Origin of the sequence: uncultured Sneathiella sp. (assembly GCF_963976355.1) — a bacterium.
GTDB lineage: Bacteria > Pseudomonadota > Alphaproteobacteria > Sneathiellales > Sneathiellaceae > Sneathiella.
In genome coordinates, this window is record NZ_CAXBKA010000004.1 from 56980 (window position 1) to 114650 (window position 57671).

51 protein-coding genes (2 of these 51 only partly in view) are annotated in these 57671 nt (G+C 52.7%); 27 read left to right on the top strand and 24 right to left on the bottom strand.

Annotated features, from left to right (window positions below):
- Nucleotides 1-270: the start of a DNA repair protein RecN gene (gene recN, locus AAC599_RS10530; protein WP_340150355.1), read on the bottom strand. The gene continues 1392 nt to the left of window position 1, outside the view; only the first 270 of its 1662 coding nucleotides appear in the window; the start codon lies at nt 268-270; its stop codon lies beyond the left edge, outside the window.
- Between the two features lie 14 nt (nt 271-284).
- Nucleotides 285-1109 carry an outer membrane protein assembly factor BamD gene (locus tag AAC599_RS10535; protein ID WP_340150356.1) on the bottom strand — a complete coding sequence of 275 codons (825 nt, stop codon included), beginning with the start codon at nt 1107-1109 and terminating at the stop codon, nt 285-287.
- 410 nt (nt 1110-1519) lie between these two features.
- Here AAC599_RS10535 and AAC599_RS10540 point away from each other — a divergent pair, with 410 nt between their 5' ends.
- Nucleotides 1520-1906: a helix-turn-helix domain-containing protein gene (locus AAC599_RS10540; RefSeq protein ID WP_293959378.1), complete on the top strand. Its 387-nt coding sequence runs from the start codon at nt 1520-1522 to the stop codon at nt 1904-1906.
- Nucleotides 1907-2002: 96 nt separating this feature from the next.
- Here the strand turns inward: AAC599_RS10540 and lpxC are convergent, their stop codons facing one another.
- The gene (lpxC, locus tag AAC599_RS10545; RefSeq protein WP_340150357.1) at nt 2003-2938 is read right to left on the bottom strand and encodes a UDP-3-O-acyl-N-acetylglucosamine deacetylase; all 936 of its coding nucleotides are present in this window, start codon (nt 2936-2938) and stop codon (nt 2003-2005) included.
- 148 nt (nt 2939-3086) lie between these two features.
- Nucleotides 3087-3737 (bottom strand): uracil phosphoribosyltransferase, encoded by a 651-nt coding sequence (gene upp / locus AAC599_RS10550; protein ID WP_340150358.1) that lies wholly within the window; start codon nt 3735-3737, stop codon nt 3087-3089.
- 250 nt (nt 3738-3987) lie between these two features.
- On the opposite strand from upp, the gene AAC599_RS10555 reads away from it, so the two are divergent.
- From AAC599_RS10555 to add, 10 genes are read left to right on the top strand one after another with little or no spacing between them, the layout of a single operon-like run.
- Nucleotides 3988-4974: a BMP family ABC transporter substrate-binding protein gene (locus AAC599_RS10555; protein WP_340150359.1), complete on the top strand. Its 987-nt coding sequence runs from the start codon at nt 3988-3990 to the stop codon at nt 4972-4974.
- Nucleotides 4975-4985: 11 nt separating this feature from the next.
- The gene (locus AAC599_RS10560) at nt 4986-6533 is read left to right on the top strand and encodes an ABC transporter ATP-binding protein (protein WP_340150360.1); all 1548 of its coding nucleotides are present in this window, start codon (nt 4986-4988) and stop codon (nt 6531-6533) included.
- Between the two features lie 4 nt (nt 6534-6537).
- Nucleotides 6538-7659 carry an ABC transporter permease gene (locus AAC599_RS10565; protein ID WP_340150361.1) on the top strand — a complete coding sequence of 374 codons (1122 nt, stop codon included), beginning with the start codon at nt 6538-6540 and terminating at the stop codon, nt 7657-7659.
- The gene (locus AAC599_RS10570; RefSeq protein WP_340150362.1) at nt 7659-8630 is read left to right on the top strand and encodes an ABC transporter permease; all 972 of its coding nucleotides are present in this window, start codon (nt 7659-7661) and stop codon (nt 8628-8630) included. Before AAC599_RS10565 ends, AAC599_RS10570 begins: the two co-directional genes overlap by 1 nt.
- Nucleotides 8630-9496: a purine-nucleoside phosphorylase gene (locus AAC599_RS10575; protein ID WP_340150363.1), complete on the top strand. Its 867-nt coding sequence runs from the start codon at nt 8630-8632 to the stop codon at nt 9494-9496. Before AAC599_RS10570 ends, AAC599_RS10575 begins: the two co-directional genes overlap by 1 nt.
- The gene (gene deoC, locus AAC599_RS10580) at nt 9483-10469 is read left to right on the top strand and encodes a deoxyribose-phosphate aldolase (RefSeq protein WP_340150364.1); all 987 of its coding nucleotides are present in this window, start codon (nt 9483-9485) and stop codon (nt 10467-10469) included. The genes AAC599_RS10575 and deoC overlap by 14 nt, the downstream gene beginning before the upstream one ends.
- A gap of 9 nt (nt 10470-10478) precedes the next feature.
- Nucleotides 10479-12860 (top strand): aldehyde dehydrogenase family protein, encoded by a 2382-nt coding sequence (locus AAC599_RS10585; protein WP_340150365.1) that lies wholly within the window; start codon nt 10479-10481, stop codon nt 12858-12860.
- A complete protein-coding gene (gene deoA, locus AAC599_RS10590) occupies nt 12850-14196 on the top strand; it encodes a thymidine phosphorylase (RefSeq protein WP_340150366.1) in 1347 nt (448 codons plus the stop codon). The genes AAC599_RS10585 and deoA overlap by 11 nt, the downstream gene beginning before the upstream one ends.
- Nucleotides 14196-15398, top strand: coding sequence for a phosphopentomutase (locus tag AAC599_RS10595; protein WP_340150367.1), 1203 nt, complete (start codon nt 14196-14198; stop codon nt 15396-15398). The genes deoA and AAC599_RS10595 overlap by 1 nt, the downstream gene beginning before the upstream one ends.
- A gap of 1 nt (nt 15399) precedes the next feature.
- Nucleotides 15400-16365 (top strand): adenosine deaminase, encoded by a 966-nt coding sequence (add, locus tag AAC599_RS10600; protein ID WP_340150368.1) that lies wholly within the window; start codon nt 15400-15402, stop codon nt 16363-16365.
- Here the strand turns inward: add and AAC599_RS10605 are convergent, their stop codons facing one another.
- The 3 genes from AAC599_RS10605 to AAC599_RS10615 all read right to left on the bottom strand — a co-directional run bounded on the left by AAC599_RS10605 (nt 16366) and on the right by AAC599_RS10615 (nt 18651).
- Entirely contained in the window at nt 16366-16980 is a 615-nt protein-coding gene (locus AAC599_RS10605; protein ID WP_340150369.1) for an OmpH family outer membrane protein, read from the bottom strand.
- A gap of 150 nt (nt 16981-17130) precedes the next feature.
- Entirely contained in the window at nt 17131-18039 is a 909-nt protein-coding gene (locus tag AAC599_RS10610; protein ID WP_340150370.1) for a glutathione S-transferase family protein, read from the bottom strand.
- Nucleotides 18040-18093: 54 nt separating this feature from the next.
- Nucleotides 18094-18651 (bottom strand): NAD(P)H nitroreductase, encoded by a 558-nt coding sequence (locus AAC599_RS10615; RefSeq protein ID WP_340150371.1) that lies wholly within the window; start codon nt 18649-18651, stop codon nt 18094-18096.
- 247 nt (nt 18652-18898) lie between these two features.
- Here AAC599_RS10615 and AAC599_RS10620 point away from each other — a divergent pair, with 247 nt between their 5' ends.
- A complete protein-coding gene (locus tag AAC599_RS10620; protein WP_340150372.1) occupies nt 18899-19723 on the top strand; it encodes a universal stress protein in 825 nt (274 codons plus the stop codon).
- A gap of 28 nt (nt 19724-19751) precedes the next feature.
- On the opposite strand, the gene AAC599_RS10625 is transcribed toward AAC599_RS10620, so the two are convergent.
- The gene (locus tag AAC599_RS10625; RefSeq protein ID WP_340150373.1) at nt 19752-20306 is read right to left on the bottom strand and encodes a pseudouridine synthase; all 555 of its coding nucleotides are present in this window, start codon (nt 20304-20306) and stop codon (nt 19752-19754) included.
- A 175-nt stretch (nt 20307-20481) separates the two neighbouring features.
- Here AAC599_RS10625 and AAC599_RS10630 point away from each other — a divergent pair, with 175 nt between their 5' ends.
- Complete coding sequence (locus AAC599_RS10630) at nt 20482-21504, top strand: DNA-binding response regulator (protein ID WP_340150374.1); 1023 nt, start codon at nt 20482-20484, stop codon at nt 21502-21504.
- Nucleotides 21505-21517: 13 nt separating this feature from the next.
- Here the strand turns inward: AAC599_RS10630 and AAC599_RS10635 are convergent, their stop codons facing one another.
- On the bottom strand, nt 21518-23653 hold the full coding sequence (locus tag AAC599_RS10635; protein WP_340150375.1) for an HD domain-containing phosphohydrolase: 2136 nt from the start codon (nt 23651-23653) through the stop codon (nt 21518-21520).
- Between the two features lie 202 nt (nt 23654-23855).
- Here AAC599_RS10635 and AAC599_RS10640 point away from each other — a divergent pair, with 202 nt between their 5' ends.
- Nucleotides 23856-24503 carry a transglutaminase-like cysteine peptidase gene (locus AAC599_RS10640; RefSeq protein WP_340150376.1) on the top strand — a complete coding sequence of 216 codons (648 nt, stop codon included), beginning with the start codon at nt 23856-23858 and terminating at the stop codon, nt 24501-24503.
- A 90-nt stretch (nt 24504-24593) separates the two neighbouring features.
- Here AAC599_RS10640 and AAC599_RS10645 read toward each other — a convergent pair whose 3' ends face one another.
- The gene (locus tag AAC599_RS10645; RefSeq protein ID WP_340150377.1) at nt 24594-25937 is read right to left on the bottom strand and encodes a TolC family outer membrane protein; all 1344 of its coding nucleotides are present in this window, start codon (nt 25935-25937) and stop codon (nt 24594-24596) included.
- 736 nt (nt 25938-26673) lie between these two features.
- Here AAC599_RS10645 and AAC599_RS10650 point away from each other — a divergent pair.
- Genes AAC599_RS10650 through AAC599_RS10665 form a run of 4 tightly spaced genes read left to right on the top strand, consistent with a single transcriptional unit; the run spans nt 26674 to nt 33101 of the window.
- Nucleotides 26674-28995, top strand: coding sequence for a type I secretion system permease/ATPase (locus tag AAC599_RS10650; protein WP_340150378.1), 2322 nt, complete (start codon nt 26674-26676; stop codon nt 28993-28995).
- A gap of 2 nt (nt 28996-28997) precedes the next feature.
- On the top strand, nt 28998-30326 hold the full coding sequence (locus AAC599_RS10655; RefSeq protein WP_340150379.1) for an HlyD family type I secretion periplasmic adaptor subunit: 1329 nt from the start codon (nt 28998-29000) through the stop codon (nt 30324-30326).
- Nucleotides 30326-31045: a transglutaminase-like cysteine peptidase gene (locus tag AAC599_RS10660; RefSeq protein WP_340150380.1), complete on the top strand. Its 720-nt coding sequence runs from the start codon at nt 30326-30328 to the stop codon at nt 31043-31045. The genes AAC599_RS10655 and AAC599_RS10660 overlap by 1 nt, the downstream gene beginning before the upstream one ends.
- Complete coding sequence (locus tag AAC599_RS10665; RefSeq protein ID WP_340150381.1) at nt 31038-33101, top strand: HD domain-containing phosphohydrolase; 2064 nt, start codon at nt 31038-31040, stop codon at nt 33099-33101. The genes AAC599_RS10660 and AAC599_RS10665 overlap by 8 nt, the downstream gene beginning before the upstream one ends.
- Here the strand turns inward: AAC599_RS10665 and AAC599_RS10670 are convergent.
- The 7 genes from AAC599_RS10670 to AAC599_RS10700 all read right to left on the bottom strand — a co-directional run bounded on the left by AAC599_RS10670 (nt 33098) and on the right by AAC599_RS10700 (nt 39060).
- Nucleotides 33098-33415: a hypothetical protein gene (locus AAC599_RS10670; protein WP_340150382.1), complete on the bottom strand. Its 318-nt coding sequence runs from the start codon at nt 33413-33415 to the stop codon at nt 33098-33100. The two genes, AAC599_RS10665 and AAC599_RS10670, sit on opposite strands and share 4 nt — an antisense overlap.
- Before the next feature lie 151 nt (nt 33416-33566).
- Complete coding sequence (locus tag AAC599_RS10675; protein ID WP_340150383.1) at nt 33567-34427, bottom strand: trypsin-like serine protease; 861 nt, start codon at nt 34425-34427, stop codon at nt 33567-33569.
- Nucleotides 34428-34437: 10 nt separating this feature from the next.
- On the bottom strand, nt 34438-35202 hold the full coding sequence (locus AAC599_RS10680; protein ID WP_340150384.1) for an SDR family NAD(P)-dependent oxidoreductase: 765 nt from the start codon (nt 35200-35202) through the stop codon (nt 34438-34440).
- Nucleotides 35203-35235: 33 nt separating this feature from the next.
- Complete coding sequence (locus AAC599_RS10685; protein WP_340150385.1) at nt 35236-35799, bottom strand: DUF924 family protein; 564 nt, start codon at nt 35797-35799, stop codon at nt 35236-35238.
- A 114-nt stretch (nt 35800-35913) separates the two neighbouring features.
- Entirely contained in the window at nt 35914-37335 is a 1422-nt protein-coding gene (locus AAC599_RS10690; protein WP_340150386.1) for a cation:proton antiporter, read from the bottom strand.
- A 113-nt stretch (nt 37336-37448) separates the two neighbouring features.
- Nucleotides 37449-38033: a hypothetical protein gene (locus tag AAC599_RS10695; protein ID WP_340150387.1), complete on the bottom strand. Its 585-nt coding sequence runs from the start codon at nt 38031-38033 to the stop codon at nt 37449-37451.
- Between the two features lie 238 nt (nt 38034-38271).
- Nucleotides 38272-39060, bottom strand: coding sequence for an ATP-binding cassette domain-containing protein (locus AAC599_RS10700; protein WP_340150388.1), 789 nt, complete (start codon nt 39058-39060; stop codon nt 38272-38274).
- 219 nt (nt 39061-39279) lie between these two features.
- Between AAC599_RS10700 and cobA the strand changes: the two genes are divergently transcribed.
- A complete protein-coding gene (gene cobA / locus AAC599_RS10705) occupies nt 39280-40068 on the top strand; it encodes a uroporphyrinogen-III C-methyltransferase (RefSeq protein ID WP_340150389.1) in 789 nt (262 codons plus the stop codon).
- Nucleotides 40069-40138: 70 nt separating this feature from the next.
- On the opposite strand, the gene hrpB is transcribed toward cobA, so the two are convergent.
- Nucleotides 40139-42649 (bottom strand): ATP-dependent helicase HrpB, encoded by a 2511-nt coding sequence (hrpB, locus tag AAC599_RS10710; protein WP_340150390.1) that lies wholly within the window; start codon nt 42647-42649, stop codon nt 40139-40141.
- Nucleotides 42646-44763 carry an MMPL family transporter gene (locus AAC599_RS10715; protein WP_340150391.1) on the bottom strand — a complete coding sequence of 706 codons (2118 nt, stop codon included), beginning with the start codon at nt 44761-44763 and terminating at the stop codon, nt 42646-42648. The genes hrpB and AAC599_RS10715 overlap by 4 nt, the downstream gene beginning before the upstream one ends.
- An 87-nt stretch (nt 44764-44850) precedes the next feature.
- On the opposite strand from AAC599_RS10715, the gene AAC599_RS10720 reads away from it, so the two are divergent.
- On the top strand, nt 44851-45597 hold the full coding sequence (locus tag AAC599_RS10720) for a GNAT family N-acetyltransferase (RefSeq protein WP_340150392.1): 747 nt from the start codon (nt 44851-44853) through the stop codon (nt 45595-45597).
- Here AAC599_RS10720 and AAC599_RS10725 read toward each other — a convergent pair.
- Genes AAC599_RS10725 through AAC599_RS10745 form a run of 5 tightly spaced genes read right to left on the bottom strand, consistent with a single transcriptional unit; the run spans nt 45592 to nt 49313 of the window.
- Nucleotides 45592-46080, bottom strand: a complete 489-nt coding sequence (locus AAC599_RS10725; RefSeq protein ID WP_340150393.1) for an ureidoglycolate lyase — start codon at nt 46078-46080, stop codon at nt 45592-45594. The two genes, AAC599_RS10720 and AAC599_RS10725, sit on opposite strands and share 6 nt — an antisense overlap.
- 4 nt (nt 46081-46084) lie before the next feature.
- Nucleotides 46085-47089, bottom strand: coding sequence for an allantoicase (alc, locus tag AAC599_RS10730; RefSeq protein ID WP_340150394.1), 1005 nt, complete (start codon nt 47087-47089; stop codon nt 46085-46087).
- Between the two features lie 30 nt (nt 47090-47119).
- Entirely contained in the window at nt 47120-47602 is a 483-nt protein-coding gene (gene uraD, locus AAC599_RS10735; RefSeq protein ID WP_340150395.1) for a 2-oxo-4-hydroxy-4-carboxy-5-ureidoimidazoline decarboxylase, read from the bottom strand.
- 26 nt (nt 47603-47628) lie between these two features.
- Nucleotides 47629-48561: an allantoinase PuuE gene (gene puuE, locus AAC599_RS10740; RefSeq protein ID WP_340150396.1), complete on the bottom strand. Its 933-nt coding sequence runs from the start codon at nt 48559-48561 to the stop codon at nt 47629-47631.
- Nucleotides 48558-49313: a GntR family transcriptional regulator gene (locus AAC599_RS10745; RefSeq protein WP_340150397.1), complete on the bottom strand. Its 756-nt coding sequence runs from the start codon at nt 49311-49313 to the stop codon at nt 48558-48560. The genes puuE and AAC599_RS10745 overlap by 4 nt, the downstream gene beginning before the upstream one ends.
- A gap of 152 nt (nt 49314-49465) precedes the next feature.
- On the opposite strand from AAC599_RS10745, the gene uraH reads away from it, so the two are divergent.
- From uraH to AAC599_RS10780, 7 genes are all read left to right on the top strand, one after another.
- Nucleotides 49466-49819, top strand: a complete 354-nt coding sequence (gene uraH, locus AAC599_RS10750; protein ID WP_340150398.1) for a hydroxyisourate hydrolase — start codon at nt 49466-49468, stop codon at nt 49817-49819.
- A gap of 23 nt (nt 49820-49842) precedes the next feature.
- Nucleotides 49843-51309 carry a xanthine dehydrogenase small subunit gene (gene xdhA / locus AAC599_RS10755; RefSeq protein WP_340150399.1) on the top strand — a complete coding sequence of 489 codons (1467 nt, stop codon included), beginning with the start codon at nt 49843-49845 and terminating at the stop codon, nt 51307-51309.
- Nucleotides 51302-53656: a xanthine dehydrogenase molybdopterin binding subunit gene (xdhB, locus tag AAC599_RS10760; RefSeq protein ID WP_340150400.1), complete on the top strand. Its 2355-nt coding sequence runs from the start codon at nt 51302-51304 to the stop codon at nt 53654-53656. Before xdhA ends, xdhB begins: the two co-directional genes overlap by 8 nt.
- Nucleotides 53653-54705, top strand: coding sequence for a xanthine dehydrogenase accessory protein XdhC (xdhC, locus tag AAC599_RS10765; protein ID WP_340150401.1), 1053 nt, complete (start codon nt 53653-53655; stop codon nt 54703-54705). The genes xdhB and xdhC overlap by 4 nt, the downstream gene beginning before the upstream one ends.
- 78 nt (nt 54706-54783) lie before the next feature.
- Nucleotides 54784-56337, top strand: a complete 1554-nt coding sequence (locus AAC599_RS10770; RefSeq protein WP_340150402.1) for an ABC transporter ATP-binding protein — start codon at nt 54784-54786, stop codon at nt 56335-56337.
- Nucleotides 56327-57403 carry an ABC transporter permease gene (locus AAC599_RS10775; protein ID WP_340150403.1) on the top strand — a complete coding sequence of 359 codons (1077 nt, stop codon included), beginning with the start codon at nt 56327-56329 and terminating at the stop codon, nt 57401-57403. Before AAC599_RS10770 ends, AAC599_RS10775 begins: the two co-directional genes overlap by 11 nt.
- Nucleotides 57403-57671 carry the beginning of an ABC transporter permease gene (locus AAC599_RS10780; RefSeq protein ID WP_340150404.1) on the top strand. 661 nt of this gene lie beyond the right edge of the window, so only the first 269 of its 930 coding nucleotides appear in the window; its start codon is at nt 57403-57405; the stop codon falls past the right edge of the window. Before AAC599_RS10775 ends, AAC599_RS10780 begins: the two co-directional genes overlap by 1 nt.

Sequence of the window (57671 nt, forward strand, 5' to 3'; positions counted from 1 at the left end):
TGGCTCGCCCGGTTCGACTTCGATATCCCCCACTTTTTCAAAGACCGGATGCGTGGGGACAAGACTGAAGGTCGCCGTCACGGACCCCTGATCCGCGCCCGCCCGCAGGAGACTTGTGTCCGCCCTCGCACCGAGCGCAAGGGCGAGGCTGTCAAGGAGTATGGACTTGCCTGCCCCTGTCTCGCCGGTCAGCACACATAGTCCGTCTTCAAAGGTAAGGTCCAGCTTTTCGATCAGTACAATATTGCGGATGGAGAGTTGTTCCAGCATTTCTGATCAGCGCGCTAAAACACGAAGTTCCAGGCTTTGACAATCCAGGAATCCTCGTCCGCTTCGGGCTTTAGATAATTCGCGTCCAGCAAGGCATATGAATCCTGGTACCACTCACTTCCCGGAAAGTTATAGCCCAGAACAGCTGCGGCCGTTTGTGCCTCCTGCGTTATGCCGAGCATCAGATAGGCTTCCGTCAGACGGTGCAGGGCTTCCGGCGCATGGGTGGTCGTCTGATATTGCTCGACAACCGTCCGAAAACGATTGATCGCGCCCACCAGATACTTCTGACCTAGATAATATCGCCCGATCGCCATTTCCTTGCCCGCGAGATGATCCTTTGTCAGGTCGATTTTCAGGCGGGCGTCCTGTGCATATTCTGAGTTAGGGAAGCGACGGACAAGATTCTGCAAAGCATCAAGGGCCTGACGAGTGACCTTCTGGTCCCGCTCCACCCCCGTGATCTGCTCATAATATGAAATGGCAACCAGATAATATGCATAGGCGACATCCTTGTTGCCGGGATGAAGCTCTATATATCTCTCTGCCGCCAGAATGGCCTGGTCATACTCGTTACTTTGATAATAGGCGAATGCCGACATTATCTGGGCCTTCGTCGACCAGATGGAATAAGGATGCTGCCGTTCCACCTCATCAAAATTACGGGCCGCGTCAAGATAGTTTTCGTTATTCAGATCGGCCAGAGCCTGATTATACAGCTCTTCCACCGGTCGCTCGACATAGGCTTCCGGTTCGGTGGAGCTGCAGCCTGCGACCAGCCACAACAGAAGAAGACCGCCAAGCGCCCGGGCGATTCTTGAATTTAATAATCGATGCAACTTATCCCTCTTGGCCCATGGCCGACAATCCTCGATAATTTCGTCATTTTATCCAATCCGTGTGTCGAGGGAAAGGCATGGTTTCAGTTTTCTTCATCTTATTCAACAGCAACTCTTATCCTTCGCTTGCACGCATAAGTTTGACTCAGGTTTGCTCCGAAAATAAGCCCTTCATAGGACATTAAAACTAGGCATTGAGACCTATATCAATAAATTTATTTTATCTAATTACCGTTAGTTTTTATGCGTTTTCTTTTTCGAAATGCATGTGTTATATTACTTATAAGGGTGGAATTGCAGTTTAATTTTCTCCAAACAACACCAAAATCTTGGATTGCCGACACCACTCTCAACAGTAACGTAACTAAAAAAATAAATTTTAGAAGTCTTTAGAAAGGTACCAAACAAAAATGGGCAAAGTCGCGAAAAGAGTCGACGATCATGTCGGCGAACGGATTCGTGAAAGAAGAACAATGATGGGATTAACCCAGGAGCATCTGGCCAAAGCGCTGGATATTTCATACCAGCAAGTTCAAAAATATGAAACAGGCGCAAACCGGGTAAGCGCCGGACGTCTCTTTGAGATTGCCAAACGGCTGGAAGTTGATGTCGCATATTTCTTTGAAAATCTCGAACCGTCGACGACCAGCATTCCGCTGGAACATGGCGGCAAGAATCGATCAACGATCGAGCTTGTCCGCAATTACAGCGAAATTGATGAACCAGCGGTGCGGTCTGCTGTTAGCGGTCTAATCAAAAGTCTGGCTGGCAAGGAGCGACGGCGCAAGTCTGCTTGACCATCGTCTGAAAACCAAAAAAGGCGCGGGATTGATTTCCGCGCCTTAATTTTTTTACTCAGCCAGAAAAATCTACGGCGGCGAACTCAGACAGGATCAGTCCGTGGCCGGTGCTGCCGCCTTCTTCGTCGGCCAGTGCGCCCCGCCAACATTCGCAATTCGAACCGGCGCTTCCGTTGTATAGCACCAGGCATCCTCATCCGCGAAAAAAGCATGTAAGAGCTTATTATTCAACGCATGTCCGGAGCGAAAACCATAAAATTCACCGATGATCGGTGCTCCTGCCAGATACAGATCTCCGACCGCATCGAGCGCTTTATGACGGACGAATTCGTCATCGTATCGCAACCCTTCCTCGTTCAGGATATCGGTTCCACTAAGTACGATCGCGTTTTCAAGCGAGCCGCCTTTAGCCAGCCCAAGCTTCTTAAGCTGCTCAAACTCACCGAGAAAACCAAATGTGCGCGCACGGGAAAGTTCATTCTTGAAAGTACCATTGCGCAGGCTGTAGCTGCAGTTCTGCTTACCAATCCGCGGATTGTCGAAATCAATCTCGAAAGCAACGGAAATATTGTCAGACGGCGACAGAGTGGCCTTCGCCTCACCATCACTGACTTCAACTTCCTTCAACACCTTAATATAGCGGCGCGGGCTATCCTGCTCAACAACGTCGGCGCATTCAATCAGGAACACAAAAGGCGCGGAGGACCCATCCATTACCGGAACTTCCGGGCCGTCTAGTTCAACAACGACATTATCAACGCCGCAGCCGGACAGGGCCGCCATCAGATGCTCAACCGTCGCGACCTTTATGCCTGCCGTATTCTCGACCGTGGTACACATCTTAAGATCGGTCACAGTATTATATTGAGCCGGGATTTCAGACACAGATGGATCAACATCCGTGCGCTTGAAAACAATACCGCTATTTACCGGCGCAGGCGCCAGCTTCATATTGATCAGGTTGCCGCCATGCAGTCCAACGCCGGTACAACTGATACTATTGCGTAATGTTTTCTGAAAAACGACCATATTCCGCCACTCATTGTTACTAGTCTCAAATATTCGAGCTGAATGTACGAAAGCCCCCTCGTCCACACAAATCAAACATTGTTACCAATTATTACCGCGGTGCACAAAAACATGGTAAACAATCTGCATACCTGCGTCGTCAGAAACGTCAGAGTGTTCCATATAACCGGTCCCCGGCATCGCCAAGCCCGGGAACGATATAGGCTTTCTCGTTCAGCTTCTGGTCCAGCGCCGCGACATAAACATCAACATCCGGGTGCATATCCTGCATGACCTGCACCCCCTCCGGCGCGGCGACCAGCGCCATGAACCGGATGTTCTTTTCCTCGACCCCATGGTCAAGCAGAACCTCCACGCCTGCGGCGGCGGAGTACCCTGTGGCCAACATGGGATCCACAAGGATGAAGAACCGGTCCTCTGCGGATGGCAGCTTTCGCAAATATTCCACCGGGCGCTTTGTTTTCGGATCCCTGTACATACCAATATGCCCGACCCGCGCAGAGGGCATCAGTTCCAACAGGCCGTCCGCCATGCCCAGTCCGGCACGCAGAATTGGTACAATCGCGGATTTTTTTCCTGCAAGCACTGGTGCCTCCATCGGACAAATCGGTGTTTCAATTTTCTCGATTGTCGTCGGCATATGCCGGGTAATTTCATACCCCATCAACAGGGCAATTTCCTTAAGCAGCTGACGAAATGTCTTGGTCGACGTTTTCTTATCCCGCATATGGCTGAGCTTGTGAACAATAAGCGGATGATCGAGAATGTGAAGATTCGGAAATCGCGGATCATAAGCCATCAGAAAATGCCTCTAGCTGGATTGTAGATGGAAATTCCGCCTGACCTTATCCGACTTCACTTTTAAAATCACTACTGAGCGATCAAAAAAGAGATAAATTCTAGCTGTCCGAAAAATTCATACCTATACTTTGACCAACCCAAGCATAACATCTTGACCAGCCGGTCAGGTTTTGATTTGGATTCAGGCTGTCCCACTTGGTTTCGAGAAGAACTTTGACAGGCGGACACATAAAGGGAGAGGTATAGACATGATGAAGAAAATTGCCCTCGGGCTTGTTGCAACGGCCGCGCTTGCCGTCAGCGGATTGGCTCATGCGGAAGATTTCAGCCCCGCCATTGTTTTCGATATGGGTGGAAAATCCGATAAATCCTTTAACGAAGCCGCCTTTAACGGCATCGAAAAGTTCAAGAAGGAAACCGGCATTGATTACATGGAGTTTGAAGTCACGCAGGTGTCTCAACGCGAACAGGCCGCCCAGCGGATGGCCCGGGATGATGCAGACATCGTTATCGCAATTGGCTTTGCACAGGCCGCCGCCGTGGAAAAAGCCGCGAAGAAGTATCCGGACACCAAATTCACCATTATCGACATGGTCGTTGACCTGCCAAATGTTCAATCCGTTATCTTCCGTGAGGAACAGGGATCCTTCCTGGTCGGCATGGCCGCGGCGATGGCCAGCGAAACCGGCAAAGTCGGCTTCATAGGCGGCATGGATATTCCGTTGATCCGGAAATTTGCACTCGGATACAAGGAAGGGGTGATGTACGCCAATCCCAACGCCGAGGTGATTGAGAATATGACCGGCACAACTCCGGCCGCCTGGAATGACCCGACAAAAGGCAGCGAACTTGCCAAAAGTCAGTATGACCGTGGTGCTGATGTGATCTTTGCGGCTGCCGGCGCAACGGGACTTGGCGTTCTTCAAACCGCCGCGGATGAAGGAAAGCTTGCAATCGGCGTAGACAGCAACCAGAACTACCTGCATCCGGGATCAATGTTAACCTCTATGATGAAGCGTGTGGACGTCGCAGTCTATAACGCCCTGATGACAGCGAAAGACGGCACATGGGAACCGGGCATCCAGGTGCTTGGACTTGCTGAAAATGGCGTCGGTTTCGCCGTGGATCAGTGGAACAAGGATCTGCTGACGGAAGAGATGGTCGCCAAGCTGAATGCCGCGAGAGAAGATATCATCGAGGGCAAGATCAAGGTCACGAATTATATGGACCAGTAAGTCTGACTGTCATGTCAGAGCAAAACCCGGCGCTCGAACTCCGCCATGTCAATAAAAGCTTCGGCCCGGTTCACGCGAACAAGGGTATTTCCCTGTCGGTGAACCGGGGCAGCATTCATGGCATTATTGGCGAGAATGGCGCCGGAAAATCGACCTTGATGAGCATTGTCTACGGCTTTTATCAGGCTGATAGCGGTGAAATCCTGGTCAATGGCGTCCCGTGTCAAATAGACAACCCGCAGAGTTCCATCGAGGCTGGCATCGGCATGGTTCACCAGCATTTCATGCTCGTTGACACCTTTACCGTGCTTGAGAATATTATTCTCGGAATTGAAGGAGGGGCCCGTCTTTCAAAAGGCCTTGCGGCGGCCCGCGAGGAACTTATCCGGCTGGAAAAGGAATATTCACTCGAAGTCAATGTCGATGCCGTCGTGGGCGATCTGCCGGTAGGGCTGCGCCAGCGGGTCGAGATATTGAAAGCCCTGTATCGTGAGGCGGAGATTCTTATTCTGGACGAACCGACCGGCGTCCTCACCCCGCAGGAAGCAGACCATCTGTTCCGGATCCTCGACACTCTTCGCAAGCAGGGCAAGACCGTCATCCTGATTACTCACAAACTCCGTGAAATCATGGCAATTACCGACAATGTCTCTGTCATGCGGCGCGGGGAAATGGTTGCACATGCCAAAACATCAGAGACGACACGCGATGCTCTCGCGGAAATGATGGTCGGCCGCTCTGTCCTTCTGCGGGTCGACAAATCCCCTGCGAAACCGGGCGAAACTCTGCTGACCCTTCGGGACCTAACCTATGTGGATGCGGATAACGTCCCGCGCCTGAAAAAGATAGATCTGGACCTGAAAGCAGGTGAGATCCTTGGGATTGCCGGTGTCTCGGGCAACGGGCAGTCGGAGCTGCTGGAGATACTGGGAGGAATGCGTCCCCCGACATCCGGAAGCATCCGATACAAAGGCCAGGAACTGGTTGGCAGCAAGGCTTTCTCGGCCCAAAACCTCAGAAAACTGGGCATCGGCCACGTACCGGAAGACCGCCACCGCGCCGGCCTTGTCCTCTCTTTCAGCGCGAATGAATGCACAATTCTGGGCTATCACGACAACCCGGAGTACAATCGGGGCCTAAGACTGGACCGGGACGCAATGGTCAGAAATTGCGAAACCTACATAGAGAAATATGATATCCGGCCACCGGATGCATATCTGTTGGCATCGGGCTTTTCCGGCGGCAACCAGCAAAAGCTGGTGCTTGCACGGGAAATGGAACAGTCGCCGGATGTTCTCCTTGTCGGGCAGCCGACAAGAGGCGTCGACATAGGGGCCATTGAGTTCATTCATAAACAGTTGATCCAGATGCGGGATGCGGGCAAGGCCATTCTCGTCGTCTCTGTCGAGATCGACGAAGTTATGTCCATTGCCGATCGAATTGCCGTTATGTTCGATGGCGAGATCGTCGGCGAGATAAGCGCCGAAGAGGCCACGGAAACCCGCCTTGGACTGATGATGGCAGGTGTGCGCGAAAGCACCACACCGGAAATGGTGTAATCAGATGGCGGAGGGCAAGGCAAGGTTTGGCGCGCCATTGAAAGTCCCCGGCTGGGTGAACTACGCTCTGGTTCCCTTGGTCAATCTGCTTGCGGCGCTGCTGATATCCGGGATTGTCATCCTGATCGTCGGTGACAATCCGTTGAAGGCGTTGGAGGTTCTGTTATATGGCGCATTCGGATACCCTGAGGCCATCGGTTACACGCTATATTACACAACCAATTTCATCTTTACGGGTCTGGCGGTCGCAATTGCCTTCCATTGCGGACTCTTTAATATCGGAGCGGAAGGTCAGGCGGCACTTGGCGGCATCGGAACTGCCATTGTTTGTCTCTATCTTGACTGGCTCCCAACTTGGGCCATCATTCCCATAGCCATGATTGCCGCCGCTCTGTTCGGCGCCGCATGGGCTTATATTCCAGCATATCTTCAGGCGAAGCGCGGCAGCCATATTGTCATTACCACAATCATGTTCAACTTTATTGCCGCTTCCGTGCTGACTTACCTGCTTGTCGAGGTTCTGATTAATCCGGCCGGACAGTCCCCGGAAAGCCGCCCCTTTATCGAGGTGACATGGCTTCCCTTTTTTCATGACTTTCTGAGCATGCCGGAAACCCCGCTGAATATCTCTTTTCTATATGCATTGATTCTGGCGGGCGGATTTTACTTTTTTGTCTGGCATACCAGATGGGGATATGAAATCAGGGTCGTGGGTCAGAACGAGACGGCCGCGCGCTATGCCGGTATCTCCCCAGCCCGCAACATCATTCTTGCCATGATGATTTCCGGCGCACTCGCCGGGTTTGTCGGCATTAATGAAATACAGGGCGTGCAGCATCGCTTGATCATTGATTTTACAAATGAATACGGCTTCGTCGGGATTGCAGTGGCGTTGATGGGGCGCAATCATCCGGTCGGGATTTTCCTTGCAGCCCTGCTGTTTGGTGCGCTGTACCAGGGGGGCTCCGAGCTCGCGTTCGAAATGAAAACGATCAACAAAGAAATGGTGATTGTTATTCAGGGACTGATCATCCTGTTTTCGGGCGCCCTGGAGCATATGTTCCGACCCAGAATTGAAGCCGCTTACCGACGTATCGCTACCTGGCGGACCATGGAGGCAGGCTGATGGAAACATTCCACATCATTGTCCTGCTCATGGATGCGACATTCCGGGTTGCGACCCCGCTGGTCCTTGCCGCGCTTGCGGGTATGTTTTCGGAACGCGCTGGCATTGTTGATATCGGACTGGAAGGCAAAATGCTGGGCGCGGCCTTCGCGGCGGCGGCGGTCGCCTCCGTCTCCGGTTCCGCCTGGGTGGGTCTCGGCGCCGGGATCATGGCCTCCCTCGCGCTGTCTGCATTGCATGCCTACGCCTGTGTCACCCACAAAGGCAATCAGGTTGTCTCCGGAATGGCCATCAATATCGTCGTTGCCGGACTGGCACCAACGCTCGCATACGCCTGGTTTCAAATGGGCGGGCAGACCCCGTCTCTCGGCGGCGATGCGCGTTTTCGCTCCATTGACCTGCCCTTCAGCGACGCCGCGCGTGAAATCCCGGTCCTCGGCTATATCTATGCTGACCTGATTTCCGGGCATAATATTCTTGTCTATCTGGCGGCCGCGGCGGTTCCGATATGTGCCTGGATACTTTACAAATCACGCTTCGGTTTGCGCATAAGGGCAGTGGGCGAGAACCCTCATGCTGTCGACACAGCGGGTATTTCCGTTGATTTGCTGCGGTACAAGGCTCTGGCTGTCACCGGGTTTTTATGCGGAATATCTGGCGCCTACCTTTCAACAGCTCATGGGGCGGGATTCATTCGCGACATGACGGCGGGCAAGGGCTACCTTGCACTGGCAGCCCTTATTTTCGGAAAATGGCGTCCGGTGCCGACTTTGCTCGCCTGCCTGCTTTTCGCCTTTACAGACGCAGTTCAGATCCGGCTTCAGGGAGTTGAGCTGCCAATCGTTGGAGTCATTCCTGTACAGTTTATCCAGGCGCTCCCATATATACTGACAGTTTTGCTGCTTGCCGGGTTTGTTGGCAAGGCACATCCGCCAAAGGCCATTGGCACGCCCTACATTAAGGAAAGATGATGACGTTAGATCCAAATGTGGCCGCAGAATTTGTCAAGGAGACAGCGCCCGGTTTTTCGCCGCGCGTCGGGATTGTTCTCGGCTCAGGGCTGGGCGCTCTTGCGGACAAAGTTGAGGTTGTAGCCAGTATAAAATATGAAGATATCCCGGATTTCCCGAAGTCGACTGTAGAGGGGCATGAAGGCCGCCTTATTCTGGGCCGCCTCGGCGGTATGCCGGTTGCCTGCCTGCAAGGACGTGTCCATTATTATGAAGGAGTTAATCCTCAGAACCTTGCCGTTCCCGTGCGAATGCTGAAGCTCTTGGGCGTCGACATTCTGTTGCTGACCAACGCGGCCGGTAGTTTTCGCAAGAAAATGAAACCCGGCAGCCTAATGCTGATAAGTGATCACATTAATTTCACGGGCCTCAATCCACTGGTTGGTGAGAATGACGATACATTCGGTCCCCGCTTTTTCTCAATGGAAAATGCGTATGATCCAACTTTGCGAAAGCATGTTGCCGCGGTGGCGAAGGAGCTGGAGATCACCTTGCATGAAGGCGTTTACCTTCATTATCTCGGACCGAATTTTGAGACCCCGGCGGAAATCAGGGCGTTCAAGATGCTGGGCCCCGACGCCGTTGGCATGTCAACAACACCGGAAGTTCTTGTTGCCCGTCATGCCGGCATGCGTGTTGCCGCAATTTCCAACATTACCAATCTTGCCGCTGGTATGAGTAAAACAGAGCTCAGCCACGAACAAACCCTTGAATGTGCCAAGCTTGCGGCGGCAGATCTGGAGACCCTCATCATCGTCTTCCTTGAAACCCTGAAACGAGAATTGCTGAAAGCACATTTACGGAGCACCGAAAATGGCAACGATTAGCTCTATAAATCAGGCCGATGATATACATCTGAGAAACCCCGGCGTGCCGCTCGATTTGGATGTATTGGACCGCATTCGTGTTAACCTGAGTGCGGTCGAGCGACGCGCCTCCTCTCTTGGTGGGCGGCGCACCGTCAAGAAAGAAACGCAGGCTGCCTGGCTCCTGAAAGCCGTTACCTGCATTGATTTGACGACCTTGAGTGGCGACGACACGCCGGGCCGCGTCCGGCGTCTGTGTGCGAAGGCCCGGCAGCCGGTGCGAACTGATCTTCTGGACGCCATGGGTATGGGCGATCGTAATCTGACCACAGGGGCTGTCTGTGTCTATCACAGCATGATTGAAACGGCGGTTGAAGCCTTGAAAGATACGAACATTCCAATCGCCGCCGTATCGACCGGCTTTCCGGCCGGTCTCAGCCCGTTCGATCTGCGTGTAAAGGAAATAGAGGCATCGATCGCCGCAGGAGCAAATGAAATTGATATCGTCATCACCCGCGGCCATGTGCTGACGCAGAACTGGCAGGCACTGTATGACGAGGTGAAAGCCTTTCGAGCTGCCGCCGGGGAGGCTCATCTAAAGGCCATTCTCGGCACTGGGGATATTGTTACCTTGCGTAACGTCGCCAAGGCGAGCATGGTTGCCATGATGGCAGGCGCGGATTTCATCAAGACTTCAACCGGGAAAGAGAGCAAGAATGCGACCCTGCCCGTAACCCTCGTCATGGTTCGCATGATACGGGAGTATCTTGAGATGACTGGGTACAAGATCGGCTACAAACCTGCGGGTGGTATCAGCACCGCAAAAGATGTGCTCAATTACCAGATTATGATGAAGGAAGAACTTGGAAATGATTGGTTACAGCCTGATCTGTTCCGCATCGGGGCTTCCAGCCTGCTCGGAGATATCGAACGCCAGATAGAGCATTTCGTCACCGGCCGTTATTCCGCCGGTTTCCGCCACCCGATGGCCTGAGGAACGACAATGAGTATCGCAGAAAAATTTGACAGCATGGAATATGGCCCTGCCCCGGAAAGCAGCAACGTCGCGCTCGATTGGATTGCGCGCCGCAAGGGGAAGTTCGATCTCTTTATGGGCGGTGAATGGGTCAAGCCGAAATCCAGAAGCTGGTTCGAAAGCCATAACCCAGCAACGGGCAAACCGCTTGCGAAGATTGCTGCCGCAAGCGAAACAGACGTGGCCAGTGCCATTGCCGCTGCCCGTGCCGCCCAGAAGAGCTGGCAGGCTATTGGTGGTCCTGGCCGTGCCCGGTATCTCTACGCACTTGCCCGTGCCATTCAACGCAATGCGCGGCTTCTCGCAGTTCTGGAAACACTGGATAACGGCAAGCCGGTGCGCGAAACCAGGGATATCGATATTCCGCTGGTTGCCCGCCATTTTTATCATCACGCCGGCTGGGCTCAATTGCAGGAACAGGAGTTTCCGGAGTTTGAACCGATGGGCGTGATCGGCCAGATCATTCCCTGGAATTTTCCTTTGTTGATGCTCGCCTGGAAAATTGCCCCCGCCATCGCGGCCGGGAATACCGTCGTTCTGAAACCGGCGGAGTATACATCCCTGACAGCCCTCTGTTTCGCAGAACTATGCAACGACATTGGCCTTCCGAAAGGCGTGGTGAATATTGTCACCGGCGATGGCAACACCGGAAATGCCCTCGTTAAGCATCCCGATGTCGATAAAATTGCCTTTACCGGCTCCACCGAAGTCGGCCGTCACATTCGCGAAGTCACAGCAGGCAGCGGCAAGCATCTGACGCTGGAGCTTGGCGGAAAATCCCCCTTCATCGTCTTTGAAGATGCTGACCTTGACAGCGCGGTTGAAGGGGTTGTCGATGCCATCTGGTTCAATCAGGGTCAGGTCTGCTGCGCAGGATCAAGACTGCTGTTGCAGGAAGGTATTGCCAAGAGAATGACTGCCAAGCTACGCGCCCGTATGAAGACATTGCGCATTGGCGATCCGCTTGATAAGTCCATCGATATGGGGGCGATCGTGGCGCCGGTTCAGCTCGAAACCATTGAGAGAATGGTACGGCAAGGAGCTGATGAAGGCGCCGAAATGTGGCAACCCGATTGGACGGCGCCCAAGGATGGCTGCTTCTACCCGCCCACCCTCTTCACCAATGTTGCACCGGCGGCGACAATCGCCCAGGAAGAAATTTTCGGGCCCGTTGTCGTCGCAATGACATTCAGAACACCGGATGAAGCGGTAGCAATTGCCAATAACACCCGCTATGGCCTTGCCGCCTCCGTCTGGAGCGAAAATATCAATCTGGCCCTTGATGTCGCGCCGAAGCTCGATTGCGGTGTTGTCTGGATTAATTCCACGAACCAGTTCGATGCAGCATGCGGCTTTGGCGGCAATCGCGAGTCAGGTTATGGGCGCGAAGGCGGCCATGAAGGGATGATGGAAGTTTTAAAACCCGTCTTTGCTTCAAAACTACCGATGTATTGTACGAAAGCATCTCCCTCTGAAACGGGCTCCGGCAAACAATCCCCTAAGAACCTCGACAGAACGCCAAAACTGTATATCGGTGGAAAGCAGGCCCGACCGGATTCGGGCTACAGCCTTCCTGTCTATTCGTCAAAGGGAGAGAAAACAGGAGAGGTTGGCGACGGCAACCGCAAGGACATTCGCAACGCTGTTGAGGCCGCAAACAAGGCAAGCGGCTGGACTACGGCGAGCAGCCACAATCGGGCGCAGGTTCTTTATTACATGGCCGAAAACCTGGATATACGAAAAGAAGAGTTTGCTGCGCGCCTCCGCCAATCTACCGGTGTCAGCACCAAAAAGGCGGCAGAGGAGGTGGACGCCACTATCCAGCGCCTTTTCTCTTATGGTGCCTGGGCGGATAAATATGAAGGTGCCATACATTCACCACCAATGCGCGGGGTAACCCTTGCCATGAAGGAGGCGGTTGGAACGATTGGTATCGCCTGTCCGGACGAAAATCCGCTTTTATCCATGATTTCGCTCGCCGCCCCGGCTTTGGCTATGGGAAACCGGATTGTATTGATTCCTTCCGCGCGTCATCCGCTTTCGGCCACGGATTTTTATCAGATTCTCGAAACGTCCGATGTGCCGGGTGGCGCTTTTAACATCATAACTGGGAATCGCGATGACCTTGCCAAAACACTTGCTGCGCATGATGATGTGAAATCTGTCTGGTATTTCGGTCCGCTCGAAGGGAGCCGTATCGTCGAAACCGCATCAAGCGGGAATATGAAACGCACCTGGGTCAACAATGGACGCCAGCGAAACTGGTTTGACCGACAACAGGGCGAAGGGCGGGAATTCCTGCATCAGGCAACCCAGATAAAGAATATTTGGATCCCTTATGGCGACTAAGACCGCAGAATTCTTCCCGCAGGAACTAATCCGAAAGAAACGGGATGGCTCCGCGTTGAGCGACGCCGAGATCCGGTTCATGGTCGCCGGGCTTGCAGACAACTCAATTTCCGAAGGACAAATCGCAGCCTTTGCCATGGCGGTTTTCTTTCAGGGAATGACAATGGACGAGCGTGTGTCACTGACACACGCAATGGTCCAGTCCGGCCAGGTGATGGACTGGAAGAAAGCGGACCTTGGCCGCCCTGTCGTTGACAAGCACTCAACAGGCGGGGTTGGCGATAAAGTCAGCCTGATGCTCGCCCCCATCGTCGCTGCCTGCGGCGGGGCGGTCCCCATGATTTCGGGGCGCGGCCTGGGTCATACAGGCGGCACGCTTGACAAGCTGGACAGTGTGCCCGGCTATAATACGGCGCCTGATCCGGAATTGCTCACAAAAACCGTGAAGCAGGTCGGCTGTGCCATCATTGGCCAGACCGCCGATCTCGCCCCTGCAGACAAGCGCCTTTATGCGATCCGCGATGTGACGGCGACCGTCGAATCCATTCCTCTCATTACCGCATCAATCTTGTCGAAAAAGCTGGCGGCAGGGCTGGATGCCCTTGTCATGGATGTCAAGTTCGGCTCTGGCGCATTTAAGGAAGACTATGGCGAGGCACAAGAACTCGCCCGCAGCATTGTCACTGTCGCCAATGGCGCCGGGCTTCGGACGTCGGCGCTGCTGACCGATATGAACGAGGTTCTGGGCAGAACCGCTGGCAACTCGATTGAGGTGCGGGAGACAGTTGATTTCCTGATGGGTAGAAGTGCTGACCCCCGTCTGCTGGAGGTAGTGCTGGCACTGGCGGCGGAAATGCTGGTCATCGCCGGGATTGCGGACGAGGCAACGGCTCCGCATGCGGTACAGGGCGCTCTTGCGAGCGGAACCGCTGCCGAAAAATTTGCCCAGATGATTGCCGCACTTGGCGGACCCCATGATCTTATGACAAATATAGAAAAGCACCTCCCGCTTGCGCCCATTCGCCATGATGTCATATCTCCGAAACGCGGCATTATTGGATCGATGAATGTGCGTGAAATGGGCGTCGCCGTGATGGACCTGGGCGGCGGTCGCCATACGGCGTCAGATCCAGTCGACTACGGTGTCGGCCTGGCGGATATCGCGGGTCTTGGCGCAAAACTCGGACCGAGGACGCCAATTGCCACGATTTTCGCCCGAAGTGAAGAGGATGCCCGGCGGGTGGAAAAGCGTATACTGAAGGCAATTACGCTTGTTGATGAAGCGCGAAGCCCCGCGCCTCCGGTTCGTTCCCGATTAACGAAGGAAGATTTATAATGCGGGCAATTCTGATCGTCCTCGATAGTTTCGGCCTTGGCGCCGCACGGGATGCAGATGCATTTGGCGACACCGGTGCGGATACATTCGGGCATATAATCGAAGAGGCAGAGGCGGGCAAGGCGAATACTGACGGCCGGTCCGGGCCGCTTGATCTGCCAAACTTGAAAAAACTCGGGCTGTTTGCTGCCCATGATCTCTACCACGGCAGAACGCCAAAAGGCGGACCTTTTACCGGCCTCTATGGCGTCGCGCAAGAGATGAGCAAGGGCAAGGATACACCGTCCGGACATTGGGAAATGGCGGGCGTTCCCGTGTTATTTGACTGGGGTTATTTTCCGAGGACTATCCCTTGCTTCCCCGAAGAGTTGACGAGCGCACTGATCGAACAAGGAAAGTTACCGGGTATTCTCGGGAATTGTCACGCGTCCGGCACCGAGATAATCGAAAGGCTCGGCGATGAGCATATGGCAACGGGAAAGCCTATTGTTTACACCTCCGCAGACAGTGTTTTTCAAATAGCCGCGCATGAAGAGAGCTTTGGGCTTGGCCGACTTTACAAGCTTTGCGATCTCGCTCGCGAACTTGTTGACCCTCTGAATATTGGGCGCGTGATTGCGCGACCCTTCATTGGAGATAATGGTAGCTTTACCAGGACAGCCAACCGGAAAGACCTGGCAGTCCCGCCTCCTGAAAAAACCCTTCTCGACCGGCTGACGGACGCCGGTCATCTGGTGATTTCAATTGGCAAAATCGGTGATATTTTTGCGCATCAGGGAACCGGCGAGGTCGTCAAGGCGGCGGGCAACATGGCGCTCATGGATGCAACGATGGAAGCGATTGACCGTGCCGGAGATGGCAGTCTTATTTTCACCAACCTCGTCGATTTCGACCAGGCTCACGGGCATCGCCGGAATGTTGCCGGCTATGCCAAGGCGCTCGAGGAATTTGACGCACGCCTGCCGGAACTCATTCAAAAGCTGAGGCCGGGGGACATTGTCATCTTGAGTGCGGATCATGGTTGTGACCCGACCTGGCCTGGCACCGACCATACGCGCGAGGTTGTGCCTGTACTGGCCTTCGGACCGGAGATAAAGGGCCGCCCCATTGGGGAGCGCGAAACGTTCGCCGATATCGGCCAGACAATTGCGGCGCATCTATCCCAACCACCGCTGCGATATGGCAACGCTTTTCTGACCTAGAATGGTGAAGAAAGCAGAGCTTCATGTGCATCTTGAAGGCACCGCCACCCCGGCCCTTGTGAGGCAAATGGCCTCCCGGAACGGTGCAACGCTTGATTTCGCGATATTCAAGTCGGATGGAGAGTTTGCCTGGACCGACTTTTGGGAATTTCTTGACTGCTATGACAAAGCCGCGGCGACAATCCTGACGAAAGACGACTATCGTCTGGTCACCTATGACTATCTGGCGAGATGCGCCCGGGAAGACACCATCTATGTTGAGATGTTCTCCTCTCCCGATCACGCCGCCGAGGTCGGAATGAGCTACAAGGATCATTTGGACGGTATCGCCGCCGGTATTGATGATGCGCGGAAGGATTTCGGGATTGAAGGCAGGATAATTGTCACCTGCGTCCGACATTTCGGTGCGGACCGCGCGCTCGCCGTTGCGAATCTCGTCGCATCAAACCCGCATCCATATGTGGTCGGCTTCGGGATGGGTGGCGATGAATCCCGTTTTCATCCCGCCGATTTTGCGCCTGCCTTCCATCTCGCGAAAAAAGCAGGATATCAGACAACAAATCATGCCGGAGAATTTGCCGGACCCGAGAGCATTCGGGCCACCCTTGGCACCCTGCCCATCAGCCGTATCGGCCATGGTGTTCGCGCCATAGAAGACGACGATCTTCTGGAAGAACTGGCAGACCGCCGCATCCCGCTTGAATTATGTCCGGGTAGCAATGTTGCCACCGGTCTTTATGAAAGCAGGGAAAAGCATCCGTTCAGGCGATTTATGGATGCCGGTTGCGTTGTCACACTTAATTCTGATGATCCACCCTATTTTGCGACGTCCATTGGACGGGAGTATGAACAAGCAGTAAAAAATTACGGATTATCCGAAACTGCTTTGAAAAATATCACGCGAAACGCCATTTCCTCGGCTTTTTGCGATGAGGAACTGAAAGCGAGGCTGCTCTCGCGTATCTAATCAATTCTTTTTCGCCGGCTGGGTTGTCTCCGCGGCAGCACCTTCCTTCACCGTAATCTCGACCTTCGGATCTTCCGCATTGAACTTGGCCAAGACCTCTTCGGTAATGTCCATGCCGGGGTTGAAAAAGACCGTTTTTGCCCTATCAAGGCCGAGATTAACCCCTTTTTCCTTACTGACGTCCGCCGCCATGCGGACAACGATCTCACGGAAACGAAGACGGATTCCAACCAGAACTTCATTCATCTTGCCATTAACGACCTGAAACTCTCTCTGAAGGTTTTGACGCTGGACATTCAGTTCAGACAGTTTTTGCTGATAGGCATCCGGGGACAAAATTGCTCTTTGCTTATCCAGTGCCTCTTTCTCGGCAAGCAACGCATCACCCCGTTTGTTCAAATCATCAACCCGGGTTTTCAGCAGACCCTTCACATTTTCTTCCGCCTTTTTCGACGGTTCAGAAACCTGCAGGATATGATTGATATCGACGATCGCGACGACTGCTTCCGGGAGCTTTTCCTGAGCGAGCGCTATTGACGGGCTCTGTATGCTCACTGCGGCAATTGTCGCAGAAAAAAGGACCCCAAAGCCGAGAGCTTTAAATTTTGTAACCAATGGTCTCTCCGGAAATTTCTGAATTTATAATGTGCTTCATAACATCGCCGGACCAATAAATCCAGAAGCTCCATAGCGTGATATTCGCAACGATGACTGCAAGTTACTTTGCAATAAAGGCGAAACCGTGATTTCGCCTCATGCGATTTGTTACCGAACGACGAAACCGGCCCTTGGGAAATGCAGGATCACCTCTCCAACGGTTTCATTCTCATGGCGTAAAGCAATTTCCCTTCGGTTTAGCGTTACGAGCGTTCCAATGACCGGTACGCGACCGGAATCATTGGGTGTTACGGATACAGCATCACCGGCTTTGTGGTCTTCCCCGTCTCCGATGTCACCTTCAAAACCGGACACATCTTCATTTTTGGCAACATCCAGCGCCTCTGACGCGCTCATTTCTGTAAAATTGCCGTTCCCGAATGCTGCCATCCTTGCGGTCCAGGCCTTTAGTTTCGGATAGCCCTCAATAATTTCTTTCGCTGCGGGCACGCGCCCGACGAACCAGACATTGAAATAGAGATTAAAATCAACGAGGCTGGCATCTGCGCCAAGCAGATAATCGCGGTCATCTGCCAAGCCTTGCTCCGCCCAGTCCATCATGGCCTCAAATTGCTGTAGAGAGACCGGCAGGAGAGTCTTCATTTTTTCCACATTGATGCCACCGCCAGAAAACTCTGCCCTGTCCTTGACAAACTCCGGCGGCATCTGTTCGCCAAAGGTTCCAAACACTATTGCAACGGAGGTACTGAACAGGAGCTTGTCAGTCCAGAAGCTCGTGCCCCATCCTAGAAACTGACTGTTATCTGGAAACAGCGTTGGTGTGGGAAAACGGGCTTCGAGCTCACGGATGATCATTTGCGTATCACAATAGATATGCGCACCGATCTGAAGAACCGGGGTTTTCCGGTAGCCACCGGTGAGCGGCATCAGCTCTGGCTTGGGCATCATGCGCGGGATTTGCACAGACCGCCAGTCAAGGTCCTTGAACCCGAGAACGGCGCGCACCTTTTCCGCATAAGGCGACGGATCGTAATGATGTAAAATAAGCTCCGACATGTAAAATCTCCCTATTATTTTTATTAAACGCCTATTCAAACGGCGAAGAACGACCTATCCGTTCCACATCTCCACATATTCTTCAGGAGACTCATCGGATAGGATCGGCGGGCGTTCCGCTGTTCCGAGATAGAGAAACCCGACAATCTGGTCTGCCTCCCGCGCGCCGAGGGCGCGCTTGACGTTTGGATCAAAGCAGGGCTTTCCCGATCGCCATATACCACCATACCCCAGCGCATGGGCCGCCAGCATCATATTCTGTGCTGCTGCACCTGCCGAGAGTATCTGCTCCACCGCCGGAACTTTCGGATGTTCCTCCACCTTGGCGATTACAACAATAATCATTGGTGCCCTGAGAGGTTTGCTTTTCTCTTTCTGAAGCAGAGCCTCCCCTGCTTCCGGATCACGCAATTTGAGCGCTTCCATAAATATGTCACCCAGCTTCTCTCTCGCAGCACCTTCGACAACCAAAAACCGCCATGGTCGCAGGCGGCAGTGATCCGGGGCACGAATTGCCGCCTTCATTATGATCTCTAGGTCTTCTGAACCAGGTGCCGGCTCCGTCAGCCGCGCGACAGATTTACGTGTTACAAGCACTTCTATGGCATTCATCAGAGGAACTTTCTCCTGCCCGAATTGAATTAACAAGTGCCCTTCATATCAGAGAACGGAACTTATGCCTATGCCGGGCGTTTGTATGGATGGTATACATGCTTTGGACCCTATATAAATAACAGGGCACGAAGGCGTGCTTTAAACTATAATTTTGTAGTGGTTTGTCTCAAATCAATGGCACGCTTCCAATAAACCGTTAAAATGGAATATAACGGTCGTGGATTCAAAAAGAGGTATAAGCACAATGTCCATAAAAACTGTATTGCTACATCTTAACAATGACCAGCAACTTGACGCACGCATTGAGACAGCCCTTGGCCTCGCCGTCGAGCATGATGCCCATCTTATTGGACTATATACAATTGCGCAGGTGACCGTCCCGACGTCCTTCATGGGGTATGTCCCGCCGGAATTTATCGAACAATCCCGCAAAACCGAAGAAGAGAATGCCGCCCAGGCAAAAGCGAAGCTGGAAAGCCTCGCCACCAAAGTGGACAAGCAGGTAGAGATCGTTGTTGAGGAAGGGTACGCGCCGGACCTCATCAATCACCACGCGCTTGCTGCCGATATTGTCGTTGTCGGCCAGGGCGACCCGGATGAAGAGAATAACACTCAGTCCCGGTATATTGCGGAAGAGATTGTCGTCAGCTCACCGCGCCCGGTACTTATTATCCCAGCGGCCGGTAATTATCGGAACTTCGGCAAGCATGTCATGGTCGGCTGGAACAATACACGTGAAGCATCCCGAGCCCTTCACGAAGCCCTGCCGTTTCTGAAACTGGCCGAGAAGGTCACCTTGCTAAGCGTAAATGCCGCAGAGGGCGAAGAGGACGAAACCAAACATATTCTCGCCCATCTGGAGCGTCACGGGGTCAAGGCCGAGTACAAATCCGGTCGCTGGCCGGATCTTAGCGTCGGGGACGCAATCCTCGATGCGCTGGTTGACTATAGCGCGGATATGCTGGTCATGGGAGCCTACGGTCATAGCCGCCTGCGCGAGATGATTCTGGGCGGTGCAACAAAGAATATTCTGGAGCATATGACTGCACCGGTTCTTTTTGCCCATTGATATCAAAGATATCTGATTTGGCGGCAAGTCAGAAAATATCGCTTTTTTGAACTTCCCTCCAATCCCCTGATGCGAGATCGCCAAGCGGAAGTTTTCCTATCCTCTTGCGGATAAGACGGAGGGTCGGGAATCCCACAGCGGCCGTCATTCTGCGGACCTGACGGTTTTTCCCCTCCGTCAGGACCAGTTCCATCCAGCAAGTCGGAATGGATTTTCGAAAGCGAACCGGGGGATCACGTTCGGCAACGATGGGTTGCGGATCAAGTATTTTCACATGACACGGCTTTGACCGGTATCCTTTGAATTCCACCCCATTTGATAACTTCTTAATCGCGCCTCTTGTCGGAACCCCCTCCACTTCCGCCCAATATTTCCGTTCGTGGTTATTTGCCGGATCAAGGAGACGTTTGATGAAAGGGCCGTCGTCACTGAGCAGAAGCAATCCTTCACTGTCCTTGTCCAGTCGGCCCGCCGCATAAACATGCGCGGGAAGTGAAAATTCCGCCAGAGTGCGCTGACCCGGTTCCCCTGTAAACTGGCTGAGCACTCCAAAGGGCTTATTGAAAAGGATATATCTTGTCATTGAATAACGAGGTCGGCATTTTACTGTCTTAAGAGTACAGTAGGTTTCAGGAAGCTGGATTATAGAGGAATTTCCTTCATCTTATCAAAATTTTAGGTAATTTCGAGCATGCTATGGGTGAATCACTGGCTCAAATGACATGACAACCGGACAAGAAGCCGGATAGACCTGCTAAATGGACGAGAATGCAACAGCGACAGTCCGCTTTATTGGACGCAAGGAAGAGGATGCCCAGCAAATCAGCTGGATGCTTTCCAATGCCGTAAATGCAAATTTTTCATTTGAGCATGTTTCCTGTCTGGAAAGTTTTATTGAAGCCGGACACGGACGAAATGACGATGTTATCATTCTCGATATAACGGAGACGTCCGACTCGCGGCTCGACGCGATCTCCACGCTCAGCGCGAAGATTCCGCAAACACCTGTTGTCGTCCTGACCGATGATGATGAGAAAGTCGGTCGTGAAGCTATCCGCCAGGGCGCGCAGGATTATCTGATCAAGAGTCAGCTGACAACTGACGGAATGTCCCGCAATCTACTTAATGCCATCCAAAGACATCGGGGACATCAACGTAGTGCCGAGGCGGCACCGCTTCTGGATTCGGCGACAGCCGTTCTGAACCGGCTCCCCATCGGAGTTATTCTGGTGACCGCAGACTCCAGGATCCTGTTTTTCAATGACAAAGCCAAACGGTATCTGGAGCAGGGAGATGGCCTGGTTGTCGGAACCGACAAGATATGCCGCGCGACACTGCCGGGAGAGAGCCGTGCACTGGCCAAGCTGCTCTCCGACACCCTCTCCCCGGATGAAAAAGCAAAGGCCGAAGGTGATTTTGCCATCTCCATAACCCGGATGGAAAGTGATTACCCGCTCAATGTGATGGTAGCGCCTATCGGAACAGGTGTCGCAGGCAAAGGTGCGGTTCTGTTTGTCTCCGACCCTGCAGAGCCGGTCGAACTCTCAATCGACAGCATATGCCGCCTCTATGGCCTGACGCCTGCGGAGGGCCGTCTCGCACTTGGTCTGACGAATGGAGACAAGCTGGACGATTTGGCAGAGCAATGGGGCGTCAGCATGCATACGGTCCGTTCCCAACTCAGGCAGATATTCCGAAAAACAGATACTAGTCGGCAGAGTGAAGTCGTCAAACTGATTCTTACAGGACCGGCCGCCCTACAGGCATCCGTGAGCCGCTGATAATTTCAGGCTTTTAGGTTTCCTTTTTATCGGGCGTGTGATCAACATTTTCCGAGAAATACTTCCAGGCTTCCCGTCCACCCCTGTTTTCCAGATAATTGATGAGCGCGCTGACCATCCGCCGGTCATAGCGGATGTCAGCATCTTCAAGCAGATTTTTGACGGCCGCGCTGAAGCCGAGTGCCCCGCGATAAGCGCGCGGGCTCACCATCCCGACAAAGGCGTTTGCAACGGCAATAATGCGCGCTGCTTCAGTAATCTCCGTGCCCTTTAGACCGTTCGGCTGACCGCTTCCGTCAAAATTTTCCTGCAATTGGCGCAATGTCGTCGTAATCGGCAGATCAAAATCCACTTCCTCCAGAAGGTCCGCGCTCGCCACAAGGCTGTTTCGAATGATGTCCAGTTCCTTCTTGGTCAGATTTTTTGTCTTCGTCAGGAGTTCCGGCGGTACCAGTATCTTGCCAATATTCATAAGGTTGCCCGCGATATCAACGGTCCTTACAAGCTCTTCCGACGCATCCATTTCACCGGCGATGGCAACGGCAACCTTCGCAACACGTCGTGACTGATCCGCCGAATAAGGATCCCGCCGGTCAACGAAGGCGACCAGTGTCGAGACGAGATTGCGCAGAACATCCTCGCGGCGCTCCTGCGCAATCACAACGTCGGAAATATCCTGAAATACCGTGAGGACTTCCTTGCTGTTCACACGAGCAGAGCGTAACGGCACGAAATCCGATTTGATAACGCGATCGGGATTTTCCTCTGTGCTGCTCTTCAACCGACTGACAACCGATCGCGGCTCATAATCCTGGCGGACCAGATTGGTCATCTCGATGATCTCCTTGGCCAATGTCGGCCCAAGAACACTGGTTGCCTTTTTCCCAATCATCTCTTCCTGGGAAATTTCGATGCCATCAGCGGCGACACTATTGGCGAAGGTGTATTTATCCTCGGCGTCAAAGACAGCAATGGCTGTCGGCTGCTGGTCGGTGACAATTTTCAGGAACTCGCTCCGTTCCCTAAGCCGTTCCGCCATATTCTTATAGCGCACTGCAAGCTCCGCCGCCCGGATCGAAGTCCCATGGCGCCAGACGGCAACAACCGTCCCCGCAACAGCAAAGATCAGCAGCAGGAAAATTCCCAACATCGTTTGCAGACGCTGGTCCGTCTCGGAAAGAGCCTCCTGCTCTGAGACGGTACGCACGAGATACCAGGGCGCAGTCGAGAGCGCCCGTCCGGTCACCAGAACCTTGTTCCCGAGATAATTAGCCGAAATCGCGAAATCTCCGGGATTGTCCATGACAAAGGCTGCGGCCAAATCCTTCTGGGCGCTCAGTTTTCGCGTCAACGCCAGAGTTCCATCCGCTAAGGGAGATATATATTGCACAAGATTGCCGTCCCGGCGGACGAGGTAGTTCTCCGCCGTCTGAAGGGTATCTCCGGGCTGGAACATCAGGGGGAACAAGGACGTCTCAACCGTTCGCAAACCAATGACATAGCCGATGATGTCCTTCGTACTGCCTTCATCCTGAACGGCAAAGACAGGCCAGACAAAGCCGAGGGTCGGGTCACCATTGATTCCTTCATACAGATCGATAAAGGCGGCCGTGCCATCTCCCGCTTTTGCCATGGCAGAGCGGATCATCGAATTCAAAGGCGGCATACTACCACTTGAAACAAGCAAATCCCCGGTTGCATCCGTAAGCGCAATTCCGGCGCGGCCCGGCCGCGAAACATTAGCACGAACCTGCGGCTCCTCTGGCTCCCAGAAGCCGCTAATGACCGCCTGATTGTTGAGCAAATTGATGAGATATCCGGCCTCGGGCACTTCCGTGATGGCATTTCCGTTTTCGGAGGTTTCGATAACCAGTTGCGTCAGATAAACCTGCAAAGACGCATTCGTCGCCAGTGTTCCGATTGCCTGCTCCTGCTTGCGCAACCATTCCTCAACACTCGCTGCACGGCTGTCGGCGACGATGCCCAGACGAATCTCCCAGTTCCGGATGTCACGCGCGCGTTGCTCTTCCACAAATTTGAAGGTGCCCCAAACCCCTGCAACGACGACAGCCAGAAGCAACAGAACACTGACCCCCAAAGTCCTGTATGTTTTGTTTTTTACTGGCTCTTCAATCTGCGTATCCGTCATGGATGCCCCGGTACATAAAAACTACTTAACCATAGAATGACGTGGAACCCTTTAAGATAGGTAAATTCCCGTCAATTAACCTATGCAATTATCTGCATATCTTGCAATGACAATAGGCCTCCTGGTTAGATTTTGTTAACCATTTGTTGTTCATAATGCCACCGTGCGAAAGCGTTCAAAAATGGGAACGGGGACAAACTTGGTGGCAGGCGTAAAGAAGCAGATTTTTGCGATTTTACAGGTAGTTAGTCTAGCCTGCCTGCTTGTCGTCGTCCCGCTGACCACAGAAGCGGAAGCTGTCGGACTTTTTGGATATCAGGCAACGCCCTACTCCGGTCTTAAACCCTTTCCCAAATGGCGCAAGGTCCTGAACACCTACAAAAACGAACCGGGGGAATGCACCCCCAACAAGTACAATCGCTGTGCATATCAGAAATGGGTCGCCTTGCTTGAAGAATGGCGTCTATTGTCCAAAGAAAAGCAGCTTGAAAAAGTCAATCGTCATATGAACCTGTTTCGCTATATCCTGGACCCGATCAATTGGGGGGTTCGCGATTACTGGGAAATTCCGAAGGAGTTTTTCGCAAGGTTCGGGGATTGTGAAGACTATGCCATTGTCAAATATTTTACCTTGCGGGCACTCGGCTGGTCTGAAAAGGACATGAAGATCGTCGTGCTGCAGGATATCAATCTGGGAGTCGCCCACGCCATCCTGGTTGTTGATTTCGATGGCAAGAGCCTTGTTCTCGACAATCAGATCGGCCAGATCGTCGATGCAAAACGCATCCGCCACTACAAGCCAATCTATTCGGTGAACGAGACGGGTTGGTGGCGGCACAAGCCAAAATAAATACTGTTACGCGAAAAGAAAAAGCCGCGCCTTTTATTTAGGCGCGGCTTTCATTTATTCCTATCTTCCGGTAATTGCCTCTTGGAGGGATTATCCTTTTTCCTTCAGCGTGGCTTCTTCAGGCAATGTTACACCAAGCGTCGAATTCAATTGACCCATTGTCGCCAACAACCGGTATTTGGCAAAACGCACTGAATATTCGACAGTTACCAGGGATGTGCGGGAGTTGAAAAGCTCATTGTCGGCATCGAGAAGATCGAGCAAATCCCGCTGTCCGATTTCAAATTCCTGACCGTAGGTCGAAGCGACCTCACGGTTGGCGACAACGGCCGCTGCAAGAACTTCAGCCCGTGCCTGCGACCGGGCAAGAGAACTCCAACTACGGCGAACTTCTTCCTCCACCAGACGTTCAAAGCGAAGTTTTCGCTGCTCGGTTTCTGCCTTGCGGGCAATTGCTTCTTTCTCGCGCCCTTCATCGATGCCGCCACGATACAGATTGTAGCGCAACCGAACCATGGCGAGAAAATCGTCATTATGCCCATCAACACCATCGATATTATTATCAGCGGAGGCGCCAACTTCCAGATTTATCGTCGGGTAATAGCTTGCCTGCGTAGCTCTGATTTCAGCTTCGGATGATTTGATATCAGATTCCGCAAATTTGAGATCCGGATTGTTTTCAAGCGCAATCGCAACAATGTCATCAATATTATCCGGTAGAGACCCGTCACTGAACTCCGGTAATGTCAGGTCGGCGGGGCGCATACCGACAACTCGCTGATACGTAATCTCCGCATCATCCAGCGCCCGCATCGTTTCAACCAGCGTATCTTCCGCGGCAGCCAGACGCGCCAGAGCCTGCTGATCATCACCGATGCCGCTCTGTCCGGCTTCCACACGGTCCTGAATTTCATCCAGTGTGAGACGATGCTTTTCAACGTTCTGGCGGGCAAGCTCAACGATTTCGAGGCTCCGGAGAGTATCAAGATAGGCTCTCACCGCATCCAGAGCGATTGCCTCTGCACGCTCTTTTACACGATAGGCGGCGCTATCGACCCGGTTCCCCTGCCGATCGACCTCGGCACTGCGGAAACCACCGTCATATAGAGTCTGCACAAGAAGGAGACTCGATTCAGTCCGGCGCAAATCCTCATTGTCGATTGTCACCGTATCGGTCCATTCATATCCGATGCCAGCTGCCAAATCCAAGGTCGGAAGGTAAAGCCCTTCGGCCTGCTTCAACTCCTGGTCAACCGCCCGTCGATTAGCAGATGCTTCCGCAATTTCAGGATAGGTAGAAACCGTTTTCTGAACTGCTTCGTTCAAGGTTTCTGAATGCGCGGCCCCCACCGCGAGAACGCTACCGAATACTGCCGTTAGAATACTGGCGGAAAGCACATTCCTCGTCTTAACCGCGCTGTTTCTAAACTTCATGCCCCTCTCCCATTTCGTCCGTTTTGGCCGTCATGACAACATCCTACCCCGTTTATGTTCATCAAGGCTTAACAAAACGTCCAAGCTTGTTTCATTCGCCAGACAATCTACTCGTTCTTTCCGCCCACGATCAACTTTATATAACCATGGCCTTGTCAGAATTCGTGGCGACCCTGCCGCCCTGTGGCCTAAATACAACAGCAGCAGTCCTGATGACATAGAACTGTATTCAAACCGCTTTAAACCCGTAATACATGGAAAATCTGCAGCGTTTTTGAATGCAGCCTGTCTTGAAGTATATGCCGTATATGGTTAATTTTTATTGAAAAAAGCTGAGAAACTCCGCAATTATTCTTATATATATGGTCCGGTTATGCTCGTTTTGCCGGTATGGAGCTCGATGGAGTGAGAAACTCACTGCTCTCGGGGCCAAGGAGCAATAGATTTTAGACGCTTGTTAACTGCATTTTCACCAAATAAGCATTGAATGGGCTCAATGCGTTCTTGGACATAAAAGAATACCTTCCCTTATAAGCCGCAATAAATGGCTTGCAGGGAGCGTACGAGACAATACCTTCGACAGAAAAGCTGATCCAGGCGATGGGCGCTTCGATTTTCTGAAGAGAGCTCAATAGGAAGATGGAATGAATTCTTGGCGGAATATGAGGGCGGAAAAGTGAGTGGCAAACCAAGCAAGCCCTTTTCAATTGGCTCGGAGACTACCGGGAATTCTCTCATGTCAAAAAGCAGGAACCGGACAGGTCCGGACACCGGCGAGAAGCCTGACGCACAGGATGGGTCGTTAATGGAGGAACAAAAAGGCGATTCCAGCCCGGCCTTGCGAAATGAGACCCCGCACGATCGCGATTGGACGATCAACCTTTCAGAAGTCACGCGGGCGGACCAGGATCCTCTTCTTGGCTGCCTTGCCGCGCTGACCAAACTTTTTGACGATCCGAGGACTCCGGACGCATTGATTTACGGCCTGCCGCTTGAAGGCAACAGATTAACGCCGCAACTTTTTGTCCGCGCCGCGGAGCGCGTCGGTATCAGCGCGCGTATTTCCAACCGTAGTCTGGATAAGGTTCCGGACGTTGTTCTCCCTTGCGTCATTTTGCTGAAAGATCGCCGCGCCTGTATCCTGCTGTCTCGAGGTGGTCAGGAGGCGAGCGTCATCTTTCCCGAAACGGGTGAAGGCAGCGACAATATTTCCATAAAAGAGCTGGAAGAACTCTATGCCGGCTACACGATCCTGACCCGACCTAGCTTCAAATATCGTGTCGACAAGGATGAAAAGCTTCAAAACCGTGCTGGTTCCTGGTTCTGGGGCACGATGTGGCAATTCTGGCCAACATATCTACAGGTCGTTATTGCCGCATTCCTGATCAACAGCTTTGCGCTGGCAAGCCCGCTGTTTATCATGAATGTCTATGATCGTGTCGTTCCCAATCGCGCATTGGAAACACTCTGGGTTCTGGCGATTGGGGTTATTATTGTCATCGGTTTCGATTTGCTCCTGAAATCACTCAGGGCCTATTTCGTCGATAATGCGGGCAAGCGGGCAGACGTCCTACTATCCAGCCGCATCTTCGAACAGGTGCTCAACCTACAGGTTAAGGCGAGGCCCGCCTCTGCCGGCGCCTTCGCAAACCATTTGCGTGAGTTCGAAACATTACGGGATTTCTTTACGTCGGTCACTGTGACCGCACTTGTCGATCTGCCTTTCCTCGGGATATTTCTCTTCATAATATACCTAATCGGAGGACCGCTCTTTATGATCCCCGCTGTCGCCATTCCAGCAGTGCTATTGATCGGCTTGTTCCTGCAGTGGCCGATGCGCCGCGCAGTCGCAAAAACATCCGAAGAAGCGGCGCAGAAACACGGCGTCATCATTGAAACCATCTCCGCCCTCGATACGGTCAAAAGCATGGGTATCGAAGGGCATATGCAAAAGGAATGGGAACGCTTCGTCGGGAAAACCGCCGAAACAGGTGTCGCCGCCCGGTTTTTTGCCGGTCTTGGGATCAATCTCTCTGCCACTGCCATGCAGCTTGTGACGGTTGGGGTCGTCGTATATGGCGTCATCCTGATGGGCGAGCCGGATTCAAGCATCACGGTTGGTGCGCTGATTGCCTGCACTATCCTGACAGGCCGGACCATGGCGCCGCTGGGCCAAATCGCAGGTCTCCTGACACGTCTAAATCAGGCGATGGTTGCCCTCAAGGGCCTCAATAATATCATGTCCCTGCCGGTGGAACGGGGCGCGGAAAAGCGCCAACTCAGCCGTCCGAATATTCAGGGGGATATCGAATTCAAGAATGTCACCTTCAAATATCCCGGCGCAGACTTACCCTCTCTTAATGACGTGTCCTTCAAGATCAGTGCCGGTGAAAAAGTCGGAATTATTGGTCCCGTCGGGTCCGGAAAAACGACTATTTCCCGCTTGCTGATCAATCTTTATGAGCCCGATGAAGGTGCCGTACTGATAGACGGCACGGATATCCGGCAGATTGATCCATCCGACATCCGCCGCAGCATTGGCAGTGTCATGCAGGATATTACACTCTTTCAGGCGTCGGTCCGCCAGAACATTACAATGGGACATCCGCAGGCGGATGACGAGATGATCCTGAACGCCGCGAAACTGTCCGGGGTTCACGATTTTATTTCGAAACACCCCCATGGATATGATCTACATGTGGGCGAAAAGGGCGCCACCATGTCCGGAGGGCAGCGCCAGACAATCGGGCTTGCCCGCGCCTTCCTGCCGAATCCGCCCATCCTGATGCTTGATGAACCAACCAGCGCCATGGACCTGAACTCGGAGCGCCAGTTAATCAACCGGCTGCAGTCCTATATCGACGGCAAGACGGTTCTTCTGGTGACCCACCGGACGTCGCTTTTCTCGCTGGTGGACCGGATCATCGTATTGGGGAATGGCAAAATTGCAGCCGATGGCCCTCGGGATGAAATCCTTAAACTCGGGCAGAGCGGCAATTCCGCCTCAAGAACTGTATCGGCGACCGTGACCAAACCGCTCCCGAGAAAGGAGGACTAGCAATGTCAGCAAAGCTTAAATGGGATGACACTGACTTTGCCTCCGATGTTGTTGCGGCAAAACTGCAGGGACCGCACCCGCGCGCCTTTCTGCTGCTGTTCGGGATTGTTGCATTTTTTGTCGTTGCTTTTTTCTGGTCGAAGAATGCTGTTCTGGATGAAGTAACCCGCGGAGACGGAAAGGTTATCCCATCCAGTCAGGTTCAGATTATCCAGAACCTAGAAGGAGGCATCCTCCGGGAATTGCTGGTGCGTGAAGGAGATATTGTCGAGAAAGGACAGATCCTTCTCAGGATTGACGATACCGGCTACGCCTCACGCGCCGGCGAGATAGAATCTAACTACCTCAATCTGATGGGACGTATCGCCCGCCTTGAAGCGGAAGCATCCGGTGAACCCCTCACCTTTCCAGCCGAGCTGATAGCCGAGCGTAAAGATGTGACTGTCCGCGAACAAAATCTGTTTAATGCCCGACAGGCAGCCCTGCAATCCCAGATCCAGATATTGCGCCAGCAAGCGCAGCAGCGGAAGCAGGAAATTGCCGAAATTAATGGAACGCTGCGTCAGCTGCGCACCAGTCTCGGCCTTGCCAATGAGGAAATGGAAATTACGGCACCTCTGGTCAAGAAGGGAATCGTGCCTAAAGTGGACTCTCTCAAGTTGCGCCGGGAAATCAACCAGCTGGAAGGTCAGATTGCCGCATCCGAACTCTCCCTTCCCCGGGTGGAAGGAGCGCTGAAAGAGGCAAACCAGCGCATTGAGGAGAAAATTCTCAGCTTTAAAAGCAGTGCTTCTCAGGAACTCAGCCAGACTCGCGCAGAATATGAAGCAGCGCGTCAGGCCATTCTCGGCGTGAAAGACAGAGTAGCCCGGACCGACGTGCGCTCCCCGGTGACAGGGGAAGTCAAGGACGTGAAAATCCAGACAATAGGCGGCGTTGTCAAACCGGGCCAGGATATTGTCGAAATCGTTCCGATTGATGATACGCTGCTGGTAGAGGCCAACATTCGGCCGGCCGATATAGCCTTCCTTCGCCCCGGACAAGAGGCGACAGTCAAGATTACGGCCTATGACTATTCCATTTATGGCGGATTGCCGGCGAAGCTGGAGCGGATCAGTGCCGATACGATTGTCGAAGAAAAAACCGGCGAAAGCTATTACCAGATCATCGTGCGCACCGATCAGAACACCCTGAAACGTGGCGAAAATAATTACCCGATCATTCCGGGGATGGTGGCCTCCGTCGATATCCTGACCGGTCATAAGACGGTCCTGGACTATATCCTGAAGCCGATCCTGAAGACCCGGGATACAGCATTAAGGGAACGCTGATGCGCCGTTTGATGAAATACAAAATGTCCTTGCTCGCTCCGCTGGTTGCAGCTGTTTTGCTGATCAGTTTGATCGCAGGGGAAACAGCACGCGCCGGGATTACGGAAAAAGGCCTTTTCGGCATGATTGAGATTTCTTCGGATAATCTTGAAGCCCTGCCGCGCTGGCAAAAAGTCATGGAGAGCTTTCCTAACCTCGCCGCGGCGGCAACCGCTTGCGATGAAAAAATCGAGGATTGCAAATCGCAACAGATGACGCTGTGGCGTACGAAAATTGCGGAGCTGGAACGGGAAGACAAGCGCATCCAAATGCATGGCATTAACCGCTTTTTAAATGGCTGGAAACATACTGCGGGCGATGCGAGCAGCGGGTCCGACGCGGAATGGATTGCCCCACTCGAGTTTCTGTCAAACGGCGGTGGGTCGCGTGATTTTGCGGTCATGAAGTACATCAGCCTGAAGGAACTCGGTTTCGATCCGGACTCCATGCGGATTGTTATCGCAAATGATGTCTTACGAAATGAAACCCATGGCCTGCTGAGTGTGGAGCTTCGTGGAAAGCGCTATATCCTCGATAGTATCAACAATACAATCCTCGATGATTACCACATCAACTATTATCTGCCTCTCTACTCGGTCAATGAAACGACGCGATGGGCGCATATTCCTCAGGACTACCTGATTGCACAGGAAGCCTCCGGGAGTGAGAAAAATGACTGATGCATCATTAAAGCTTGAATTGAATTCCTTTCTTTCCAAGGAATCACCGGATGAAAGAAGACTGCCCGGAAATATGCCTTTGAAGTTTGCAGGAGCTTTTCTATTTGCCTTGGCGGTTCTTGGCTATTTTATCTGCGACTATGCCGTTGAATCGCGCAAAGAGACGATGGTCGGGGAGTTGCACAAGCAGCTGGACGTCAGTGCAACCGGGAAAGCCCGCGTAATTGAAACCTGGCTTGCGGGAACCATCCGGAATGCAGACAGGATTGTGTCCAACGACCTGTTTCAGCTGTTTGCAACCGAGATAAATCTTGTCGGTGACGGAAAACTTGAGCGTTCTCTGAACGCACAGCTTCCCTATATGCAAAATGCTCTCACCAAATTCACGGATCAGAACGAATTAGTCGGGGCCTATCTTATCAGCACGGCTGGCCGCGCCTATCTCGCCTCTGCCAATGCACCTGCACTTAGCGATGTACAGCGGGCAATGGCTCAGGAGCAATACGGGAAGACGGACGTCACCTTTTTGCCGTTCCGGGAGACAGGCAACGGACTTGTCTTCGATTATCTTCTGCCGATCCGAGCCGCACAGACTGATCCCACGAGCGCCAACAACGTTGTCGGCGTTCTGCTGATCACTGTCCCTGCTTCAAAGCCACTTTCCGGTCTGCTGGATACAGAGCCGTTCAGCCTTCAGGTGGGATCGACACGTCTTTATCAGGAGAAGGAAGGGCAGTTTTTCCAGATCAACCCCCTCAAGCCTCCCTTTAGCGCCAGTCAGCCTAACCTTGGATTTATCTCCGGTGCCACCGGCTTCCAGGAACTGCAGGATAGCAATGGGCGGGATATCTTTGCCTCTGGCGCTGCTGTCAGCGGCACAAATCTGGCGGTGTTCCAGATCATTAACAAGGCCTATGCCCTTGCGTCCCTTCAGAATTATGCGCTCTTCGTCTATGGCCTTGCGATCTGCATTTTTATTGTTGTCATGACAGTTCTTGTAACTGTCTGGCTGATGGTGAAAGGCCAGAGCGCCCGCGCGCTCGCGCAGCAATATAAGGAATTTGCCGCCCAGATTAATGTCCAGCGGCGTTTGTTGGGAAGCATCAACAACACTATTGACGAGTTGATCAGCCTGACCGATCCGGAAGGCCGTTATATATATGCCAACCCTTCCCTCGCCCGCCTTGCGGACTTTCCGCTTCGCTCCATACCCGGCAAGACCGACAGGGATATTTTTGGTGACAAGGCAGCCCATGAACTCGCAGAGTATGATCGCAAGGCGATTGCGACAGAGCAAACGGTCAATGCCTTCGTCGATATTGAAACGCGCGAGGGCGTGCGGACATTGCGGGTCGCCAAGTCGCGTTTTCTCAATGAAGACGGTGCTTTTATCGGTATCGTGACGGTATGCAGCGATATCACCGAATTTGTTGAATATCAGCGCCGCAAGGAAGAGATGGACCGTAAGTCCATTAGTGTGCTCTCACAAATGCTGGAAGCGAACGATCCTTACCTGTCCTACCATTCCGCGCGTATGGCACAGCTGACCGATTATATTTCGACTGAGCTTGGATTACCGCCGGAGACACGCAAACTGATACATACGAGTGCCCATCTTTCACAGATCGGAAAAATCTCGATCCCGCGTGAAATCAGGGAAAAAACGTCCAGGCTTTCAGAAGACGAGCAGAAAATTATGCAAGGACATATCCTAACTGCAGAGAAAATACTGACCAATGCTGATGTGGAAAAGCCGGTGCTGGAAACTGTGACACAGATTAATGAACGGCTCGATGGTAGCGGTTATCCAAACGGTCTGACCGCCGATGAAATAAAAACGCCGGCCCGACTACTTGGAATGGCGGATATTCTCATCGCCAGGATATCGTCACGCTCATATCGGGAATCGACAACGGTTGACGAGGCGCTCAGAGTCTTCAGAGAAAATCCCGAGAAATATGATTCAGAAATTGTCGAGGCAATGGTCCGCTTTTTCGACACCGAAATTGGCCGCGACTTCAAGGCAAGTATCGAAAAGAATGAAGGGAAAGCTTAGGACTCGTCAGAAACAATATTACTTTTGACGAGCATATCCGTTGCATCTGGCAAATCCTCCGGTGCAACGCTCCCTAGAGACAGGCCCGCCGCTGAAATTGTGAGCGTGCCGCCGGTACCGGCATCGTCCGACGTAAATTCAACTGCGTTGCCGCCATTTTCCGTCGCGATGTTCAGCGCATCGAACAATGCATCTAGATCGACCGCGCCATTCTCATTCAGTTCCAGAAAGGCCGCGACTGTTCCATCGACGCCATTTTGCACCAATGTTTCCTCGGTTTCTTGCCCGGCGTTATTTGCCTGTCTGTCACTCATCGTTCTTACACCCTTCATGAACCATGGCTCTTTCATGGGTCCATTGGTTAATTCTTCGTTACTTTAACCCGCGCCATGGGCCATTTCATCCCTCATTTGGAGTAGAATGTAGCAAATTTCGTCACTTTTTCATGAAATTTTATGTAATTGGTCACTTTTGCGCGGCAGTTACATCGTCCTGAAACATATCGACAGACAAGGCAACTCCGTCCGTCTTGCCATCGGATCTAGGCAAAGTTGCCACATGAATACCCAGCAACGTGAAACCTTTCCCGGTCTGTAAAAATATAGGAGATCCCGAATCGCCCTTTGTCGCATCGCATGAATGCACCAATATGGACCCGGACTTGCTGGACTGGACATTGTTAATCTGACAGCTCATATCGGCAGTCAGCACATGGGCAACGTCCCTGCTGTAGCCGCCTTGCATAACGGTGGCTCCCGCGGCAATAAACTTATCCAGATCGCGCGGGCTTACTTTAGCGAGTTCGGCGAAACCGAATGATTTGCCAAGTGGTTTTTCAAGCCGTGCGATCGCCCAGTCATTCACGAGGACAGGACGGGACTGCTTTTTAACGGAAGCGTTATCGCCTGCTACAACGAAGCTTTTCACTTTCGAATGCGCCGCGATCTCACCTTTGTCATATCCAAGAACGAAATGATAGGCACTTGCAACAGACCATTTATTCCGCCGCCTGTCCCAGAAACAATGCGCCGCTGTCAAAATCGTCTCTGGTCCGACAAGTACCGCCGTGCAATGGTTTCCGGAATGATTTAACCGGCCAACCATCTGCCACGGCTGACTGGTAACATTCACCCGAACCCGGTTATCATCCCCTTTAATACCCAATATCTTGAGTGCCTCCAGAGGTTTTCCCAGCCCGGACGCATTCATATCACCTTCATCAGCCTGCAGATCAACCGGCAGAAAGAAGAGAGTCCCAAATAATATCGCGAGCGTCAGCGCAACGTTGTTCCGGAATCTGAAAATGCGCCGTGAAAACAGCTTCATCTATTGTACCTCAGACAGGCAGTCCGGCTCTCTTGCGGAGTGTTTCGTCGCGAATGGTGAGTTCCTGACCCGCCAAATCGCTTGCGGCATCGCTGCAGAGCCAAGCAATTGCTTTCGCCGGTTCTTCAGCGGCAGCCAGGTTTTCCCGTGGAATCTGACTGACCGGATTTATGCCGGAGGCACGGATAACAACCTGCATTTCAGTATCGACAACGCCCGGCGCAAAACCATAGACGCGCACGCCTTTTTCTCCGGCTTCCAGGGCCGTTGCCCGGGTCAGCATATAAACCCCGGCCTTGCCGGAACAATATGCTCCCCAACCTTCCATGGGGCTGTGTGCCGCACCAGAACTGATATTTATAATCACACCCGACTGCTGCGCGAGAAAGTTCGGCAAAACCGCCCGTGTTCCATGATATACGCCCAGGAGGTTCACCGAGATATTGCGGGCCCATTCATCGGGGTGACTCTCCGCAATCAACCCTATGGGATCAACAATGCCAGCGTTGTTTATTATGACATCAACCTTCCCATACCGATCCAGTGTCTCCGCAACCAGCTTCTCCACAGCCGAGAAATCGGACACGTCGCAACTGGCGGCAAAAGCCTCTCCGCCGGCATTCTTAATGTCCTCAAGAACTTTGCTGCAGGACGCAGCGGACCGTGCGCTCAAACAGAGCTTCGCCCCCGATTCCGCAAGCGCGACAGCAGCCGCTGCGCCAATACCACGACTGGCGCCCGTAACAATAATAACCTGATCTGACAATTGACTCATGGTCAGCCCCCTGATGTCTTGTTGTTTAAATATTTAGAAGGAGGAATTTGGCGTTTTCAGGAACGCTTCTTCCTCCTTTGTACTTTCTCTGCCCAACTGCTCATTCCGGTGCGGGAAACGTCCAAATCGTTCAATAATCTCCAGGTGTCGTTGCGCATAATCCAAGGCTTCGCCCGACCCCAGCTCCTCAAACAGTTTAACCGAGAGCTTCTGATCATCCATGTCTTCGCTATGTTCAAACGGCAACGCGGCGAACTGCTTTTCCACCGTATTGAGCTCATCGTAGAAGCCACACGAAAGCATATGCCGGGCAATCTCCCGCGCCTTCCCATCGGCAGCGAATGCACGCGGTGAATCGCGGAACATATTTCGGGTAAACTGGTCAAAAAGCAGTATCAAGGCGAGAGACCCGCGGGCGCTCTCCGACCAGTGAAGCAATTCTCCCGCTTCGGCCTTTTCAAAATCTTCGAGGAATTTTCCGCGAACTTCAGCGTCAAAATCCGGATTTTTCTTAAACCAGACTTCGCGCTGCTTGCCGTAATTTTCATCGCTTTCCGGCAAAAACCAGAAATCCACTATTTCCTGAATACGGTCCAAGGGTACCTCTTGTGAAATTTGAGCGTGAAAGCAACCTATATAGGCAAACTGCCGAAAACAAGCATTCCAGTAAATATAATAGACGGTTTAAGACTGTTGCAGCACCCGCAACGGCTAGTTTTTGTCTTTGCCGCTATCTCCGCGCTCCTCCTCCATCAATGCCTGATAGGATGCGGCATCTTCACTTTGGATGAGGGTTTCAGATCCTTCCGTATGGGAAGAGGTGGCCGCTTTTCCATCATCCTCCGCCGCAGCATTTGTTTGCGCTGATTTACCGGTTGCCAAAGACTTGAGATACCCTTTCGTTGCCTTTGTCGCCCGAACAACCGCTACTGTTTCTTTTCCGTATGCATTGTTCCAGAAAAGCTGGAAATTACTGGCCTGACCTGCGGCCACCGTCTGAGCCCGTCTCGCCGTCATCAGCCACAGCGGGCTGACCATGAGACTTAAGGCGATAACCGTAATCATAAGTTGGGAAATATCGCGTGATACATATCCGCTGCCCCCGCCGATCGCCATCAGAAGGAAAGAGAACTCCCCGATCTGGCCGAGGGCAGTCCCTGCAATAAAGGCAGAACGCCAGTCGACGCCGGTTACTCTCAAGATAACAATATTAATCGCTGTCTTGCCCACAATCACAACAAGCAGCATCACCAGGACAAGGCCAATATTTTGCCAGATATAGGTAATGTCGATCAGCAGCCCGATCGAGAGAAAAAAGATCATCAGCAGGATCGATTGTATGGGCTGCGTCGCCTCGACAATGCTTTTCCGTTCCTGGCTGTTGCCGATAATAAGTCCCGCGAGGAACGCGCCAAAGGCCGGCGATGTGCCCAGAAGGCCGCTGATGGCAGCAAGACCAAGGCAGAAAACAATTCCAAAAAGAGGCGCCAGATCCGCATGCCCCGAGATAGCCTGCAGGAAAGGAAGATGAATGCGTTCACGGCGGCTCAGGAAAAGAATAAGCCCCACCAGAAAAGCAACGGCAAGACCAAGCGTCAGGAGAAGTATCGGGACATTCAGCGCTTCACCGGACAGACTGCCCACGATCAGCAGCATCGGCACTACGGCGAGGTCTTGCGCAATCAGCAGGCCAATCGCAATATTGCCCGTACGCTGATGCAATTCGCCGATATCTTCAAGTATTTTTACCGCGACAGCCGTCGAGCTGATGGACAGGCTGAAAGCCAGCAATATTGTCAGCTCCCAAGGCCATTTCAAATAGAGCGCAAGCACACCGACGACCAGATAGGCGACGGCAACCTGAAGGAAAACGCCTCCAATGGCTGTTTTCCAGATGCGCATAAAAGATTTCAGGTTAAGCTCCATCCCGATCAGGTAGAGCAGCATCAGCACGCCCAGCTCGGCCAGAATTTCAACATTTTCACGGTCCTCGACAAAGCCGAAGGCGGAACGCCCCAAAACCATTCCGGTCAGCAGATAGCCGACAATCGCCGGCTGTTTCAGCCGTGTCATAATCATCCCGAGAACCAGGGCAATTGTCGCAATGAGGGCAATTTCCGTGAGTTGATGCATTGTTTGCTTCGGAACCTGCGAAAAGACGTTTCGAAATAAGAGGATACGTTTACACAGACAAAAGAGCAAGGCGCGCGCGCTGCCTTCGGTATTTTATTTCCGGCGGGGGAGGATTAATACTGGATATCCCAGAAGCGGTTAATCTCCTCCGCGGAGACCTTGAAAATATCATCGAGAGTCAACCGATAGTAATCCGCCAGTTCGGCAAGAAGGGCAAGCTCGTCGAGATATATTTCCTCGCATTGAAATATTTCACAAATTTCCACATCGCTCATCATCTGATGGGACCGCAAAAGTATGGCGACCCGATGACGGTTTAGCTTTTTGCTCTGATCGGCGGAGCGCGAGGCAAGGCGAATGAATTTATCGGCTGCCAAAACCAGTTTCTCTGCCGGATAAAGCAGCACACTTGAGCGCACGAACTGGCGGCAAAGCCTCTCAATGAATGGCGTTTTTGGCAACGGATGCAACTTCAGGTATCGATGTACCACCTCACGGCGGCAGAATATCATCTTCCTGGGCATAATACGGGACAGAGTCAGAAAAGCCGGCGCATATATTGCCAATTGACGAAATGACATTAGCTTTTCCATGAAACGGTATTCAGCCAACCATAACCGCTGTTTTGCCGCCGGATAATGCGCGAGTTCGCGCTCAACTGCATCCCGGAGCGTTGCCAGTTCGCGGCTCTCTTCCATGCGCCGACTTTCCGCATGGGCCCGGGTTATATGATTATCGATGAGATATGGACGCTCCCAGCAGCCGGGAGATATGACCTCCCGCTTCCAGGGCAGTTTTTTTCGATACCTCAAAAGGTCGGAAGCAATGAATGAATCAATTTCTCCGTCACGCATGGATATTGAGCAGTCCTGATTGTCGGCATGTGAAAATTCAGACGCTCAACAAACTGTTTGCGTGATGAAAATTTCTCCTGTCTCAGGCTGAAATCGTTGATACCGACATCTGTATCGGACCGTCTTTACGCTTGTTCCAGAACTGGGAAACATAGGCATTATCACTATGCACGGCCTCTCGGACATCTCCGGTCCAGACGACACGTCCTTCATGCAACATGGCAATGCGATCAGAAATGATACGCGCCGTGAGCAAATTACTGGTAATCGCCATCACCGTACTGCCCAATTCCCGAACATTGTTGAAAATCTGATCATTGATAACATTGCTCATGATCGGGTCGAGACCCGCTGTCGGCTCATCCAGAAACAGAATTGGCGGATCCCCGGCAATGGCGCGGGCAAACCCCACGCGCTTCTGCATTCCGCCGGAAAGCTCCGCCGGGTAGAGGTCCGCCACATCGGCAGAAAGCCCGACCGACCGCAGCTTCTTGATCGCCATCTCCTTGACATCGCTTTTGCTCATGCCGGGCTGCTGGCTGAGACGAAAGCCTATATTTTCCCATACCCGCAAGCCGTCAAACAATCCCGATCGCTGGAACAGAATACCAAAGTTCTGGAAAAACTTGACCCTATCCTTCTCCGGCAAATCGCTGACTTCCTTGCCATCGAGCAGTATTGAACCGCTATCCGGTTTGACAAGACCCAGAATACATTTGAGTGTAAGTGTCTTACCCGAACCGGAGGGTCCGATCAGTGTCAGAATTTCTCCGGTTTTCACCTCTAGATTAATGCCGTTCAGCACCTGAACGCCATCAAAACTTTTGCAGAGGTCTTTGACCACGATTTTATTTTCAACAGTCTCCGTCATACCCGAGAAACTACAGGATAAGTTTACGAAAACAAACCGCATTCTGACGCGGGGAAGCAGTTTTGCCAGATCAAGCAGGACTGCGGAACCTCAATTACGCCACACACTTGAAGGACCACGGAGAGATTTTATCCGCCATTCGAATTTTATAAGCAGCAGTATCACGGATGGCTATGCGGGAAGATAATAGATGTGTAAAAGAAGGGCATGGACAAGATTTTGAGCAAAATACCGCCATTTGAACCGGGTTCGGTCTGGCTGGTTGGCGCAGGTCCCGGGGATGCCGGACTGCTCACCCTCTATGCTTATGAGGCATTACGACAGGCGGATGTACTGGTCTATGACGCTCTGGTTGGGCAGGATATCCTGGAACTGACGGGACCGGATACAATTCTGGAATATGCCGGCAAGCGGGGGGGCAAACCTTCCCCTAAGCAGAATGATATCACGGAGCGATTGATCGCCCTTGCCAGGGAGGGAAAGAGAGTATTACGCCTGAAAGGCGGCGATCCATATATCTTTGGCCGTGGCGGAGAGGAAGCACTAACGCTGGCGGCGCACAACATTCCTTTTCGTGTTATCCCGGGCATCTCATCCGGGGTCGGTGGTCTCGCCTACGCGGGCATTCCTCTGACACATCGCGAGACAAACTCGGCCGTTACGTTCCTGACGGGTCATGACGCAAGCGGCGAGGTCCCTGATGTCGATTGGGAATATATCGCGAAAGGGTCTCCTGTTATCGTGGTCTATATGGGTGTCAGGCATATCCGGTCAATTGCAGAACGATTGATCCGATATGGCCGCAGTCAGGACGAGAGCGTTGCTATTGTTTTCCGGGCAACAACGAAGGATCAGAAAGTTGTCGTGAGTACACTCGCGAACGCCGCGCAAGATCTTGAAAAAAGCAATTTAAAGCCGCCAGCCCTCATAGTTATTGGCGAGGTTGTCAAACTTCGGCCCGAACTCGACTGGTACGACAAATATCTCGCCTCGGAATTTAATGACTGACGACATATTCTCTTTATCAGCCCTGCTTACGCGTAAAAATTGGCAGAGTACCTATCGGTAATGCCCGTGCCTAATTCCGGCGCGGCTTAACGCGGCTTGTGGCCTCTGCCTCAAGCGGATCGTCCGGCCAATAATGTTTCGGATATCGCCCTTTCAGATCCTTTTTTACATCTGTGTAGGTGTTTTGCCAGAAGCTGGCGAGATCCTGCGTAATCTGCACGGGCCGTCGCGCCGGCGAGAGAAGATGAATGGAGACAGCAACACGCCCGTTGCACAATTTCGGCACCGTCTGTAGACCAAACAACTCCTGCAAGCGTGCGGCAAGTACGGGGCTTTCCGGATCGCTGTAATCAAGCCGGATATTGGATCCGCTTGGCACTTTCATGGATGGCGGCGCATATCCATCGAGTTGCATACGCTGATCCCAATTCAGCATATTCATCAGAATTTCCGTCAGATTGAGTTTTTGAAGGTCATCAAGGGACGACAATCCCGCGAGATAAGGATGCAACCAATCTTCAACGGAATTCTCTAGCGCCAAGTTCGACAAATCAGGCCACCCCTCCCCATCTCCATGATATCTTACGAAATTGATACGGTCGGCGAGACGTTTGCTTTCCTCATTCCACGGCAGAACTTTGAGACCCTTGCTCTTGACCACGGCGAGCAGAGCGGCCTCTATCTCTTCCGGAGCGGGAGTTTCTATACGCTGCTGTTCAATGAGAAGAGCGCCGAGTTTACGTTCCTGAACTGCCAGGACACGCGACTTCTTTTCATCCCAGAAGACTCGCCGGATGGACACGATCATATCCGCAAAACTCTCTTCAATCTCCTTGATTGAGATCGGTGCAGCAAGATGAATTCTTGCATCGCGGCCTTTCCCGTCGAGGTCGGCAACCACAATATAGGGTTCTCCCTTAAGCCGGTCATTCTCGACCAGCCGGGCACCGCGTCCACCCGACAAACGATACTGAAGCTGGCTTTCACTGCGCAGCTCTCCAATCCGGTCGGGATAAGCAAAGGCCAGTAAGAGGCCAACAGATTCCTGTATCTCAGAACCATCCTGGATTTTAAGACGGCGGCGCAAGTCCTGGCTGGCACGGCGTACTTGCTGCACAGCGCCCGAAGTATTGCGGCCTTTGTGCCCAGCCTGGGACAATATCTCCAGTCGGGAGCGGATATCCGCATCCGGGAAATCTGGATCGCGGCGCAGAATATCCCGCTCCGACAACAGTGCAGCAATATCCACGGCAAGCCCAGAAGCGCCAATTCTCTGGGCTTTGATCAGCATCCCCCCGAGTCTCGGATGCAGGGGAAGACTGACAATTTTCTGCCCAAGGGTGGTAATCTTATCATCTGCGTCAATCGCACCCAATGCCCGCAAAATATCTCTGCCTTGCGCGAACGGACCGCGTGGCGGTGCGTCCATCCAGAAAAGATCGGCTGGCTCCTCGACACCCCATTTTGCGAGTTCCAGCACCAGCGCCGTCAAATCCGTTGTCATAATCTCGGGCGGAGCAAACTCAATTAACCCCCTGTCTTCTGCCGCGGTCCAAAGGCGATAGCAGATGCCAGGCCCGAGCCGCCCGGCGCGTCCCCGTCGTTGATCAGCGGAAGCCCGGGCAATCCGCTGTGTCTCCAGCGCGGTCATTCCGCTATTCGGGTTAAAAACTGGCCGTCGTGCCAATCCTGAATCAATGACGATCCGCACCCCTTCAATAGTCAGGCTGGTCTCTGCTATGTCTGTTGAAAGGACAATCTTTCTCCTGCCATCGGCATTGGGTTGGATCGCCCTGTCCTGATCTTTCGGCGGTAGGCTTCCATGTAAGGGTAAAATCAGCGTATCCGACAACGATGATATCTGTGCAAGCCGCTTTTGCAGGCGGGTGATTTCCCCGATTCCGGGCAGGAACACCAGAATATCCCCCTCCTCCCGGAGAGCCTCCTCGACTGTGGGTACAACCTCCTGCAGAGGCGCTTTGAAGCCAGCACGCGACAGGAACCGGGTTTCCACCGGGAATTGTCGTCCGGCGCTGCTGATAACAGGCGCTTCCCCGAGGGCCTTTGCTATCCGTGACGTATCTATTGTCGCCGACATCAGCAGTAACCGAAGATCATCGCGCAGGATTTCCTGTACCTGCCGCGCCAGAGCAAGGCCGAGATCCGTTTGCAGGCTGCGCTCATGGAATTCATCAAAGATGAGAAGATCAACACCCTCAAGCTCCGGATCGGACTGAAGGCGCCGCGTCAGAATTCCCTCTGTCACCACCTCGATCCGGGTCTGCTCACTGACCTTACTGTCGAGCCGGACACGATAACCGACGGTCTGCCCGACTTCCTCACCCAGCAAATCCGCCATCCGGCGCGCCGCCGCCCGCGCCGCCAGACGTCGAGGCTCCAGCATGATGATCTTGCCGGAACCTAATATTCCTGACTTGAGAAGGAATAATGGAACGAGCGTGGTTTTCCCGGCCCCCGGCGCCGCCTCAAGGATCGCGACCGGCGCCACTCTCAATACTTTGGCAAGCTCCGGCAGCACGTCCTCTACCGGCAATCCCGTATCCGGAAAATCAATACTCATGGCCGTCTCGTAACTTTTTCAAGGCAAACGGTCAATAACGGGAACAGCGTGAGAGCCGCAATGCCGGCGAATATCGCGCCCAACACAATCTCCATACCAAACCGGCCTGTCGGTGGAAACGCGGAACTAGCGAAGATAAGAAATCCCATCGCAATGATACTGCTGGAGGCGATAACTCCTATGGATTGTTCCTGAAGGGCCAACGTCCAGGCACTAAGCCTGTTCCTGTTGTAATCATGTCGCCTAAGGGCCAGAGCAAGATGGATAAGCGCATCCACCGCAATCCCGATGCAGACACTGACCGCAGGTGCCGAAATTATATCCACCGGGATATTGAACCAACCGACCCCTCCCAGGATTGTGACGGGTATAAGCGCTGCCGTCAGGGTCATCGCCACAGCAACGCGCCAGTTGCGAATGACGATCCAGGCGATGATCGCAAATAAAAACAGAAGACCTCCAAGGCCGGTGATCAGGCTCTGTGAGACGAGTGCGGACAACCGCCCCTGAAGCATATAGACACCCCCCGTCAACACCGGGTTAAAGCCTGCATTCGTTATGATGTCATGAAGTTCAGCGATTACTTCATTCCGTGTGCTCTCGCGTCCGGCCTCATTCATCCGCAGAAGGAAGAGCACCTGGTCGCGATCTTCATTCAGGAAATTTTCAGCCACGTTATCATTGATCCCGAGAGAAAGCAGTGTGACGATTTCCCGCCAGGGCAGCAAAAACGCCAGCGGATGCGTGTTTGCCTCCGCCAGCAGCGCAGGCAGAGAAATCACCGTTCCAACACTGTCAGCCGTCAACAGGTTATTGTGTAATTGCCACATGGCGTTGTATCCGGCTTCATTGTCCAGCCTTGTGCCATCTTTAAGGCGGACGACCAGCTTCAAGGGACTGCTGCCTCCATTCTCATCGATATATTGAAGCCCCTCGCCCAGCTCGGAGTCCTTATCGAAATATGATAGAAGGCTTGGATCCGTATTGAGCCGAGAGAGCCCCGGAGCGGCAAAGAGGACAATCAGGAGCAAGGCGCCCCCGACCCCATAGCGAATAAAGCGATGGGATTTCAGGATTTTAGTACCGCCGGACATCTCTTCCATCTTACGCTCCGCAAAAAGCAGGAATACGGGATAAAGAGCATAGCTGCAGATAAGAGCAACGATTGCCCCTACGATACCTCCCATCCCGAGCTGTCGAAGCGGCTCCGCGGCTACATTCAAAAGCGTCGCAAATCCCAAAAGGGTTGTCAGCATGCACCAGAATGACGCCCGGAATGTTTGAATTAAAGCGGCCCGAACGGCCGCAATATCATCCTTTATACTCGTCCGGCGCCAGTTCACCGTAAGGTAGATGATCTGGGATTGCACCAGCACAAACACAATGATTGCAAGATTGGCCGTGAGGATGCCGACGGGCTGGCCGATTGACTGGAGTATCAGCAAGGTCAGGAAAATGGCTGTGATACCGCTGGCGCTTGCACCCAGGGCGATGATCGGGGACCGGAAGACAATCATCAAAATGACGGCAAAGATCACAAGGGAGGCGGAGCTGAATATCTCGATATCGTCAATCAGGCTTCGCCGGATCTGCTCAACAATATAGGGGGTCCCTGAAAGGCGAATATGGAACGCGTCGCCATCAATGAACATCCTCGCAGCCGCCTCCACCTCGTCGATAACATGAGAGTTCACGGGCGCATCGACGAAGGCAAAGATTAATGTCGACTTGCCATCGTCACCGATCAGCAATGATTTCCAGAAAGGCCCTTCGTTGGCGCGGGCAACACTTTCGGGGCCTGTTGAAACGCTCACGACCCTGTGGATACCTGGAATATTCGCAATATCATTGGAAAAATTCTTGAGGGTTTCATTATAACGCGATGAGAAAATATCGTAGCTGGCGGCGCTTATGATTAAAAACTCATCTGACGGGAAAAGCTCATGAATACGGGCGGACTGCGCGAGTTCAGGGTCATCAGAGCCAAAGAAAAAATCGGATGAGACTTTTGGCTGCAGATCAACGAATAGCGTAAACAGACACGCAACAAAGGCCATTACCACAACGCAGGCAAATATGAGGCGCCGTCTCAGCGGCTTAAAAAAAGAACCCATAGGCAGGTCGTCTCTCCTGTGGCAATATACTGCTAAGTATGTATGGGCGGCTCATCTGTGCAAGCCCGTAAAATCCGACCAAACATCATGTCGCAACAAATCGCCGAAATAGAGTCCCATTCCCTTGCCTCGATCCCCGCGCTTCGAACGGAGATCTATGATGGCTGGCATCTGCGCTTCGCAAGAAACCATACACGGCGAGCAAATTCGGTCAATATAATGGCTCCGGGCACGCTGCCGCTGGAAGAGAAAATTGACTATTGCGAAGCTGCCTATCAGCAGGAAAAGCAACCATGCCATTTTAGACTCACGCCGCTTGCCGACGACAGGATTGATGCGGCTCTGGCCTCGCGTGGCTATGGCTATTTTGGCGAAACTGAAGTACGCCTGAAAGCGCTCGATGCGGAAATAAAACCCGCCCAAGGTCCTAAAGTCCACAGCTATGATGCAGAGAGCGCCTTCTGGCGAAGAGGCGTTGCGACACTGACAGGTCAGGACAAGGCGAAACAAACCGTCTTTCAGGAGATGCTTGCTCTTATCGAGCTTGAAATACATGCGCTCGCCATTCTATGCGGAAAGGAAATCGTCGCCTGCGGCTTCGGTGTGCAATCCGCCAACCTCCTCGGACTGTTCGAATTTGCTGTTCATCCCAGTTTTCGCCGCAGAGGATTCGCGGCGCATATTGTGCAGCACATGCTGATAAAAGCTCAGACTGCCGGGGTCCCTCACGCCTACTTACAAGTTGTCGCCGAAAATGAAACGGGAAAAGCGTTCTGGAAGCAGATGGGGTTCAAAGACACACTTTATCGCTATCACTACCGAACAAAATCATAGATCGAGTGTGAGATCGGGATCGGTAAAATAAATTTCATCGCAATTCATGCCGTCCCCACCGCGATCGATGACCAAAAAATCACTGACATCTTCCAATGCCAGCACCGGATGATGCCATGTCCCGGCATGATAATTCACGCCCTGTTGTCCGCTTGCGCGAAAGACCCGTAAATCCGAGGCCTGCACAGTTTCGCCCTTTGGCGCGACCAAAATCAGATAAGGCCTGTTGTTGAGAGGAATAAACGCCTGGCTGCCTTTCGGATGCCGCTCCACCATCTGGATTGTGAGCGGATACTCAAGCGGCGTCGCCCGGAAAATATTGACAAGAACGCGCCCGTCTTCATCCGTCTCGATTTTCGCAAGGTCGTGAAAACGGATTGTTGAACCATTGTTAATGTCAAAATGCTCCGCCCCGTCGGTTTCAATGACGTCTCCAAATGGGGCAAAGGTCTCCCGGGTGAGCGGCTCGATCTTGAGGGGCATGTCGCTATCTCGTTATCCGTCCGAAAAGGCGAAGCCGGCTGATCCCGCCGTCGGGAATGATATTGAGCCGTACATGACTGATCGGACCGATATCAATAATCTCTTTTTCAAAAGAATGAATTGCATCCATTTCAAGTTTCTGTTCAGGCAGCAGGGTTTTCCAGAACATGCTTTGCGTTACCAGTGATTCTTCTGTTCCGCCGGTAACAAACGCTCCTTGTATTGAACAACGATCCGGATAGTTCCCTTTGAAATGCGCCGTATCCACTTCAACTTTTGAAATAATGCCCGGATGACCAAGGGCAATTAGCGCCCAGTCATTCCCGGGTTCACGGCGTCGACGTGTTTCCCAGCCATCCCCCATATTAACTCCCCGTCCCGGCGCGAGAATCTGGGAGGGCGATCCGTAGTGTTGATCACTGGCGGCAAAACCGCGCCCACCGTTGACAAGGGCCGCAAGATCAATCAGTTCGCTCGGGTCCCGTTTTTCCCAGTTGCATTGCACCTCTCCATAGACTCTCAGCCGGGCAACCCCACCATCAGGATATATATTGAGCCTGAGGTGACTCCAGTTCCGATTATCCGTAATTGCATGCAAGTGCTGGCTATCACCTTTAAGAGTGACAGCGGGGAGTATCTCCGTCCAGATCGTCTTCGCATCGGGGTCCCCGTCGACAAGGCAGGCGTCAATCGAGGCCGCGGGCGGGAAATTGCCGGTAAAATGGCTGGTATCAATGTTGAAACCGTGAATGATCCCCGGAAGGCCGAAGCGGATGATGCAATGGTCATGTCCCTCTCCGCGCTTGCGGCGGCTTTCCCAGCCGTCCATCCATTTTCCGTTGTCATCATATTTCTCGGCGATAAAGACCGGCGGTGCAGGATTGATCAATCGGGACTTGTCAGCAAAAAAATCGTCCGTAGCAAAGATCACCTCCGTCCCGAGACGAGGGGACGCAAGGTCAATAAATCTATCTGCAAACCCAACAGATGGTGGCGTGGCCGAATTCATTCACATCTCCTCAAAGCAAAAAGCACCGATCTATATTTCAGCCAGTCTAAAAAAGGCGATCTTGTAGATCTCCGCGAGCGCCGTCTCAAATTCCTTTTCCTTGGAATTCTGAAGACGCCTTTCAAATCCGGCAAGTATATCATGGCGATTACTATTCTTGACGGCCATGATAAAGGGAAATCCGAATTTCGATTTATAGGCCGCGTTGTATTTTTCAAAAGCCGCGAATTCTTCCGGCGAACAATCGCCAAGCCCCGCTCCTGCTTGCTCGGAACTGGAGGCGGCGGTCAAATCCCCTTTTACCGCCGCCTTGCCGGCCAGATCGGGATGCGCCGCAATCAGCTCCCATTTGAGCGGTTCCTCCGCCTCATCAACAATGCGTGCCATCAGTGCCGCAAATATTTCCACTGTATCATGCTCTTTCGTAATGCCGGACTGCCAGGCACGCTCCGCCACCCAGGGAGAGTGTTCATAAATACTGCCGAATTTTTCCATAAATTGAACATTGTTCATTTTACTAGGTGATGTTCTAAATTTCATCACCGAGAAGCCTTTTCAGCGACGGGCGGATGATGTTCATGCCAGTGCCGGGCAATATCAATCCGGCGACAGAACCACACTGCGTCATGGTCTCGCGCATACTCTATAAAACGCTTGAGAGCGGCGATCCTGCCCGGTCGCCCGACGATCCGGCAGTGCAGCCCGACCGACATCATTTTTGGGCTGCTCTCCCCTTCTTCATACAAGGTGTCGAAACTGTCTTTCAGATAGGTGAAAAACTGATCCCCGCTGTTAAATCCCTGTACCGCAGCAAAGCGCATATCATTTGCATCAAGCGTATAGGGAATGATGAGCTGATGGCATCCAGCTTCCTCAATCCAGTGAGGGAGATCATCGTCATAGGCGTCGGCGTCATAAAGAAAGCCGCCTTCCTCCGCGACGAGGCGGCGGGTGTTCGGGCTTGTCCGTCCCGTATACCAACCCAAGGGTCGCTCCCCCGTCAATCGCCTGATAATCTCAATCGCGCGATGCATATGCTCACGCTCCACGGCTTCAGACACATTCTGATAGTTAATCCAGCGATAACCGTGACTGCATATCTCATGCCCCTGGTCAATAAACGCCCGAACCACATCTGGGTTTCGTTCAAGCGCCATCGCTACGCCGAATATGGTAAGCGGAACGTCATACTTTTCAAACAGGCGCAGCAGCCGCCAGACACCCGCCCGGCTTCCATACTCGTAAATTGACTCCATACTGACGTGACGGGCACCGGGAATCGGAACCGCGTTGATTATCTCGGAAAGAAAGGATTCGGACGCATCATCGCCATGCAGGATGCTATTCTCTCCGCCCTCTTCATAGTTAAGGACGAACTGCACGGCGATGCGGGCACCTCCGGGCCATTTTGGATCCGGCGGTGAAGCACCATAGCCGATCAGGTTCCGCGGATAAGGAACGTCCCCGATCATACGGCTCTCCGTTTCCTCTCCGCCCGGCCTCCCGGTTTAGCGAAGATCGAGAAAAGATCCGCTTTGCCCTCTTCATGTCGCAGGTTCAACTGATCTTCACATGCCTTTAGATGCGCCATCATCAACTCGACCGCTTTTTCCTCATCGCGGGCTTCGATCGCTTTAATAATCTGCGTATGCTCATCACAGCTACAGGGGGAAACATTCCCTTTCTGATACTGCACAATTATCAGAGAAGTCCGGGAAACCAATTCCTTCACATAGGCCGCCAGAGTGTGGTTCTTTGCAATCGCTGCCAGTTTCAAATGAAAATCGCCCGAAAGCCGGACCCAGGACTCGTGATCGCCTTGTTCAAGGCTCTCGCGCTCTGCTGCGACAGACTGCCGAAGCGTTTCCATATCTGACGGTACCTGCCTGCGAATCGCTTCGCGTATAATCCCGGCCTCGATCAGGCGGCGCGCTTGCAGAACCTCCTGTGCTTCTGCAGGTGATGGTTCAGAGACGAAAGCGCCACGATTTGGGTGTATCTGGACAATCCGTTCGTGGGCAAGCCGTTGCAGCACGGCCCGTATCACTGTCCGGCTGACACCAAAGATTTCACCAAGCGTATCCTCGGAGAGTTTTGTACCCGGCGCCAGCCTTTGCTCCAGTATGGCGGCAAACATCTCTTCGTAAATTTGGTCGTTATGCAAGCCCTTTCGTGTCTGGGTTTCGCTCTGCCTCAGAGCGACTGTTGGGGCAGTCCGGCTCATGAATTTTCCTCAAATTTATCAAGTTCCCTCACTGTACTTATACAATAGTAAAAAATATTGTATACAAAATTAATTAATTATGTGGACAATCCAAATTCTGTCATGCAAAGTTTTGCAGTGCACTATCAGGGGACGCTGGCTTAAGGAAAGTTATGGGGAAACTTACAACGCATGTACTGGACACTGCCGCGGGCAGGCCCGGCACGGGGATTAGAATTGATCTCTTTCGCATCGCCGACAGCGACCGCACGCTAATCGACAGTCGTCTCACAAATTCTGACGGACGTTGTGATTCTCCTCTTCTTGAGGGAGAAAATTTTAAGCGCGGACAGTATGAACTATTGTTTCATATAGGGGCATATTTCGAGAAATCGGGAGTGACATTACCGGAACCCAAGTTCCTTGATGAAGTAGTGCTTCGGTTTGGTATTGCAGACGTCGAAACACATTATCATGTTCCCCTACTCGTCTCCCCCTACAGCTATTCGACCTACCGCGGAAGTTAGGGAATGTCGGAACAGGGAAATTGATGCGCCAAAAGATAAAATATGTTCATCGCGGTGAAATTGTCGAATTGGAAAATATTGATCCAACGATGACGGTTCTGAACTTTCTTCGCTATGAGCAGGCGCTGACCGGGAGCAAGGAAGGATGTGCAGAGGGCGACTGCGGTGCCTGCACTGTGGTTTTAGGTGATTTGAAAGATGGCAAGCTGCGCTATCAAGCTGTTAATGCCTGCATCCAGTTTCTTCCAACACTGGACGGGAAGGAACTGATCACTGTCGAAGACCTGAAATCGGCAAACGGCGATCTCCATCCTGTCCAAAAGGCCATGGTCGATGCAAATGGCACTCAATGCGGATTTTGCACACCAGGCTTCGTGATGTCCCTTTTTGCTGAATTGCATACGGGCAGAAACCCGGACCGTCGGCATATCGACAATATCCTTGCAGGCAACCTTTGCCGTTGCACCGGATATGGAACAATCGTAGACGCGGCCGTCGCAATTACCAAAACCGACATAATCGATCATTTCCATGCTCGGGAAAAGGTGACAATTGCAGAACTTGAAACCCTCATGAATGAACCTGGCCTGCAGCTAGACTGGCAGGGTCGCAGCTATTTTGCGCCGAAAACAATAGAAGAACTGACAGAACTCCTCGCGACTTATCCAGATGCGGTCCTTCTTGCCGGGGCAACCGACGTCGGACTTTGGGTGACAAAACAACATCGGGAGATTCAGACAGTTATCTATCTTGGTCAAATTGACTCCCTCAAAAGTGTTGCCGAAAAAGAAGGCGGACTTCATATCGGCGCCGGAGTGACCTATAGCGATGCATGGGCCCCGCTTGAAGAGGTGCATTCGGATCTTGGTGAACTTATCCGGCGGATTGCCTCGACCCAGATTCGTAACTGCGGTACCATCGGCGGGAATATCGCGAACGGATCGCCCATCGGTGATATGCCCCCCGCGCTGATCGCTCTTGGCGCGCAATTGCACCTTCGCTCCAAAGAGGGATTGCGTGAAATCCTGCTCGAAGATTTCTTCATCGAGTATGGCCAGCAGGACCTCAAACCCGGTGAGTTTGTCGAGGCTGTGTTCCTTCCACGCCAAAGGCCTGAGAGTCATTTTGCCACATATAAAATATCGAAACGATTTGACCAGGATATTTCCGCCGTCTGCGGAGCGTTCCATCTTACTCTGAACGGAAATACTGTTAAAGATATCCGCATCTGCTATGGCGGAATGGCGGGGACGCCACGGCGTGCCTACAAGACCGAGCAAGAACTGGACGGCGCAGATTGGATAGAAGCGTCAATTGCCTCCGCCATGCTGAAAATGTCCGAAGACTATCAGCCTCTCAGCGACATGCGCGCGAGCAGCCAGTATCGGATGCTGGCTGCGCAAAATCTGCTCAGGAAATTTTATATCGAAACGACCACGGCAGACCGGGCAACTCGCATTGTCGGCGAAGGAGGGCTCGCCTATGCGTAATCCACCGCTCAGCCGTAACATGATCCGAGGAACCGTCCATGTTGCGACGCCACATGATAGTGCAGCAAAGCAGGTTGCGGGCGAGGCGCTCTATATTGATGATATTCCGGAGGGAAAAAAACTACTGCATCTCTATGTTGCACAAAGTGAAAAGGCCCATGCACGCCTCATAAAACTTGATGTGTCAAAAGTAAGAACAGCGCCCGGTGTTGTCGCCGTTCTGACGGCAGAGGACGTGCCGGGGGTGAATGATGCCGCGCCAATCGCCGGAGATGATCCGGTTTTCGCCGAAGATACCGTTGAATATGCCGGCCAGTCCTTGTTCGCCGTTGCCGCAGAAAGTTTGGAGCAGGCCCGCGCCGCCGCGAAGCTTGCGGAAATTGAGTATGAAGAACTCCCGGCTATCATCACCGTCGAGCAGGCCATGGCGACAAACTCATTTGTCCTGCCCAGCCGTGAAATTCGCCGCGGGGATGCGGCAAAGGCCATCAAAAATGCGAAGCACCGTTTGCCCCGCCGCTTTGAAGTCGGCGGGCAGGATCAGTGTTACCTTGAAGGACATGTCGCTCTCGCCCTTCCCGGCGAGGATGGCGATATGTTTGTGCATTCCTCAACCCAGCACCCGACTGAAGTACAACACAATGTCGCAAAGTTCCTCGATCTCCCTGACCATGCGGTCACGGTCGAGATCCGGCGAATGGGCGGCGGGTTTGGCGGCAAGGAAACGCAGGGCGCCTGGTTCGCCGCAATTGCCGCCCTTGCAGCCCATATAACCGGCCGTCCGGCAAAAATACGGCTGGACCGGGACGATGACATGATCATGACCGGCAAACGCCATGATTTTGTGATTACTGTTGAGATGGGGTTTGATGACAATGGGCGTATCAGCGGCGCCGAATTCGTTCTTGCGTCCCGATGTGGCCGCTCAGTCGATCTGTCTGCCTCGATCAATGACCGCGCCATGTTTCATGCGGACAACTGCTATTATTTTGAAAATGTAACGATCATTTCGCATCGATGCAAAACCCATACGGTTTCCAATACGGCGTTTCGCGGTTTCGGCGGGCCGCAAGGGATGCTGGCGCCGGAACGCATGATGGACGCTATCGCCTGCTATCTGAAGAAAGACCCGCTTGAGGTCCGCAAGAACAACCTGTACGGCAAGACCAATCGCAACGTGACGCCCTATCAGATGACTGTCGAGGATAACATCGCGCCGGAAATTATTGCGGACCTTGAAAAGAGCGCCAATTATTCGGCACGTCGAGAGGCAATCCGTGCATTTAACAAAACAAGCCCCTATCTCAAGAAAGGCATGTCACTCACTCCGGTGAAATTCGGAATATCCTTCACCGCTTCCCATCTCAATCAGGCCGGCGCCCTTCTGCATATCTATACGGACGGCAGCGTGATGATCAATCACGGCGGTACCGAGATGGGACAGGGACTCTATATCAAGGTCGCACAAGTCGTCGCGGAAGTGCTTCAGATTGATATCGAACGGGTCAAAATCACGGCAACACGTACGGATAAGGTGCCAAATACATCACCGACGGCCGCTTCGTCCGGTGCAGATTTGAACGGCAAGGCAGCAGAAGCCGCTGCCCTCGCCCTTAAAAAGCGGCTGACGGCCTTTGCTGCCTATAACTACGGCGTAACGGAGAGTGAGGTCACGTTCCTGCCAAACCGGGTAAGGATAGGAAAGCAAACCGTCGCCTTCAAGGACCTCATTCATCTCGCCTATATGAACCGGGTTTCCCTCTCCGCGACGGGGTTTTACCGCACACCGAAAATTCATTATGACGCCGAGACTTACAGCGGGCGGCCGTTCTATTATTTCGCCTATGGCGCCGCGGTCTCAGAAGTTATCGTTGATACACTTACCGGCGAGAACAAGGTTGTCGCCGTGGATATTCTTCATGATGCGGGCAAAAGTCTTAATCCGGCCATCGACCTCGGCCAGATCGAGGGTGGCTATATTCAGGGCATGGGATGGCTGACGACGGAGGAGTTGTTCTTCGACGATAAGGGCATCCTGAAAACCCACGCGCCGTCGACATATAAAATACCGGCCTGCAGCGATCGTCCGGCTATCTTCAATATGAAGATATATGATCGCGGAGAGAACGTAGAGGAGACGATATTCAAATCAAAAGCAGTCGGCGAGCCTCCTTTCATGCTCGCCATCTCTGCCTTCAATGCCATTGCCGACGCCATTTCCAGTGTGTCAGACTACCAGCTATATCCGGACCTTGACGCTCCGGCCACTCCAGAGCGTGTATTGTTTGCCGTACAAAAAATGTCCTCGACCAGTCAGCCGGAGAAAATTACGGAAGCCGCACAATGAGCAATTGGACTGACATCGCCACTGCATATGATCCTATTCAGGATGGCGCGGCCGTTCTTGTGACCGTCGGTTTGGTCAAAGGCTCAACGCCTCGTGAGATGGGAGCGACCATGCTGGTGACAGCCTCAAGATCAATGGGAACCATTGGCGGCGGCAGACTGGAATATCTTGCAGTAAATGCCGCCCGAAACATGCTTCAGGAGAATGAGAAATCGGCGGAAATATTGAATGTTCCGCTCGGTCCCGAGCTTGCCCAATGCTGCGGAGGATATGTAGATATCCTGCTTGGTAAATTATCTGCCGATGGGGCCTATAATATATTTAACCGGTTAAATGAAGAAAATAGTATTTTGCTCTCCCGCTGGACTTCGTCGAGTTGCCACCGACAAGTCCTCACGGCGAATGACAGCATGATATATCTTGATCAAACGATCCAGTCGGCTATCGAGCGGCGGCTGACTTCACCGGGAGCAGAAATTATCAACTCGGGCGCTGAAGAAGAAACGGAATTTACACTGGTCCAATCCCTTCACGAGGCGGAATTTCATCTTACCCTCTTTGGAGCCGGACATGTCGGCAAAGCCGTTGTTCAGGCCTTTTCCTCTCTTCCCTGCACTATTCTTTGGGTGGATGAGCGCCCGCAGGAGTTTCCGGACGCCATTCCGGCCAACGTTCGCGAGATCGTTATAGAAAGTCCGATTAGTGCAATCTCGGACAGCCCGGCTGACGGCTACTATTTGATCATGACACATAGCCATCAGTTGGATCTGGACATTTGCGAGGCATTGCTAAAACAGCGACCCGAGGCACGATACATCGGGCTAATCGGATCAAACACGAAGAAGGCAAAATTCCACAAACGGCTGGCGGTGCGGGGATTTTCAACTGTAGAAATCGACCGCATCGCCTGCCCGATCGGGCTACCGGAGCTCGACGGAAAGCGGCCCGCCGAAATTGCGCTGGGCGTTGCTGCCGACATTATGAGACGCCATCGAAAATTACAACACGACAGGAACCCGGCACGGCAGGAAGGGCTTCATGGAACATGATATGGACCGTCTGGACTTCGGTCTCTAGGATTAGGACAAACGATGGAGGGGGTGAAATGACGCAACGGAAATGGCCGCATGATGAATAATGGCGGCGGAACACCACAGCTTGAACTGCGGGGGATCACCAAGGCCTATCCGGGCTGTCTTGCCAATGATCATATTGACCTCAAAATCATGCCCGGCGAAATCCATGCTCTCCTGGGTGAAAATGGCGCCGGCAAAAGTACACTTGTGAAAATAATCTACGGCGTACTGGAAGCCGATGAGGGAGAAATTTTCTGGGCGGGCAATCCGGTGAAGATTCCCAACCCCCATGCCGCCCGCAAAGCCGGCATCGGCATGGTGTTTCAGCATTTCTCCCTGTTCGAGGCAATGACCGTTACGGAGAATATCGCACTCGGAATGGCAGGCCGGCAGGATATGGCCAAGCTCGCCCGCGAAATCGTAGAAGTTTCAAATAACTACGGCCTGCCGCTGGAGCCGCACAGACAGGTACATACCCTCTCCGTTGGTGAGAAGCAGCGCATTGAGATTGTTCGCTGCCTCCTGCAAAATCCGAAGCTTCTCATCATGGATGAACCGACTTCGGTTCTCACGCCTCAGGAAGCCGAAAAAATGTTCGAAACATTGCGGCGCCTGTCCGATGAAGGTGTTTCAATCCTGTATATCAGTCACAAGCTCGATGAGATCAAGGCGCTTTGCCATAAGGCGACGATCCTGCGCGGCGGGAAATATATCAATGAATGTGATCCGACGAAAGAAACCGCAAAAAGCCTCGCAGAGATGATGATCGGGACGAATTTGCACGCACCGGAACATTCCGCCCAGCCTGAAAAAGGGCCTGTCCGGCTGAAAGTGAATAACCTGAACATCGATGCGGACATAGAGTTCGGCGTCAACCTCAACACAATCAATTTCGAGGTCCGTAGCGGAGAAATACTTGGCATTGCCGGTGTTGCCGGTAATGGACAGATCGAACTGCTTGCGGCCTTAAGCGGAGAAACCCGTAGCAAAGATGCAAGCGCAATTTCCCTAGATGGCAAGGAAATAGGCCAGTTTGGACCCAACCAGCGAAGAAATCTCGGCCTTGCGTTTGTACCGGAAGATCGTCTTGGCCATGGCTCCGTACCAGAAATGATGCTGACCGAGAATGCGTTTTTAAGCGGCTACAGTCGAATGTCGCTGATGAATAACGGCTTCATCAACAAGGGAAATACGGAAAACTACGCTGTCGATATTGTAAAGCAGTTCGATGTTCGAACGCCGGGCGTCAATCACACAGCAAACAGCCTCTCAGGGGGAAATTTGCAGAAGTTCATTGTCGGACGGGAGGTTTTGCAAAAGCCGAACGTTATCATCGTGGCGCATCCGACCTGGGGCGTGGACGCGGGCGCGGCATCCTTCATTCATCAGACACTGATTAACCTTGCTGAAAACGGCGCTGCTGTTCTGGTAATCAGTCAGGATCTCGATGAACTGTTCGCAATCAGTAACAGGATTGCCGTTATTTCGGAAGGACGGTTGTCGGTCGGGCGGGAGCTGTCGGAAATAACCATTGAAGAAATCGGCCTGTTGATGGGCGGCACCCATGGCATGGGAGAAAAGACGGAGGCGGCCCATGTTACTTAAAATCGAGAAACGAAGTGAATATTCCAAGGCGATGGTCTATCTGACGCCGATCATTGCTCTCACCTTGACTGTTCTTACCAGCATCCTGCTCTTTGAGCTGTTGGGGGTAAATCCGATCGAGGCGCTTTACCAGTTTTTCGTCGCCCCGCTGGACACCCTATATGAATTTTCCGAACTCTTCGTCAAGGCAACACCGCTGATCTTCTGCGCTATCGGCCTGTCCGTCGGCTTCCGGGCCAACGTCTGGAATATCGGCGCAGAGGGCCAGCTCACCATGGGCGCTATCGTCGGAAGCAGTCTTTTTATTTATTTCCCCGAAACAGACAGTATCTTCCTGCTACCGGCGATGATTATCATGGCGGCCATTGGGGGTGCCGCCTGGGCGGCCATTCCGGCATTCTTCAAAACACGCTTTAATGCCAACGAAATTCTGACCAGCCTGATGCTGGTCTATGTTGCACTGCTTTTCCTGTCTGTCCTGATCCACGGGCCCTGGCGGGATCCGGCAGGTTTTAACTTTCCTGAATCGCAGACATTCAGCGAAAGCGCTGATATGCCCATATTGATCGCTGGCACAAGAATGCATTTTGGAACCCTTCTGGCATTATTGGCTGTCTTCGGTGCCTGGATCATGATGGCGCGGACACTCATCGGTTTTCAGGTGAAGGTTATCGGGGAAGCACCGCGCGCCGGCGGCTACGCGGGTTTCAGTCAGAAGAAAATCATCTGGCTCACCCTTCTGTTTGCCGGCGCTCTTTCCGGCATTGCCGGATTTTCAGAGGTAAGTGGTCCTATTGATCAGGTTGTGCCTTCCATCTCGCCGGGATACGGCTTTACGGCTATTATCGTCGCATTTTTGGGGCGGCTTCACCCGGTCGGAATCTTCTTTGCCAGTTTGTTGATGGCGCTCACCTATCTTGGCGGAGAGACGGCACAGATTAATCTCGGTCTTCCGGTTGCTGTGACCGGTGTATTTCAGGGAATGGTTCTCTTCTTCCTCCTCGCCTGTGATGTGCTCGTTCACTACCGGTTCCGTCTGAATATTGCAAGAAAGGCCACGTTATAATGAGCGGATTTGATTGGATTATACCGGTTGTTCTAACCATTATCACGGCGGCTACCCCCCTCGTCTTTGCAGGGATTGGAGAACTTGTGACGGAGAAATCCGGCGTCCTTAACCTGGGCGTTGAAGGGATGATGCTCGTTGGGGCCGTCAGCGGATTTATCACTGCGCTCGTCACCGGGAACTATTTTCTCGCTGTTGCCGCAGCGGCCCTTGCCGGGGCCATCATGGCCTTCCTTTTTGGCGTCCTCACACTTTCGCTTATGGCGAA

Bases quoted from the DNA above. Each gene is read 5' to 3' on its own strand.
- AAC599_RS10650 (WP_340150378.1), top strand. From the start codon at position 26,674: ATGTCAAAAAGCAGGAACCGGACAGGTCCGGACACCGGCGAGAAGCCT.
- AAC599_RS10565 (WP_340150361.1), top strand. From the start codon at position 6,538: ATGGCGGAGGGCAAGGCAAGGTTTGGCGCGCCATTGAAAGTCCCCGGC.
- AAC599_RS10630 (WP_340150374.1), top strand. From the start codon at position 20,482: ATGGACGAGAATGCAACAGCGACAGTCCGCTTTATTGGACGCAAGGAA.
- AAC599_RS10560 (WP_340150360.1), top strand. From the start codon at position 4,986: ATGTCAGAGCAAAACCCGGCGCTCGAACTCCGCCATGTCAATAAAAGC.
- AAC599_RS10680 (WP_340150384.1), bottom strand. From the start codon at position 35,202: ATGAGTCAATTGTCAGATCAGGTTATTATTGTTACGGGCGCCAGTCGT.
- upp (WP_340150358.1), bottom strand. From the start codon at position 3,737: ATGGCTTATGATCCGCGATTTCCGAATCTTCACATTCTCGATCATCCG.
- add (WP_340150368.1), top strand. From the start codon at position 15,400: ATGGTGAAGAAAGCAGAGCTTCATGTGCATCTTGAAGGCACCGCCACC.
- AAC599_RS10575 (WP_340150363.1), top strand. From the start codon at position 8,630: ATGACGTTAGATCCAAATGTGGCCGCAGAATTTGTCAAGGAGACAGCG.
- AAC599_RS10660 (WP_340150380.1), top strand. From the start codon at position 30,326: ATGCGCCGTTTGATGAAATACAAAATGTCCTTGCTCGCTCCGCTGGTT.
- AAC599_RS10635 (WP_340150375.1), bottom strand. From the start codon at position 23,653: ATGACGGATACGCAGATTGAAGAGCCAGTAAAAAACAAAACATACAGG.
- AAC599_RS10615 (WP_340150371.1), bottom strand. From the start codon at position 18,651: ATGAATGCCATAGAAGTGCTTGTAACACGTAAATCTGTCGCGCGGCTG.
- AAC599_RS10770 (WP_340150402.1), top strand. From the start codon at position 54,784: ATGATGAATAATGGCGGCGGAACACCACAGCTTGAACTGCGGGGGATC.
- AAC599_RS10655 (WP_340150379.1), top strand. From the start codon at position 28,998: ATGTCAGCAAAGCTTAAATGGGATGACACTGACTTTGCCTCCGATGTT.
- alc (WP_340150394.1), bottom strand. From the start codon at position 47,089: ATGAATTCGGCCACGCCACCATCTGTTGGGTTTGCAGATAGATTTATT.
- AAC599_RS10725 (WP_340150393.1), bottom strand. From the start codon at position 46,080: ATGCCCCTCAAGATCGAGCCGCTCACCCGGGAGACCTTTGCCCCATTT.
- AAC599_RS10665 (WP_340150381.1), top strand. From the start codon at position 31,038: ATGACTGATGCATCATTAAAGCTTGAATTGAATTCCTTTCTTTCCAAG.
- AAC599_RS10675 (WP_340150383.1), bottom strand. From the start codon at position 34,427: ATGAAGCTGTTTTCACGGCGCATTTTCAGATTCCGGAACAACGTTGCG.
- AAC599_RS10595 (WP_340150367.1), top strand. From the start codon at position 14,196: ATGCGGGCAATTCTGATCGTCCTCGATAGTTTCGGCCTTGGCGCCGCA.
- AAC599_RS10585 (WP_340150365.1), top strand. From the start codon at position 10,479: ATGAGTATCGCAGAAAAATTTGACAGCATGGAATATGGCCCTGCCCCG.
- uraD (WP_340150395.1), bottom strand. From the start codon at position 47,602: ATGAACAATGTTCAATTTATGGAAAAATTCGGCAGTATTTATGAACAC.
- AAC599_RS10625 (WP_340150373.1), bottom strand. From the start codon at position 20,306: ATGACAAGATATATCCTTTTCAATAAGCCCTTTGGAGTGCTCAGCCAG.
- uraH (WP_340150398.1), top strand. From the start codon at position 49,466: ATGGGGAAACTTACAACGCATGTACTGGACACTGCCGCGGGCAGGCCC.
- AAC599_RS10620 (WP_340150372.1), top strand. From the start codon at position 18,899: ATGTCCATAAAAACTGTATTGCTACATCTTAACAATGACCAGCAACTT.
- AAC599_RS10715 (WP_340150391.1), bottom strand. From the start codon at position 44,763: ATGGGTTCTTTTTTTAAGCCGCTGAGACGGCGCCTCATATTTGCCTGC.
- AAC599_RS10690 (WP_340150386.1), bottom strand. From the start codon at position 37,335: ATGCATCAACTCACGGAAATTGCCCTCATTGCGACAATTGCCCTGGTT.
- AAC599_RS10700 (WP_340150388.1), bottom strand. From the start codon at position 39,060: ATGACGGAGACTGTTGAAAATAAAATCGTGGTCAAAGACCTCTGCAAA.
- deoC (WP_340150364.1), top strand. From the start codon at position 9,483: ATGGCAACGATTAGCTCTATAAATCAGGCCGATGATATACATCTGAGA.
- lpxC (WP_340150357.1), bottom strand. From the start codon at position 2,938: ATGGTCGTTTTTCAGAAAACATTACGCAATAGTATCAGTTGTACCGGC.
- AAC599_RS10775 (WP_340150403.1), top strand. From the start codon at position 56,327: ATGTTACTTAAAATCGAGAAACGAAGTGAATATTCCAAGGCGATGGTC.
- deoA (WP_340150366.1), top strand. From the start codon at position 12,850: ATGGCGACTAAGACCGCAGAATTCTTCCCGCAGGAACTAATCCGAAAG.
- AAC599_RS10720 (WP_340150392.1), top strand. From the start codon at position 44,851: ATGTCGCAACAAATCGCCGAAATAGAGTCCCATTCCCTTGCCTCGATC.
- AAC599_RS10555 (WP_340150359.1), top strand. From the start codon at position 3,988: ATGATGAAGAAAATTGCCCTCGGGCTTGTTGCAACGGCCGCGCTTGCC.
- hrpB (WP_340150390.1), bottom strand. From the start codon at position 42,649: ATGAGTATTGATTTTCCGGATACGGGATTGCCGGTAGAGGACGTGCTG.
- AAC599_RS10695 (WP_340150387.1), bottom strand. From the start codon at position 38,033: ATGGAAGAGAGCCGCGAACTGGCAACGCTCCGGGATGCAGTTGAGCGC.
- AAC599_RS10570 (WP_340150362.1), top strand. From the start codon at position 7,659: ATGGAAACATTCCACATCATTGTCCTGCTCATGGATGCGACATTCCGG.
- AAC599_RS10645 (WP_340150377.1), bottom strand. From the start codon at position 25,937: ATGAAGTTTAGAAACAGCGCGGTTAAGACGAGGAATGTGCTTTCCGCC.
- xdhB (WP_340150400.1), top strand. From the start codon at position 51,302: ATGCGTAATCCACCGCTCAGCCGTAACATGATCCGAGGAACCGTCCAT.
- AAC599_RS10670 (WP_340150382.1), bottom strand. From the start codon at position 33,415: ATGAGTGACAGACAGGCAAATAACGCCGGGCAAGAAACCGAGGAAACA.
- AAC599_RS10610 (WP_340150370.1), bottom strand. From the start codon at position 18,039: ATGTCGGAGCTTATTTTACATCATTACGATCCGTCGCCTTATGCGGAA.
- puuE (WP_340150396.1), bottom strand. From the start codon at position 48,561: ATGATCGGGGACGTTCCTTATCCGCGGAACCTGATCGGCTATGGTGCT.
- AAC599_RS10745 (WP_340150397.1), bottom strand. From the start codon at position 49,313: ATGAGCCGGACTGCCCCAACAGTCGCTCTGAGGCAGAGCGAAACCCAG.
- xdhA (WP_340150399.1), top strand. From the start codon at position 49,843: ATGCGCCAAAAGATAAAATATGTTCATCGCGGTGAAATTGTCGAATTG.
- xdhC (WP_340150401.1), top strand. From the start codon at position 53,653: ATGAGCAATTGGACTGACATCGCCACTGCATATGATCCTATTCAGGAT.
- AAC599_RS10540 (WP_293959378.1), top strand. From the start codon at position 1,520: ATGGGCAAAGTCGCGAAAAGAGTCGACGATCATGTCGGCGAACGGATT.